Source organism: Maribacter sp. HTCC2170, from assembly GCF_000153165.2.
Taxonomy (GTDB): Bacteria; Bacteroidota; Bacteroidia; order Flavobacteriales; family Flavobacteriaceae; genus Maribacter_A.
In genome coordinates this window covers 230,686-288,356 of the sequence record NC_014472.1, presented here as the reverse complement: position 1 = coordinate 288,356, position 57,671 = coordinate 230,686, and the positions used below count along the sequence as shown (strand labels likewise).

Below are 57,671 nucleotides of genomic sequence, written 5' to 3'. Positions count from 1 at the left end.
GGAAAGGTTGCTTATAACGGAAAATTGGATAACATCCTGAACTTTTCTGTACATCTTGATAATCCTGAGAAAAAGTTTAAAAGTTTACATGTTGCAGGCACCAATGGTAAAGGCTCCAGTAGCCACATGTTGGCATCTATTCTTGATGAAGCGGGCTACAAAGTAGGACTTTATACTTCTCCACATTTAAAAGATTTTAGAGAACGGATTAGAATCAATGGTAAGACCATTGGTAAAAAACAAGTTGTTAGATTTATTGAGGAGAATGAGGTTTTTCTAAAGAAAAACAAATTATCTTTTTTTGAAATGACCGTGGGTATGGCCTTTCATTATTTTGCTGAAAAAAAGGTTGATATTGCCATTGTTGAAGTGGGATTGGGAGGAAAATTGGACTCAACCAATATAATAAACCCAGAAGTTTCGCTTATTACGAATATTGGTATGGATCATATTGATTTGCTTGGTGATAGTCTTGAGAAAATCGCTATTGAAAAAGCAGGAATAATTAAGGATAATGTCCCAGTTGTCATAAGCGAGTATCAAGAAGGAATAGGGGATACGTTTAAATCAATCGCAAAATCAAAAAATGCCAGTATAGTTTTTGCAGATCAAGAAATCCGCAAAGTTCATAAGAGTGAATTACTTGGAAACTATCAATCAAAAAATATTAAAGGGGTAGTTGCTGTATTGAAAGAACTCAAAGGTTTTAAGGTCAAACAAGAACACATTAAGCGTGGCTTAAAAAAGGTCATTAAGAATACTGGGTTGTTGGGCAGATGGCAAATATTGGGTAGGAAACCTATGATTGTTTGTGACACTGCACATAATAAAGAGGGGTTGACTTTGGTGCTGGAACAGTTAAGAAAACAAGAATTTAAAGAGTTACACTTGGTTTTGGGTTTTGTAAAGGATAAAAACTTGGATGCCGTTTTACCTTTATTTCCGAAAAACGCACAATATTACTTTTGCTGCCCTAATATTATGAGAGGCTTGAATGCCGAGTTGTTAGAAAATAAGGCCAAGGGGTATGGATTGTTTGGGAGTGCCTACAAATCAGTCAATACCGCATTTAAGACGGCGAGAAAAGAAGCTTCGAAAAAAGATATAATCTTTATCGGAGGCAGTAATTTTACAGTGGCTGAGGTCTTATGATTTTTTTTAATCTTTTCTTTTGGGTAATAGAAAACTATTCTATATTTGCACCCCGTTAGGGCGCGTAGCTCAGTTGGTTCAGAGCACCTGGTTTACACCCAGGGGGTCAGGGGTTCGAATCCCTTCGCGCCCACAACCTCAAAAAACCCCTTATTTCAAGGGGTTTTGTTGTTTTTAGCATTTATTTTAGTAAGTCAAATTCATGAAAAGGGGGCGCAATTATTATCGTCATTTTTATTTTAGGTTGATTTTCAGCATAGTGTATTTTGGTGAAAATTTATTTTGGGTTTTTGCCTTCTAGAATTGTAAGGTTCGTTTCATTATTTTTAACAATTATTTAAAATTAGATATTGATAAAATTTAACACCAATTTAAATACATTAAAAACTTTAACGTATTTTTGACTGTTCATAGTCCGAAAAGGGTTTTTGCCCGTATTTATTTGGACAATCGTTTTTTCTTCCCCAAAGAAATGGTATTGTGTTTATTCTAGAACTATTAATATTGTTTATATTTTTATTTAATACTAACCCCACTAACACTTATTCAATATGAGATTGAAAATTACTTTTTTATTTTTTGTTCAAATTTTACTTTTACATCAGATCGGTGCGCAATGCACCGGGGTTGATTTTGAAGAACGAAATGGTATAGCCATTTTAGAAGCTGAGGCCAAGACAGCTGGAAGTTGGAATAATGAATCCAAATCAGGAGCTTCTGCGGGTAGAACTTTGGCTTTCAGAGGATCAAATTCTTTTAGCGCACCTGGAAGTTCGGTAATTACTTATAGCTTACGAATAAATTCTCCTGGCACGTATCGATTTATTTGGAGAAACAAGATAGGAGTAATAGCTAGCCATAACCCTTCAACTGAGCACAATGATTCGTGGTTGAAAATCAATGCCTCAAATTTTTATGGACAAAGGGGGTCACACAGAATATATCCTGGAGGATCGGGGAAATCTCCTGTACCTAATGGTGCTTCTTCAGGTGGTTATTTCAAGATTTATACTAATAAAATTGATTGGAGTTGGGATACATGGACCAGTGATCATGATGCCCATAGTGTATATGCCACGTTTAATTCAGCAGGAACTTATACAATTAAACTATCAGGTAGGTCTAATGGCCATTATGTAGATAGAATGGTGCTTTATAAAGAAAGTAGTTATTCATTGGCCCAAGCACAAAGCTTATCATTATCTCAGACTAATTGTAGTGGCGGATCTAATCCCCCACCTCCACCCCCACCTCCACCGGCAAATAATATTGCCCCCACAGTAAATTTTAGCAATTTAACTGAGGGACAATCATTTAATGCGGGGAGCACAATTTCAGTAGGAGTTAATTCGAATGATTCTGATGGCAGTATTTCAAAACATCAGATTTTTGTTAATGGTTCTTTGGTTGATACCGATGGGACTAATTATAGTACTTATAGTATTGTAAATGCATCTACTGGCAATTATGCGATTAAGGCTGTGGTCACTGATAATTCTGGAGCTACTGCAGAAAAAACTGTGAATATTGTTGTAGGTAGTGGATCCACCACACCTCCACCTCCACCTCCACCGCCAAGTGGTAGTGGTCCATCAGTGGATTTTAGTAATTTAACTGAAGGACAAAGCTTTGCTTCTGGAAGTACTATCTCAATTGGAGTTGATGCAAGTGGTAGTATAGTTAAGTATCAAATATTTGTCAATAGTCAATTAGTTGATACAGATGGGTCTAGTTACACACCTCATAGAATAGTTAGTGCCTCAAGCGGAAATTATGCTGTTAAGGTTATTGTCACTGATAATTCTGGAGCAACGGCAACAAAGACGGTAAATGTTGTAGTAGGTGGCTCAACTACCCCTCCACCTCCACCTCCACCTTCTGGAAATTCTGCACCGATTGTTAGTTTCAGTAATCTAACGGATGGTCAAAATGTAGCTGTAGGAAGTACGGTGTCGGTGGGAATATCCGCATCTGATTCTGATGGTAATATCGTTAAATATCAAGTTTTTGTCAACGGATCCCTAAAAGACACAGATGGTTCTAACTATACGGCTCACCCAATAAGGAATATTGTTGAAGGTAGCCATATTATAAGGGTTGATGTGACTGATAATGACGGGGCTGTAGGTACTGCCAGTATTACAATTGTAGCTGGTTCATCTACAACACCACCGCCTACTAATTCTCCGATTAGTTTTAATCTTGTTAATTCTGTTTCAAATGGTGATATAATGAGTATTGTAAATGGCAGTGTAATAAATCGAATTACAGAGCTAAACATTAGGGCATCAACTTCGTTGAACGCTAAAAGTGTAAAATTGACACTTTCAGGAGCTTCAAATGCCTCAAGAACTGAAAATGTTTCGCCTTATGCTCTTTTTGGGGATGTAAATGGAAATTATTTAAATGGTTCATTAAACAGTGGTTCTTATACTTTGAAGGCAGAAGCATATGCAGAAGCTAATGGTACTGGCAGTAAACTAGGATCGGTAACTATTAGCTTTACGGTTAACGATGCTTCTTCAGGGAAGAGTGGAGTTATAGCATTCCCGAATCCTATACTTTCTGATGGTAAAGTTTCCCTTCGATTGCCTGAATATGTAAAGGGAAAAGTGACGTACTCCGTTATTAGTACTTCCGGTGTATTAATTGAAAAAGGAGGCTTTAATGTTGAATCTGAAAACAAGTCAGTTGGATTAAATCTTTCTAAAGTTGGAAATCAGGAATCTGGAGTATATTATTTGACAATTCAGTCAAGTCAAGGCTATCAAACAATTCCATTGATTAGGTCTGAGTAAAATCTATTTGTAATTTAAAAAAAAGGCAACATCCATTACGATGTTGCTTTTTTTGTTAACTCTAATGCCAAAACTATAATTGCAATTACTTTCAGCTAATAAGGTGTTTGGGAAAATCTTTGATTTCTTCACACCCTATTTGCTCCATAACTTGTTGCAATTGGGTTTTTAATAAAGAGATGGTGTGTTCGCCACCCTTTTTTCCTAAAGCAGCAACACCATACATAAAAGAGCGGCCCAAAAAAGAAAACTCAGCACCACTTGCTAAAGTTCTGGCAATATCGGGTCCCGAACGCAAACCGCTATCCATCAATACCTTAATTTGAGAGCCGTATTTTTTAGAAATTCTTGTCATAGGCTTAATGGTTGATTCTCCTGCATCCAATTGTCTTCCTCCATGATTGGATACAATAATGCCGTCTAATCCTAATTGTATGGCCTTTTCTGTATCTGCTTCCGTTGATACTCCTTTTAATACTATTTTTCCTTTCCAAAGGTCACGAATGGGAGCTATTTTTTCCATACTCATTCGCTTCGAAAAAGTTTGGTCCATAAAATTCCCCAATTGCCCTAAATCCAGACCTTTCGGCATATATGGCTTTAGAACTTCAAAATTTGGTTGTCCATATTTTAAAGTGTTAAAGGCCCAATTGGGTTTGCCAAAAACTTGAAGTATATTATTTATACTCATTTTGGGGGGCATTGAGAGGCCGTTCTTTATTTCTTTTGGCCTAAACCCGAATGCGGGTGTATCGCAAAGTAAAACAAGCACAGGGCATTCTGCAGCTTCAGCTCTTTTGAGCATATCGTTCCTGATGCTATCCTCAGTAGGGTGGTATAATTGGAACCATGCTTTTCCTTCCGTTAACTCACTTATTCTTTCAATACTACTTGTGCTAACAGTACTGAGAACAAACGGAATGTTATTTTCAAATGCAGCTTTTGCCAGAATTTCCGAGGCATTGGGCCACATTAAACCTTGTAAACCTACCGGGGCAATCCCGAATGGGGCATCATAGACATGACCAAAAAGCTCTGTTTTTAAACTAGCTTGGCCAAAGTTGTCCAAATAATTTGGGACAAGTTGAACCTCTCTAATTTCTCTGGTGTTACGCCTAAGATTTACTTCTTCATTGCATCCGCTATCCAGGTATTCAAAGGCAAATTTTGGAATTCGTTTTTGGGCTTTGTTTCTAAGATCTTCTACTGACGGGTATCTTGAATCAAAATGTTTGGCTATGGTATTTCTTGACATTGATATTGGATTGAAAAAGTCATAAATCGGCTTAAAGTCGTTGACTTTAGATTGCCATAATAAAAGTACATTATTTTAATGAGTTCTATGTGCAGAATTAGGGAGATACGTGAACTTTGAATGGCTTCATTCTCTGGAAAAAGGTTTTCAGAACTGAAAATTAGTCATACCTTAGCACTCCCTATTTTGGGATATTAGCTCAGTTGGTTTAGAGCGCTGCCTTGACAGGGCAGAGGTCACTGGTTCGAATCCAGTATATCCCACTTTTTAAATTTAATATGGTCTATAGCAATTCGAGTAAGCGTTCTAGTGCCATTCCGCGAGAACCTTTGATAAGAATTGTGCTATTTGATGGGAGTTCAACATCGGCTAAGTACAAAGCAAGTGCTTCATAATTCTTGAATTTTTTTAAAGGAGTTTTAGTGCGGTAAAAATTGTCCCCAACTAAAAAAACCTCCGAGATATCTAGGCTACTTGTTAAATCTGCGATGTTTTGATGTTCTTCATTTGATGTTGCGCCCAATTCAAACATATCACCTAAAAAAGCAATTTTTGGTTCACCACTTAAACTGTTGAAATTTTCCAAGGCTACTTTCATACTGGTTGGGTTGGCGTTATAGGCATCTAGGATAATTCGCGTACCATTACTTTCAATAATCTGCGATCTATTGTTTTGAGGAATATAAGATTCAATGGCAGTCTTAATGTCATTCAACTCAACATTAAAATATTTACCCATGAGAACGGCTGCACAACAATTTGTGAAATTATAATTTCCGATCAGTTTAGAGTTAATCTCAATATCTTCCACGGATAAGGAAACATATGGATCTGAAATTAAAAATTTAATCTTGAAGTATTCTTTTTTGGCTGTTGTAAACCCATATTTTTTAATGTAATGCCCTAGTTTTTTATGTTGTATCGGGTCATCAGCATTTAAGAAAATTGATTTCTGGTTGGCAAGTAAATAATCATAAAGCTCACTTTTTCCTTCAATTACACCTTCAACACTTCCGAATCCCTCTAAATGTGCTTTGCCAAAATTTGTGATATAACCATAGTCAGGTTGGGCCAGAGAGCAAAGAAATTCTATTTCCTTTTGGTGATTGGCCCCCATTTCCACAATAGCAATTTCAGTATCCTCTTTAATTGTCAATAAAGTAAGAGGTACGCCTATGTGATTGTTTAGATTTCCTATAGTTGCTATTGTTTTGTACTTACTTGATAGAACAGCGTTTACAAGCTCTTTAGTGGTTGTTTTTCCATTGCTACCTGTTAAGCCAATTACCTTGGCGGAATAAAAATTTCTATGAAACGTGGCGAGTTTTTGAAGGGTTTGCAAAACATCTTTGACTAATATGGTTTTGTCTGATGTTGCATATTTTTCTTCATCAACAATTGAATAAGAAGCACCTTTTTTGAGTGCTTCATCGGCATATTCATTCCCATTAAAATTATCCCCTTTTAGTGCGAAAAAAAGACAGTTGATTTTTATTTTTCTTGTATCTGTACAAACGAGTGGAAACTGTAAAAAGATTTGATGAAGTTGTTCTATATTCATGTTGTAAAGATAAAAAAAGCCCCGACGAAAATGTCAGGGCTTTTTTATGAATAAGTTTTAAAACTATTTAGCTTTCTTACCTCTAACAGTTTTGTTTTTAGTTTTTGATTTTGAACCTACTCTAGACATCGCACATCTGAATCCAATGTAATCTGTGGCCATGTATTGTGGTAAATACCTACGTTGTGCGGGATCTAACCAATATGCCCTATCTCTCCAAGATCCACCTTTGTATACTCGTACCTCATCATTGATTAACGATGTTCTGTTGTTGGATTGGTCATATTGACGAATCAAGTTTCCAGTAGAATCCCTTTCAACCTTATGTCTTGGAGAATCATACATTTTACGTGTATCGTCCTCTTCATCCTCATCACTGAATCTATCAAAGAATCGAGAAGAACTCGGGTCTCCATCTCTATAACCTCTATTATCACTAGAAGAAAAGTTGGTTCTTAGGTAAGTTTCTTGTTCATCGACAGGAACCATTTTAATTTCTCCTGGAAGATTAACAGCAATGATTTTACCTGTTGGCAATGTATCGTATACCACAGAGTCTCTTAGAATATTAACTTTTCCATCTTCGCCAATAGCGGTTTTCATGTAAATATTACCTCTATAGTAGTTGAAATCACTTATTTCGTCATCAACAATTGGGCGGTAAACATCAGCTACCCATTCGGCAACATTACCTGCCATGTCATAAAGACCAAGGTCATTTGGTTTATACGACATAACTTCAGCAGTAATATCGGCACCATCATCAGACCAACCTGCTATTCCGCCATAATCACCTTTTCCTTGTTTGAAATTGGCTAATTGATCACCACGACCAACGCGCTGACCATTTCTTGTGTAGTCACCTTCCCAAGGATATTTTTTTCTACCTCTATAGTTGTTATATTCTCTAGAACCAACCTGAGCTTGAGCAGCATACTCCCACTCTGTTTCAGTTGGTAGTCTATATTCAGGCATAATTACACCACTGCTTCTTTTTGCATAGGTGTTTACACTATCTTTTTTCATTTTACCTTGAAGTGAATCTATTTGGCCATTATAAACCGATTCGGGCCTATTAAGGTAAGCTTCAGTACTGAAAGTACCGGCAACTTCCCCTGTGGCAGCTTGATATTTGGCATCTTGCGCCAAATAACCTTCTCTTTCCAACATTACTTCATTAACGCGATCTGTTCGCCATTCCGCAAATTGTGTTGCTTGAACCCAGTTTACACCAACTACAGGATATTCTGCATATGCAGGATGTCTTAAATAATTATTGGTCATGGTCTCATTAAATCCTAAACGGTTTCTCCAGACCAAAGTATCAGGTAAAGCTCCTTTATAAATATTTGCATACTTAGGATTCTCTGGTGGGTAAACACTCTTCAAATAATCCAAGTATTCCAAGTACATGACATTTGTGACTTCGGTTTCATCCATATAAAAGGATTGAACATGTTGAGAAGTAGGCGTGTTGTTCCAATCGTGCATAACATCATCTTGCACTTTACCCTTGGTAAACGTTCCTCCTTCAACAAAAACAAGACCTGGAGCGGTTTCTTGCTCCTTAAAATCTGTATTGTATTGGAAACCACCTTCCTTGGCATTTATTTTCCAACCTGTAGCTCTTGATACATTTTTTGAAGATGAAGATTTTTTGCTACAACTAGTAACTGTAAAACCTCCCGCTATTACTGCACAAGAAAGTACAATTTTGATAAACTGTTTTTTCATAATTAGGACTTGAGTTCAATTATTTAAACCACTTTCAAGTAGTTTGGGATTCTTGTTTTGATTTAATTTGGTGTTTCTTTCGGCATATAAAACGATGATTTTGTCATAATATTTTGTCATAGAAAAAATATTTGCGAATTGACCATTCCAATTGTATCAAAAGCTTTGTACACAAAACATAACGGCATATATGGTAATATAGTATAGTTGGTTTTTTCTTTTATAGCTTGTTTGGTTTATCGAATGTTGTTATTCCCAAATTTGGATTTTGAACATTAGTTGAAATAAAGATTCTAGAATAACAATCAATTGGTTGAAAAGGTCAAAAAATTATTGGTCAGAATATAAGATATCTTTAAAATGCTCGTTTACCTGTAATACAACTAGTATTTTAGGAGAATAACAGGGTTCTATTGGTAACATTGTAATCAAATGTTAACTTTGAACCTATTAATTTTAAGTTTGAAAAATGAAAAAATTAACCTTACTTGTTTTATTGGCTTTTGCGATACAATTATCGGCTCAAGATGATAGAGTTATTACCACTGCGGTACCTTTTTTGACCATTGCTGCAGATGCTAGATCTGCTGGTATGGGTGATATGGGAGTCGCGACTTCCACAGATGCTTTTTCGCAACAATGGAATCCGTCTAAATTTGCTTTTGCCGAAAGAAAAATGGGAATTGGCGTTAGTTATACTCCGTATCTCGAAAGTATAATAACCGATATCTCTCTTCTAAACGCGAGTTTTTATAATAAAATTGATGACCAAAGCGCATTTGCATTGAGTCTGAGATATTTTACGCTTGGTGAGATTGAGTTACGACAATTCGCAAATGATCCTGGTACATTGGCCAAGCCCAATGAATTGGCTTTAGATGGCTCGTATTCTTTGAAATTAAGCCCGACATTTTCTATGGCTGTTGGTGGTAGGTTTATAAGGTCAAACCTTAAACTGCCTCAAAATGGATCAGAGGATTCTCAAGCCGCAAGTACTTTCGCCGTAGATGTTTCTGGTTATTATAGGTCAAGGGAAATAGCATATGATAAGTTTGATGGTCGTTGGAGAGCAGGTTTCAATCTCTCTAATCTTGGGGGCAAAATCACTTATGATGAGGGCGGACAAGAAAACTTTTTGCCTACTAATTTAAAATTCGGTGCCGGTTTTGATTTTATTCTAGATCAGGATAATGTACTGGGAATCACTACAGAATTCAATAAATTACTGGTCCCAACCCCTCAAGATTTTGATGAAGATGGTGATATTGATTCTGCGGATAATGATGAATACCAACAAATTGGGTTTTTTAGTGGGATCACAAAATCATTCAATGATGCGCCAGATGGTTTTAGCGAAGAGCTTAAAGAATTTACTTGGGCTCTTGGTGCTGAATATACATACCAAGATGCTTTTATGATTCGTACCGGGTATTTTAATGAAAGTGAAGAGAAGGGGTCAAGAAAATTCTTTACAATGGGTGCTGGATTTAAATTTAAGGCAGCCCAGATAGATTTGTCCTATTTGTTTTCAACATCCCAAGTTAAAAACCCTTTGGAAAATACACTACGCTTTTCACTTACCTTTAATTTAGGTGAGGAGTATTTAAATGATTAAAACAAATGAAACTTTCATAACAAAACCTGCCATTGAGCAGGTTTTACTATTTTTAGCATAATATCTTTTCATCAAAGTAATATGAAAAAAAAGACTATTTCGTTTGAACTTTCGGTTTATGAGACGCTTGGGGCATTAAACGAGCAAGATCGTGATTTAATGCATATGGCAATAGAAGCAAGAAAGGATGCTTATGCGCCGTATTCGAATTTTATGGTTGGCGCTGCAGTACTTTTGGCTAATGGTAAAACAGTTATAGGCAGCAATCAGGAAAATGCATCGTACCCTTCTGGTTTATGTGCAGAGCGTGTAGCTGTTTTTCAAGCTGGGGCTAAATATCCTGGGGTTACCATAAAATCAATTGCAATTACCGCCATGTCAAAAACCCATTTGGTAGAGAAACCGGCGGCTCCTTGCGGTAATTGTCGACAGGCGATTTCCGAGTATGAATTCAAGCAAAAAAGTCCTATAGAATTACTTCTTATGGCAGAGAAAGGAGAAATCATTAAATGTCAGTCCTTGGCCGATATTCTTCCTCTAGGTTTCAATAGTTCTTATTTATAAAAGACTGCTTTTGCTTTTTTACCAGTTAAGAATGTAGTCAGAGTCATTGGTTTTGTTAGTAAATAATAATGAATTAAGCTTTTTAGTTTATTTTTTTTCCGATTGATTAATATATGTATTTTTGTTCTTCTGTTTTTTAGGCATTTTGCACTATGTTTGATGCTTTGAAACTTTAATCTTTAATTAAAAAGCTATTAATGGAAAAAATCACCAAAGAAACTTATCTGAAGTGGTACGAGGACATGCTGTTTTGGAGAAAGTTCGAGGATAAACTTGCGGCAGTTTATATTCAGCAAAAAGTTAGGGGATTCCTTCATTTATATAATGGACAAGAGGCTGTCTTGGCTGGTGCATTGCATGCAATGGATCTAACCAAGGACCGTATGATAACAGCATATAGAAATCATGTTCAACCTATTGGTATGGGGGTGGATCCTAAAAATGTAATGGCTGAACTTTATGGTAAGGTTACCGGAACTTCGAAAGGTATGGGAGGTTCTATGCACATATTCTCAAAAGAGCATCGTTTTTATGGAGGCCATGGTATAGTTGGTGGCCAAATTCCGTTGGGAGCTGGCTTGGCTTTTGCGGATAAATACTTTAAAAGAGATTCAGTTACCCTGTGTTATATGGGTGATGGTGCAGTTCGTCAAGGGTCTTTGCATGAAACATTCAATTTGGCAATGCTTTGGAATTTACCTGTGGTTTTTGTTTGTGAAAACAATGGGTATGCAATGGGTACCTCAGTATCCCGTACAGCTTCACATGAAGAAATTTGGAAATTAGGGCTTGGATATGAGATGCCATGCGGTCCTGTTGATGGTATGGATCCTGTAACTGTTGCCAAGGAAATGAGTAAAGCAATAGAACGCGCAAGAAACGGAGACGGACCAACTTTCTTGGAAATGAAAACCTATCGTTATAGAGGACATTCAATGTCAGATGCACAGCATTATAGAACTAAGGACGAAGTAGAAGAATACAAGAAAATTGACCCAATTTCGCAAGTTAAAGAGGTGATTTTTGAAAAAGAATACGCGTCCGAGGATGAAATTAAAGAGATAGATCAAAGGGTAAAAGAATTGGTCCTTGAATGTGAAAAATTTGCCGAGGACTCTGATTATCCTCCAGTTAATCAATTATATGACGTAGTCTATGATCAAGAAGACTTTCCGTTTGTACAACATAAATAATACGTAAATGGCAGAAGTGATAAATATGCCTCGTTTGAGCGATACCATGGAAGAAGGTACCGTGGCCAAATGGTTAAAGCAAGTAGGGGATAAGGTTGAAGAAGGAGATATTCTTGCGGAAATTGAAACTGATAAGGCCACTATGGAATTTGAATCCTTTCATGAGGGTACATTGCTGCATATTGGTATTGCAGAAGGCGATGGTGCTCCGGTTGATTCACTTTTGGCAATTATCGGTGATGAAGGTGAAGATATTTCAAGTTTGCTAAGCGGCTCTTCCTCGGAAGCCGAAGAAGAGACAAAAGAAGAGACAAAAGAAGAAACGTCAGGTGAAGCCGAAGTTGTTTCTTCTAAGCCAGGTACTGAAATTCCTGAAGGGGTGGAGGTAGTTAAAATGCCTCGTCTAAGTGATACTATGGAAGAGGGTACCGTAGCAACTTGGCTAAAGAAGGTCGGTGATACTGTTGAAGAAGGGGATATTCTGGCTGAAATTGAAACTGATAAGGCAACAATGGAATTCGAATCTTTTTATTCGGGTACTTTGCTGTATATAGGTATTCAAGAAGGGGAATCTTCTCCAGTTGATGCGGTACTCGCCGTTATTGGGCCAGCCGGAACCGATGTTGATGCTGTTTTGAGTGCGGCCCCCGGAACAGGTGGTGAAAGTGAGGAAACAACCAAGGTTGAGAAAACAGAGGAAAAGAAAGCTGAAACTCCTCAGGAAACAATGGCTCCTAGTTCTAATGACGGGCAGCGAATTTTTGCCTCACCTTTAGCCAAAAGAATAGCAACGGAAAAAGGCATCAATTTAAGTGATGTAAAAGGAACTGGTGACCACGGAAGAATCGTCAAAAAAGATGTTGAAGGTTTTGTTCCATCTCAAAAACCAGTTCAACCTATAGCTGTTCAAGACAATGCAGGTGCAAGTACTTCGACGGTTGTTGCACCGTTGGTATTGCCTGTAGGAGAAGAGAGTTCTGAAGAAGTGAAGAATTCACAAATGCGTAAAACTATTGCGAAAAGATTATCAGAATCCAAGTTTACAGCACCACATTATTATTTGACCATTGAGGTTGATATGGATAACGCAAAGGCATCGAGAACTCAGATAAATGATTTGCCAGACACCAAAGTTTCATTCAACGATATGGTGGTCAAGGCTTGTGCAATGGCATTGAAAAAGCATCCTCAAGTAAATACAACGTGGAATGGGAATACTACAAGGTATAATCATCATGTGAATATTGGCGTTGCCGTTGCTGTTGAAGACGGACTTGTTGTACCTGTTGTTAAATCAACTGATTTGTTGAGCTTAACACAAATTGGTTCTGCGGTTAAAGATTTGGCAGGTAGGGCAAGGGTTAAAAAGTTGACTCCTGCAGAAATGGATGGTAGTACGTTTACAGTTTCAAATCTGGGAATGTTCGGCATATTGGAGTTTACCTCAATCATAAATCAGCCTAATTCAGCAATTTTATCTGTAGGTGCAATCATTGAAAAGCCAGTTGTGAAAAATGGACAAATTGTTGTTGGCAATACCATGAAATTGTCCTTGGCATGTGATCACCGTACTGTTGATGGTGCTACAGGAGCTCAATTCTTACAGACTTTAAGGGCATTTTTAGAGAACCCTGTGACTATGTTGGCGTAAACTTAGTTTGGTAAATATATATTATTCTACATCCGCCTTTGGCGGATGTTTTTTTATCTTTAAATCCTAATCTTTCCGATATGAAGCGAATAATCTACTTTTTTGTTCTGTTACTAGTAATCAGCTGTGGTTCTACTAAAACCAAACAAGCCAATTCCGATACTGTTTATGGTGGCCCCGATGGAGTTAAAGGCAGGATGGTTGAGGCCAAAGAAGAATCCAAAACTTCAGGAATATCCTCAGAAGAGGATAAAACAGTTAAATTGATCTCCAAGGGCTCGTTTTCAAGTGCGGAACGGGTTGGAGAAATCATGAACTTCTTGGCTTCCGATGAGCTAAATGGGCGTGATTCTGGTACCGATGGTATTGAAAAGGCAGCTGCTTACATTACAAAAGCTTTTAAAGAGAATGGTATAAAGCCTTATTTCATTTCGTACCGTGATACGTTGTCCAATATAGATGTGCATGCCTATAACGTAGTTGGCTTAATAGAAGGTTCAGATGCTGAGTTAAAAAATGAGTATATTTTGATTGGTGCACACTATGACCATATTGGAATAAGAAGTGCTGTAAATGGTGATGAAATTGCAAATGGGGCAAATGATAATGCTTCGGGAACAACGACAGTAATGGAATTGGCTCGTTATTTCGGGCATTCTAAATCAAATAAACGAAGTTTGATCTTCGCATTGTTCAGTGCAGAAGAAAGAGGGCTTTTGGGCTCAAAACATTTGGCTGAAAAACTAAAAACAAAAGATTTGAATCTATATGCCATGCTGAATTTTGAAATGGTAGGGGTGCCATTGGTTGACAAAGATTATGAGGTTTATGCGACAGGATATGAACTTTCGAATTTGGCCGATGTTTTTAATGAATATGCCAATGCAAAACTGGTAGGCTTCTTACCACAGGCTAAGGAGTTCAATCTGTTCATGCGTTCTGATAATTATCCGTTTCACAATGAACTTCAAGTGCCTTCACAAACATTCTCAACTTTTGATTTCACCAATTTTGACCACTATCACAAAGTTGGAGATGAAGCATCACTGATGGATTTTGAGCATATGGCTTCCCTAGTCAATAAGTTTATTCCTGTTATTGAAAATATTACTAATTCACCCGTCCAAGAAATTAAATACAACTAATGGCTAATGTAATTATTACCGGAACCAGTCGGGGAATTGGATTTGAATTGGCCCAACTTTTTGCTAATGAAGGGCATCAGGTTTTAGCGCTCTCACGTAGTGAAAATTCCATTTCTGAACTTAATCACAAGAATATCACTTCTTTTTCTTTTGATATTACAGAAGGGAAAGATTTGGTAAAAGTTGAAAGTTTTATAGAAACTAACTGGAATAATGTAGATGTATTGATTAATAATGCTGGCAAATTATTGAATAAACCATTTTTAGATACAGAATCAAATGAATTTGAGGAGGTTTACAAGGTCAATGTTTTTGGTGTAGCTAATCTGACTAGATTGGTTTTACCTAGTATGCCGAAAAACGGACATGTGGTGACCATAAGTTCTATGGGAGGAGTTCAAGGTAGTATGAAGTTCCCAGGTTTATCAGCATATAGCTCTAGCAAAGGTGCTGTAATAACCTTAACGGAGTTATGGGCAGAAGAGTTTAAAGAAACAGGTCCTTCCTTTAATGTTTTGGCCCTTGGGGCCGTACAAACTGAAATGTTGGAAGAAGCCTTTCCTGGATACAAAGCGCCGACCACTGCTTTGGAAATGGCAACTTATATTAAGGATTTTGCTTTAACTGCACATAAAATGTATAATGGTAAGTTACTTCAGGTTAGTAGCAGCACACCCTAAATTTAATCAACCAAATAGGCTTTATTGATAACATCCAATTCTGGGTATTTTTTTAGAAACGCTTCGCGATTATTAAGCATTTCTTCAAAGTGTTCCATAGTTTTGTCTCCATATCCTGAATATAACTTTTCAACTACCTCCATCCCTTTAGTTACCTTTCCGAACGAAGGAAACCCTTTTACCTCGTTATAGAAAATGGTATCTAATCTAGAGTTATTTCCAAGATTGATAAAGAGGTCTGAGGTTCTTGTTCCCTTTCCACTACGTGCAAAACTTAAGTAACCTTTTGTATTTCCTTGCTTAACATCTTCATCTGGTACTTTGACCGAATTCCATTTTTTATAAACAATACTGTCGTTTCCCCCAAACTGGGCAACAAATCCTGGATTCACACGATAAAAGAGGCTATTGTCAAAAAACTTATGTCTTACCAATTGATAAAAACGGTCAGCTGCTTTTGGTGAAAATCTTCGATCTACCAGAATCTCAAAATTTCCTTTAGAGGTTTCAAACCGTGTAGTGAAGCTTTGAGGAGCAATTTCTTTTGTCCATTTAATATTGAATGTTTTAGGACTGCATCCAATCATTAAAACTATAAGAAATACTATTAACTTATATTTTTTGATCATGATTCTGATTTGATATATGAAGTTAATATAAAATTGATTTAATTGGAACTATAAAAAGGTTGTGATTTACACCACAACCCTTAATTAAATTAGAAAATCTATAATTTCTTATTTTTTGTCTTTCATGGCACAAGTACTCAATCCGAAAGGAGCATAAAGCGGACAAAAGCTTATAAGGCTGGTCAATACAAAAACTCCTGCTAAAACCAGTAGAACAATGCCCAAAGTTCCAGGAATTATATTGGTAAAATAAAGAACTGCAATAATTGCTGCTATTAAAATTCTAACAATCTTATCCGTACTACCCATATTTTTTTTCATCTCAATAAATTTTAAATTAATCAAAGTTGGTTTAGTCATTGGATTTCAAGGTAATAAATAATCCAATGATTTAATATTCAAAATTAAGGTAAAAGGCATTATGGGATGTTAACTATGGTCACCATTAGAAAATTTTTATCAGCCATGACTAAAACTGGTTGTTTTTTATCCAATTCACAAATAAGGAAACCCATTGATCAGTTCCATCAGAACTTCTGCCCATACCAAATCCATGTCCTCCTTTTGGAAAAATATGCGTTTCTGCCAACACATTTTTATCAAATAATTCTTGGGCATAAAGTGTAGTTTCTTCAACCGGACAAATATCATCATCATTCGCATGAACCAAAAAAGCAGGAGGGGTTTTCTTCGTTACTAATTTGAGTAAGGTATTTTGTTTAATTTCCTCATTAGTAAGTTTCCTATAGTAGAGGCTTTTTTCCAACCATTCTAGATTGGCTTTTGAAAGTTTTGTTACACCATAAATTAATCCTGAAAAATCGGGATTTTCACTTTCATCCTTGCTCACCCAAAGACTTAGGACTGTTGCCAGATGACTGCCGGCAGAAAAACCAAGCACTCCTATTTGATTGTTGTCTATTTCAAAACGCGCGGCATTATCATGCATTAATTGTAGCGCTTTGCGACCATCACTTAGAGGTACCATGTGCGGTTTGCTGGATGTTTCGGGATTTGGTAATCTATATTTTAGAACAGCCGCCGTAACACCTTGTTTTGCCAATGATTCGGCTAAATCATATCCTTCATGATACATGGCCACAAGTTCGTACCCACCACCGGGGATGATTATAACGGCCTTCCCGGTGTTCTTGCCTTTGGCTTTGTAAATGGTGAGTGTAGGTTCAATAATATCGAAAACACAGCGGGTGCCCCAAGCTTCTTTTTCATATTCCTGGAGTTTATTTTCCTTATAATATGGTTTTTCTCCACTCCTCCATAATGCTATTTCTTCTTGGGCTTGGATTTGACAAAAAAATAGAAATAAGACAAATATGGTTGATGTTTTCATTTATTTGATTCCCGTGTTTTTCCTTAGGACTATTATTTAAAGTTACGATTAATAAAATTCAATTGTACCAAACTGCATATCCTTTCCTTCTCAATTCCATGGTGAGCAATTCCTCCATCTTTAGCGCTTTCTCCCTTGTTGATAATGGATCAATATGATTGTAGAGACTTGAACGCAAGTACATACCATATTTTTGAACAAGGTTGGATGACAATTTGTATCCCTTCTTATTTCTGTATCCCGATTTATGCTGTTCAAATCGTTCTTTAGGTGTTTTACTTGTCATTCCAACATACAGACATTGTAATACACCATTGAATTGAGGATTTGCGGCTCTGAACTTGGCGTTTTCTGAAAACACCCTTTTAGATAATTCAATCACATATACTCTGTAAGTGTTTTTGGGCATTTTCTAATCTTGAAAGATTCTTATTGCTAATAGAGTGTCAAGTTACCAAATTATCAAGGTAGTTTACATTAATGTATTTGAATATGTGATAAAGGAAACCTAAAAATCCTATTTTTGTGGTAATGGATGACATCCTTCAAAAATACCTCCCAGAGCGTGCTGTGGAACCTTGTCTACAACTCATTAAGGAATCTGGGGTTAATTTGAAAATTGTAAATCAAAGAATTACCAGACATGGTGATTATCGTAGACTTCCTAACGGTCTTCACCAGATTACGGTGAATGCCTCTTTGAACAAATACCGTTTTTTAATTACTCTTATTCATGAAATTGCACATTTGGCTGCTTTTGTAGAATATGGTCGTAATATTAAGCCGCATGGCTTAGAGTGGAAACGAACTTTTCAATATTTGATGCTTCCATTCATTAGACCAGAAATATTTCCATCAAAACTTCTTCCATTGCTTGCCAGACATTTTAGGAACCCCAAGGCAAGTAGTGATACAGATGCGGTTTTATCATTGGCCTTAAAGCAATACGATCAACAACAATCGGATAAATCGTTCGTTTTTGAATTACCAAGTGGAAGCGTATTCAGATTATATAATGGAAAACTCTTTAGAAAAGGAAAAAAACGTGTAAAGCGTTATGAATGTATTGAAATAACTTCTGGTAAAATATATTTGTTTCAACCCAATGCTGAGGTTGAATTAATTAAAGATTAAAAGGATTATTATGAACAAAAATTATTACGCAGTATTAATGGCCGGTGGTGTAGGATCGCGGTTTTGGCCAATCAGCACAACCGAAAACCCAAAGCAGTTCCATGACATGCTTGGGTCAGGACAAACCTTGATTCAAAAAACCTTTCAACGACTGAATAAATTTGTTCCGACTGAGAATATTTTGATATTGACGAATGAACGTTACAATGATTTGGTTTTGGAGCAACTCCCTTTGGTAAAGCAAGAACAAGTGGTTTTAGAGCCGGCGATGCGTAATACGGCTCCCTGTATTCTTTATGCGGCATTAAAGATTCAAAAAATGAATCCGGATGGGGTTATGATAGTAGCTCCAAGTGATCATTGGATTGAGGACGAGGATGCATTTGCTAAGAATGTTACAGAATGTTTTGATAAATGTGAAAGGGAAGAAGTATTGTGTACATTGGGTATAAAACCAACTTTTCCCAATACCGGGTTTGGTTATATTGAATTTGAGAAAGAAAGTGAAACTTCACTGAAAAAAGTAAATCAGTTTAGGGAAAAACCCGATTACGATACGGCTAAAGAGTTTCTCGCTCAAGGTAATTTTCTTTGGAATGCCGGTATCTTTATGTGGGGAGTGAATACTATCGTAAATGCATTTAAAAATTATCAGCCCTCGCAGTTTGAATTGTTTCAATCGGGACTTTCACATTACAACACCACAGATGAGGAGTCATTTATAAAGGAAAACTACCCAAAGGCCGAAAACATTTCGATAGATTATGCTATCTTAGAACAGTCCAAGGCAATATATGTTCTTCCGGCAACATTTGATTGGAACGACTTGGGAACTTGGGGTTCACTATATGATAAGCTAGACAAAGACGGAGATGATAATGCCGTCGTGAATAGTAAAGTGATTAGTGAAGATGCGAAAGGAAACATGATTAGGTCCCCAAAAGATAAAATAGTTGTGGTTGATGGTTTAAATGATTATATCATCGTCGATAAAGAAGAGGTTTTATTGATTTACCCCAAATCAAAGGAACAAGACATAAAACAAGTGTTGAGCAAAGTAAAAGATAAATTTGGCGACAAGTATGCTTAATCATGAGTGAAAATTTAAATGATGAAAATAACGTTCCCCTTAGTGAAAGCGCTAGTGGGGAAGAGGTGAAAAAAGACATCCAAGGACTTTTGGGTAGCACCAAGAAGTTTCTATCTGAACTTCTTGATATTCGAAAAAATACGGATCAAGAAGCTACCAAGGAAGCTATAATCGCTGATATACCTTTTAAGGGCCATACTTCATGGATCCTTGTTTGTTCAATTTTCATTGCTTCGGTGGGGTTGAATGCCAATTCGACTGCCGTAGTAATTGGTGCCATGCTAATTTCACCTTTAATGGGGCCAATTTTAGGCATTGGACTGTCTTTGGCAGTAAATGATGTGGATACCTTGCGAAGGTCTTTAAAAAACTTTACGGTCATGGTTGTTTTGAGCGTACTCACTGCCTATCTTTTTTTCGCTGTATTCCCATTACGAGATGAATCTTCTGAGTTGTTGGCAAGGACCTCGCCAGATATTCGGGATGTACTTATTGCTTTCTTTGGTGGTCTTGCACTTGTAATTGCAAGAGCAAAAAAAGGGACCATAGCTTCGGTTATTTTTGGGGTTGCAATTGCAACGGCCTTAATGCCGCCTCTATGTACTGTAGGCTTTGGACTCGCAATAGGTAATTATGACTATGCTGCGGGTGCAATGTATCTATTTAGTATCAATACCATTTTTATTGCCTTAGCTACATTTTTGGTTCTGAAATTACTGCGTTTCCCGATGGTTCGCTATGTGAATTCCAAAAAACGAAGGCTTATCGGAAGAACAGCCTCTTTATTTGCAATTTTGGTTATGGTGCCTGCGGGTATTACTTTTTGGGGTGCTCTACAAGAATCCCTGTTCAGAAAACAAGCACGGAGTTTCATTGAAGAAAAGGTTGCGCCATATCAATTCGAGGGTTCGGGAAGATTTATGGAGGACTTTACAGATATAGAATTCAATGATGGTGAAAATTCCATTATAGAATTGGTGTTCATGGGCAATGAAACTATACCAGACAATGTAATTGCCACTTGGAACAAACAAAAAAATGAAGATGATAGTTTTAATAGATTGAAGCATACTGAACTTCAGATTATCCAAGGAACCAAGAATGAGCAATTGGACCAGCTAAAATATGTAGATCAATTGTATGAGACGCAAAAGACCGAGTTGTTGGATAAGGATGCAAGAATAAAGGTTTTGGAAGAAGAACTGGGTAAACTGGGGAGAATGTCAATTCCTTTTGGTGATATAAGCTCTGAGGCCAAGACAAATTATGAGAATTTAGAATCTTTAGGTTTTGCTCCCACCATAAAGACAGATTTCAATAAACTTGATACGATTCCAATTTTTGAGGTTAAATGGAAACGAGATGCAAAAAGGTTCCAAACCGTAGCCGATACTAAAAAGTTGCATGCGTGGCTAAAACTCAGGTTAAAGGATAGTACAATTCAACTTAAGGAAGTAATTCAGGATTAATTACGCTCCTCAATATACATCTGTCTAACTTTCTTGAACAATTCAGAGGAATAAACAAAATTGGTTACCGCCTCATTATCGGTTCTGAAGATTTCGTCTTTTGTGCCTTCCCATTCCTTAATTCCATGTTTTAGAAAAATAATTTTTTCCCCAATTTCCATAACGGAGTTCATATCATGAGTGTTCACAACAGTCGTTATATCATATTCTTGTGTGATTTCCTGAATAAGATTGTCAATAATAATGGCTGTTTTGGGGTCAAGACCAGAATTGGGTTCATCACAAAACAAGTATGTTGGTTTCATTACAATCGCGCGTGCAATTGCAACACGTTTTTGCATTCCACCTGATAATTCAGAAGGATATTTTTTATGTGCATCGGGTAGGTTAACCCTTTTAAGTACAAAATCGACACGATCTTGCATTTCAGATTGTGATTGTTTGGTAAACATTTCCAATGGGAACATTACGTTCCCTTCAACAGTCATTGAGTCGAATAAAGCACTTCCCTGAAAAACCATTCCCATGTCCTGACGAAGATTTCGTTGTTCTTTGGTCGACAGTTCAGAGTATATTTTTCCGTCATGGCTAATAGTGCCTTTATCTGGACTAAAAAGCCCCAACAAGCATTTTAAGAACACGGTTTTACCAGACCCACTTTGACCAATGACCAAATTGGTTTTACCCTTGTCAAAAACGGTGCTAATGCCCTTTAAGATATGTGCATCTCCAAATGATTTGTGTATGTCGTTAACTTCAATCATTAGCCAAGTAACAGTTGTGTTAGAATGTAGTTAAGTATAATGATTACAACACTTGTCCACACGAACGAGGTAGTTGCTGCCTTCCCAACCTCTAATGCACCGCCTTTCATATAAAATCCGTGATAAGAGGGTATTGTTGCCAAAATAAAAGCAAAGACCAAGGTTTTGATAAAAGAATAGGTTACATGAAATGGTATAAAATCCAATTGAACGCCTTCAACAAAGTCCGCACTAGTACTGAAACCTCCAAACACACCTGCAAACCAGCCACCAAAAATCCCAACATACATTGAAATAGCAATGATAAAAGGATAAAGTAGCAAGGCTATTATTTTTGGAAAAACCAAATAGTTGAGTGCGTTAACCCCCATAACTTCTAGTGCATCAATCTGTTCGGTCACTCTCATGGTACCGATACTACTGGTTATGTAAGAACCTACTTTTCCAGCCATAATAATAGAACAAAAGGTAGGGGCGAATTCCAAAATTATCGACTGTCTTGTTGCAAACCCTACCAAATTCTTTGGGATAAGTTCGCTAGTAATATTCAAGGCCGTCTGTATTGCTACAACCCCTCCAATAAAAAATGAAATAAAAATGAGGATGCCTAGAGAGCCAAAGATAAGTTCATCAATCTCTTTAAGAATCAATGACCTCATTATGCTCCATTTAGTAGGTTTTCTAAAAACCTCTTTAATCATAATAGCATAGCTGCCAATTGATGCTAAATAATTCATAGAATAAATATAGACTTCCGATGGTAAAAATAGGAATAATGAATGTCTTTTAACCTTCATTTAATCTTTAAAGGGTTTATTTACATATTTTTGTACTATCAATTTACTACCCATGCATAAGAATTATTTACCTCTCCTTTTTGTTGCTTTCCTTTTAGTTTTCGGCAATTTTGAGGCAGTTGCCCAGAAAAAATCGAAAAAAGATAAAAGCATCGAAAATATTGATCATTTGCGAACCGCTCCCAAGTTGGTAGTTGGTATCGTGGTGGATCAGATGCGTTACGATTATTTAACATTGTTTTGGAACCATTATGGAGATGATGGTTTTAAAAGATTGGTCAACAAAGGTTTTAACTGTAAAAACAATCATTTTAATTATGCGCCAACAAGTACGGGGCCTGGTCATACTTCGGTATATACGGGCACAACCCCTTCTTCTCACGGGATAATAGGGAACAATTGGTACGACAAGGAAATGAATGCTGAAGTATATTGCGCATCTGACGATGACTATAAGTCCATTGGAACAACTTCGGATGCCGGAAAAATGTCACCTCACAGGATGACGGTCACCACCGTAACCGATCAATTGAAGTTGCACTATCAGATGCGAAGTAAGACTATTGCTATTGCCTTAAAAGATAGGGGAGCTGTATTACCCGGTGGTCATACCGCAAATGCTGCATATTGGTTTCACGGGGCTAATGAGGGAAACTGGATTACCAGTAGTTTTTATATGAATGAATTGCCGAAATGGGTAAATGATTTTAATAGTTCGAACGCAGCAGAGCAATATAAAAAACCATGGACTACAATTGGTGATATAAACACATATCTTGAAAGTGGATTGGATAACAATAAGTATGAAGGATTATTTGATGGGCAAACGGCTCCAACCTTTCCACATGATTTACCTTCTTTATGGAATACCAATGGTAAATATGATATAATTAAGGCAACTCCCTATGGGAATAGCATCACAGCAGATTTTGCTATTGCTGCTATTGATGGTGAAAACCTTGGGTCAGACTTAATTCCTGATTTTCTTGCGGTTAGTTTTTCTAGCACTGATTATGTGGGGCACAAGTACGGCGTAAATTCAAAAGAAATTCAGGACACCTATATTAGATTAGATAGAGATTTAACACGACTTTTTAAAGCTTTGGATAAAAAAGTGGGGGAAAATGAATATACAGTTTTTCTTACTGCAGATCATGCGGCGATACATGTACCTGCTTATCTTAAAGATCAAAGAATCCCCGCTGGTTATCACGATTGGGATGCTTTAAGGGCAGGTTTGGATGAGTTTTTGAAATATAAATATGGTACAGTTGATTTAATCAAGAATGTTTCAAATTATCAGGTGTTCCTAGATCATGACGTAATTGATAATTTAGATATGCAGATTGCCGAAGTACAAAATGAGATAGCTAGTGAGCTTATTAAAAACAAGGATATGGACCGAGTATATACAGGGCAGCAAATGTGGCAAAATGAATATACTCAAGGCATCCCCTATATTCTACAGAACGGCTATAACCAAAAGCGTTCTGGAGATGTTCTTATGGTACTGAAACCTGGAGTAATTAGTTATTCGATTACGGGTTCTACCCATGGTTCTCCTCAAATTTATGATACCCATTCTCCATTGATTTTTTATGGAAAAGGAATTCGAAGAGGGAGCACAGTGGAGCGTACAGAAATTCCTGATATTGCACCAACCATTTCTAGCTTGCTAGGTATAGCTTTTCCTAGCGGTTCTACGGGAAAACCAATTTCTAAAGTGATAAAATAAGCTTTTTGATATGAGTGTTGATCCCATAGGTATTTTTGATTCTGGTGTGGGTGGTACTTCCATTTGGAAAGAGATAAATGTCCAACTGCCAAATGAGAATACTGTTTATTTTGCGGATAGTGAAAATGCGCCGTATGGTGAAAAGTCTAGTGAAGAAATCATTCAATTAAGTGTCAAGAATACAGAGTTGCTATTGGGTAAAGGCTGCAAATTGATTGTGGTGGCATGTAACACTGCCACTACAAATGCCATTGATCACCTCAGGAAAAACTATGATGTGCCTTTTATTGGCATAGAACCAGCAATAAAACCAGCAGCGCTACAGTCCAAATCAAAAACTGTTGGCGTATTGGCGACAAAAGGTACGTTGACAAGTAGTCTTTTTCATAGTACTTCGGAAAATCACACCAATGGAATTACGGTTATTGAACAGGTAGGAAAAGGTCTAGTCCCATTAATTGAAGAAGGAAAGATAAACTCAAAAGAAACACGAGAACTACTTTTTTCCTACATTGGTCCCATGTTGGAAAAGGGAATTGACTATTTGGTATTGGGATGCACGCATTATCCTTATTTGATTCCGGTACTTAATGATTTAATACCAGATCATGTGAAAATAATAGACTCTGGAGAGGCGGTGGCACGACAAGCTAGGGCAGTTTTGGAACAAAAAAAAATAACGAATTCATCCCATAATACTGCGTATCATAAGTTTTATACAAATGCCGGTGTTTCTGTTTTAAAAAGTTTTTTGGAAGATGTTGAGGGAAGTTTAGAAATAAGTCATTTAGATTTTTAACTGTATTCAATTACATTCTAACATAAGTCAAATACGTAAAATCGTATTTATGCTTTTCATTTTTAGGATGGTATTCTGATTCAACCAATTTCCAGATGTTCTCATTCACTTCCGGAAAATAAGTGTCAGCGTTAAAATTTTCATGCACCCTAGTTATTTCTAATTTATCAGCAAATTTCTCTCCTTGTTTATAGATTTCACCGCCACCGATAATGAAAGGATTTTTATCATTTTTGGTCAGTTTTATTGCATTTTCCAGCGAGTGTACGACCCTGCATTCAGGATGTTCAACTTTATAATTTTCATCTCTTGTAATAATAATATGAGTTCTGTTGGGCAATGGTTTTGGAAAGCTTTCAAAAGTCTTTCTACCCATGATTATATAATGACCTGTGGTCAATTGTTTAAATCGCTTAAAATCATCGGGCAAATGCCAAAGCAAATCGTTGTCTTTGCCCAAAGCATTGTTTTCGCCAACAGCCGCTATCATTGTTATAGTCTGCACTAAAGTTTTTTTTTATTGATTTTCGAAAGTGGAAAATCGGTTTCTATCTCTTTTTGTATTTCTGCGATTCTATCTTTTTGTTTTAAGACTAACTTCTCCCTTTGCTTGCGTTCCCAATCTTTACCCATAAAATTTTGTGTGATAAAAACGTTGAAAACATGCATCACAAACAAAAAGGCCCAAAAAGTAATTGCCCAAATAAACCAATCGTATTCAACCCCGAATTTTAAGATTTTATTGATAAGTATTAAAAAAACACTTCCTATCAAAAAAACCACAAAATGCGAATACAATTTTTTCTTTTGTTTGATCCGTTCCTGGGCAGTTTCCAACAGTTCATGTTGTTCCAAATTCAACTCAGTTTTGTTCTTTTCTTTAGCAAACATGATAGTGTCTCTTTCTTCATTACAAAGATAAAGTATTTACTATTGTTATATAAAAGGGTATTTGATTGTAAGAATCAATAATTAACCGTTATGGATTTTACTTACATGTGAATTCTTTCAGTTAAATATTAAGAAGCTTGCCTAATTGTTATCCCGATATTGCGAAAATGATAAAAGTGATATTATTCATTGGGAATGAGAGGGTTATTGTTTTAATTTTGTCATGAATTTATAATGTTCATGTTATGGGAATTGCAAAAAAGTATTTGAAGACAAAGCCGGTCTGTAAGGTTACCTTTACCGTACCAGCAGAAGAAGCTAAAAAGGTGTCAGTTGTTGGGGATTTCAACAATTGGAACCCAAAAGGGAGCACCTTAAAGAAATTAAAAAACGGAACTTTTAAAGGAACGTTTGACCTTCCAAAAGAAAGTACCTATGAGTACAGGTATTTGGTTGATGGAAATTATGTAAACGAAGCTGAGGCTGATCGTTACCAATGGAATGATTATGCAGGGACTGAAAATGCGGTTCTAGAGCTTTAATCAAGGAAAAGGAAAATCAAAAAGCCCCAACAATTTAATTGTTGGGGCTTTTTCATGTAAATACTTTTAAGATTATACTGCCACAACTCCTTTAATATGAGGGTGTGGGTTGTAATCTACTAAACTAAAATCATCGAATTTAAAATCGAATATATCTTTTACCTCGGGATTTATGACCATCTTAGGTAGTGGTCGAGGTTCTCTACTAAGTTGAAGTTCAACTTGCTCCATGTGATTGTTGTAAATGTGCGCATCGCCGAAAGCGTGGATGAATTCACCGGGTTCATAGCCACAAACTTGGGCCATCATCATTGTGAATAGCGCATAGGAGGCAATATTAAAAGGAACACCTAAGAAGATATCGGCACTACGCTGATATAACTGACAAGATAATTTTCCGTCTGCCACATAAAATTGAAAGAAAGCATGACAAGGTGGGAGCGCGGCTTTTCCGTTGCCCACATTTTCTGAAAATGATTTTGAGGTATCGGGAAGCACGCTTGGATTCCAAGCAGAGACCAACATCCTTCTACTATTTGGATTATTTTTTAGTGAATGGACAACTTCTTTTATTTGGTCAATTTCCTCGCTGTTCCAATTACGCCATTGATGTCCGTAAACAGGTCCCAAATCACCTTTCTCATCGGCCCATTCATTCCAAATGCGAACGCCATTTTCTTGTAAATAGGCGATATTGGTTTCGCCTTTTAAGAACCATAGTAGTTCATGTACAATTGACTTCAAGTGTAATTTTTTGGTAGTTACCATAGGAAACCCTTCGCTAAGATCAAACCGCATTTGATGCCCAAAAACGCTTAAGGTTCCTGTGCCTGTTCGATCACCTTTTTGGCAACCATCCTTTAAAACTTGTTTTAGTAAGTCGTGGTACTGTTTCATTGAATACTCAAATTATAGAATGCTAAAGTAAAAAAAGGCGCTTCGAAAAGTTCAAAGAGATTAATGATTTTATCAAAAGGTTATTAACGAATCAACCTAAGATCATACCTGCTATAGTAGCAGAAAGTAAAGAGGCTAACGATCCACCCAATACGGCCCTCATTCCAAATTCGGAGAGTGTTTTACGTTGTCCAGGTGCCAAAGAACCGATTCCGCCTATTTGTATACCGATTGATGCAAAGTTTGCAAATCCACATAACATATAAGTTGCCATAATCACAGACTTGTTAAAAGTGAAATGTGAAGCATTGGCTATATCTTTTAATTGAGCTAATTGGATATAACCCACAAATTCACTTGCCACTAACTTAATTCCGAGAAGTTGCCCCATGAGCATAACATCCTCTTTGGCTACACCAATTAACCACATTAATGGGGCGAAAACTGTTCCTAGAATGGCTTCTAAGGAGAATGATTCATAAGGAGAATGGAGGGCAATCCAATTGTTTAAACCAGTGAAACTACCTACACCCCCTAAAATGCCATTGATCATGGCTATAAATGCGACAAAGACCAATAGCATAGCACCTACGTTCACGGCCAATTTTAACCCTTCTGTTGTACCATTTGCTATCGCATCTAAAATGTTTGAACCTATTTTTTCTGATGATACAGTTACTTCAGTGTTGATTTCTTCAGTCTGAGGATACAGCATTTTAGATATTACTATGGCGCCAGGAGCTGCCATAACGGAAGCAGCTAAAAGATGTTTGGCAAAATATAACCTCATTTCCGTATCATCACCGCCTAAAAATCCTATATATGCCGCCAATACTGCTCCAGCTACAGTGGCCATACCTCCAATCATCACAAGTAGTATTTCAGACTTGTTCATTTTCTCCAAATAGGCTTTTATTAGAAGTGGAGCTTCTGTTTGGCCTAGAAAAATATTGCCCGCAATACTTAGACTTTCTGCACCCGAAATTCCTAGTGATCTTGTAAGTAACCAGGCTAACCCTTTTACAATGAATTGGATAACACCTAAATAATATAGAACAGAAGTTAAAGCGGAAAAGAAAATAATAGTCGGCAATACCTGAAAAGCAAAAATATATCCGAATTTGTCCATGTCAACAACTAGACCTTCAAATAAAAACTGACTACCTGCTCTAGTGTATTCCAGTAATTCAACAAACCCACTACCAATCCATTCAAAAAGATTTTTGACAAATTCAACTTGAAGTACACCAATGGCAATAACCAATTGAATGCTTAAACCAATACCAACAGTTTTCCAATTGATGCCTCTTCTGTTGGCGCTAAAAAAATATGATATTAAGATAAGGACCAACATACCTAAGGCCCCTCTCCAAAGACTGTTTACGGAGAATCCCTCATTTGGCGCTATACCAGTAACATTTGTTGGGGAAATGTCATTTATTATGACTGTCTCGGCCACGGTGGAAATAGTATCTTGAGGTATTAAATCTTGGGAAATTACAGGCAGAGTACAAGCGAGAGTCAATATGAATACCCAAAATTTATTTTGCATGGAAGGTTCTGTTAATTAATTCCGTTTAGATATTTCATCCCTCAACTTAGCGGCCTTTTCGTAATCTTCATTTGCTACCGCTTTATCAAGCTCTTTTTTTAACTCGTCAATGGTTAACTCGGTATAAGCATCAGTGGCTCCAGTGTCTATTTCTACCGTTTCGCCTTCCTGAAGAATTTCATCGACCATTATGCTGTCATCATTTTCATCCTTATCGGAATCCTTTGAGGAAAATTTCAAGAATATCCCTGCTTTATCCAAAATGGTCTTATAAGTAAAGATGGGTGCGCTAAATCGTAAAGCCAAAGCTATGGCATCACTTGTTCTTGCATCGATTATTTCTTCAATCTTATCCCTTTCACATATAATGCTCGAATAAAAGACACCGTCAACCAATTTATGAATAATGACCTGTTTCACGACGATATCAAATCTATCTGCAAAATTCTTGAAAAGATCGTGGGTTAAAGGTCTTGGAGGTTTAATTTCCTTTTCCAAGGCAATGGCTATTGATTGTGCCTCAAAAGCACCAATAACGATGGGTAATTTTCGGTCACCATCAACTTCATTCAATATAAGGGCGTAAGCTCCGTTTTGTGTCTGGCTATACGATATTCCTTTTATTTTTAGTCTTACTAAACTCATAGGCAATAAAAAACCACAAAGGGCTGTTCAAATTAAAAGGGATGACCAATTAATTTGAACAGCCCTTTAGGAGCACAAATTAACAAAAATTAAGTGTTTTGGGCTTTAAATTCCTTTAATTTTTCAATGAGTTTTGGCACCACTTCAAAAGCGTCACCCACTATGCCGTAGTCTGCCGCCTTGAAAAAGGGAGCTTCTGCATCTGTATTTATCACAACTTTTGTTTTTGAGGCACTTACGCCAGCCAAATGCTGAATCGCACCTGAGATTCCAATAGCTATATAAAGGTTACTTGCTACCGGTTTTCCAGTTTGTCCTACATGTTCGCTATGAGGCCTCCATCCCATGTCAGAAACGGGTTTTGAGCAAGCAGTTGCTGCCCCTAAAACATCGGCCAACTCTTCTATCATTCCCCAGTTTTCAGGACCTTTTAATCCTCTTCCTCCAGAAACTACTATATCCGCATCGGCTATGGTGGCTTGGCCCACAACTTTGTCTATTTCAATCGATTTGGTTGAAAAGTCGGCATCATTTAAAGATGGGTTAAAATCTTCAACACTTGCTGTTGTATTATTTTCAACCGCTCCGAAAGAATTGTTCGAAACCCCAATTACTTTTGTATCGGTATTTATTTGTGTATGTGCAAATCCCTTGTTACTAAAAGCGGATCTTTTTACGGTAAACGGACTTGTGCTTTCTGGCGCAGCAACAACATTTGAAACATAGCCCGCACTTAATTTGGCGGCGATAATTGGAGCTAGATATTTGGTATCTGAGCTCGAGCTGACAACAATGACAGATGCACTTTCTTTGCTTGCTGCTTCTGTAATGGCATTGGCAAATGCTTTGGCATTGAAAGTATTTAATTGCTCGTTTGAAACGTTCAATACTTTTGAAACACCGTATTTACCAAGACTTTCATTTTCTGTTGAATTGAAAGAAATGGCGGTCACCGAGGATCCTAATTGCTTGGCAACTTCACTTGCATAAGAAGCGACCTCAAAAGCGTTCTTCTTGAATTTACCGTTATCTGATTCTGTATATACTAAAACTGACATAATTTTTTAAGATTTCAAATTGGATTGGACTTGCGTTGTTTGATTTATATAACCTTGGCTTCGTTATGTAAGAGGTTTATTAACTCCTCAACATTGGAAGCGTCAACCAACTTAACAGCTCCCTTTGGCGCTGGTTTGTCAAATTTGACATCGCTGGTGGCTTTAATGGCATCAACAGGTTCAACAACGTTCAATACTTTTTTTCTTGCCATCATAATACCTCGCATATTAGGTATGCGAAGGTCACTTTCATCAACCAGTCCTTTTTGTCCGCCTATCACTAAAGGCAAAGTAGTCGATAATTTTTCTTTTCCACCATCAATTTCACGAGTGGCAGTTGCATTATTACCTTCAACTTCCAACTCAATACAGGTGTTTACAAAATTCATACCCAGTAATGTGGCTAAGATGCCTGGGACCATACCACCATTATAATCGATGGATTCCCTTCCGGCAATAACCAAATCGTATCCTCCGTTTTTCACAACTTCAGCAAGTTGTTGCGCTACAAAATAACCATCAGTCGGTTCGGCATTTACTCTTATAGCCTCATCGGCACCAATTGCCAAGGCCTTGCGAATTGTAGATTCTGAGCTTGGTCCTCCAACGGTAGCTACGTGAACAGCTGCTCCTTGTTTTTCTTTAAACCACATGGCCCTAGTAAGGCCAAATTCATCATTTGGGTTAATGACGAACTGCACACCGTTGGTGTCAAATTTCGTGTCACCGTCGGTAAAATTAATCTTTGACGTAGTGTCCGGAACGTTGCTTATGCAAACTAATATCTTCATAAATGTAATATTTTCAGGTCTCTAAAAGAATGCTGCTAAGATAGGTATTCTTTTTATAGAATACTATGCACGCATAGTAAAATTTGTAACTTTTTTTAGTTCCTTCGAATTATTTTTTGATATATATTTTGCTATTTTTGCATGCATTTTTATCCGTTTTGGATATCTTAAATAAGAGCTATTAATGAAGACACTACAGTTTAGGCAAGCTATTGCGGAAGCAATGTCTGAGGAAATGAGAACGGATGAATCCATTTACCTTATGGGTGAAGAGGTGGCCGAGTATAATGGTGCCTACAAGGCTTCAAAAGGGATGTTGGATGAATTTGGGCCGGATAGAGTGATAGACACCCCTATTTCAGAATTAGGTTTTGCGGGTATTGGTGTAGGTTCCACATTGACCGGGAATAGACCCATTATAGAGTTTATGACCTTCAATTTTGCTTTGGTTGGTATTGATCAAATCATAAATAATGCAGCCAAAATCAGGCAAATGTCTGGAGGGCAGTTTAGTTGCCCAATAGTTTTTAGGGGTCCAACAGGTTCTGCCGGTCAATTGGCAGCAACTCATTCACAAGCATTTGAGAGCTGGTTTGCAAATTGTCCTGGTCTTAAGGTGGTTGTCCCTTCAAATCCAGCGGATGCCAAAGGGTTATTAAAATCTGCCATTAGAGATAATGACCCTGTGATTTTTATGGAGTCAGAACAGATGTATGGTGATAAAGGAGAGGTTCCAGAAGGTGAATATACTATTCCTTTGGGGGTTGCAGATATTAGAAGAGAAGGTTCTGATGTGACAATTGTTTCTTTTGGTAAAATCATTAAGCAGGCAGATAAAGCTGCTGATGAACTTTCAAAGGATGGGATTAGCTGTGAAATAATTGATTTACGTACGGTTAAGCCATTGGATTATGAGGCAATTTTAAATTCCGTTAAAAAAACAAATAGGTTGGTTATTTTGGAAGAGGCATGGCCTTATGGCAATGTCGCAAGTGAGATTACATTCCACGTGCAATCGAATGCTTTTGATTATTTGGATGCACCTATACAGAAAATAAATACTGCAGATACACCAGCACCTTATTCTCCTGTTTTATTGGCGGAGTGGTTACCAGACCATGAAGATGTAATAAATGCCGTTAAAAAAGTGTTATATAAATAAGAGATACAAATTTGTAAAGTAATTTAGCTTCGCCGACCTAGTGTTGACGAAGCTTTTATTTTAATGGTACATTCTTTGATAAGATTGTAAGTCGAATATTCAATTATACATGAAGAATTTTCTATTCCTTTTCTTTTTTCTTTTTTCTTTGATTATATGGTCGCAGACCAAGGTTGGTGGTACTGTGATTGATGAGTCCGGGGAGCCTGTTGCGTTTGCCAATGTAATTTTCAAAAATTCCACTGAAGGGACGACTACAGATGATAATGGTAATTTTTATATGGAATCGGATGCTTCGTACGATATTCTCGAAATCTCTTTTATTGGTTACGAAACCCAAGATATCGAGCTTACGTCAAGGGTTACCTATAAAATGAAAATTACCATGCTAGAAGGTAGCCAGCAATTAAAAGAGGTTATAATATATGCGGGAAAACAATCCAAAAAGAATAATCCTGCGGTAGATTTACTACGTAAAATTTGGGCAAAGAAAAGGGTTAATGGATTGCGCATGTTCAAACAATACCAATATGATAAGTATGAAAAAGTAGAGTTTGATTTAAATACCATAGATAGTGCACTAATGAAGAAGAAGATCTTCAAGGGGATGGAATTTGTTTTTCAAGATTTGGATACTTCTCGAATTACCGGTAAAACATATCTCCCTATCTTTTTAAACGAAACCTTTGCAAAAGTTTATGGTGACAATATAACAAAGGTTGAGAAAGAAGATGTCCTTGGTAATAAGAATTCAGGCTTTGATAATAATCAAGCAATAATTGCCTTCGTTGAAGACCTGTACCAGGACTATGATGTTTATGATAATTATTTAAAATTTTTTGACAAAAGCTTTACAAGTCCTTTATCTAGAACCGGTATAGACACTTATAATTACGTGTTGAGAGATAGCGCTTTTATTGATAATAAATGGTGTTATAACATTACCTATTACCCGAGGCGAAAAAATGAACTTACGTTTAAAGGTGATTTTTGGGTAAACGATTCAACCTATGCTATAAAAAACATAAACCTTGAGGTGACCAAAAGTGCCAATATAAACTGGGTCAAAGAGATTTACATTGAACAGGATTTTGATGTGGTAAGCGACTCTGTTTTTCTTTTGAAAAGAGATTATATGCTAACCGATTTCAGTTTTAACAAAAAAGAAAAATCAAAAGGGGTTTATGGTAAGCGTACCACTGTTTATGGTGACTATAAGTTTGATATTGAAAAGCCCAGGGATTTTTATAAAGCCAAAAGCAACGAATTTGACCCTTTGGTATTAAATAGGGATGACACTTTTTGGGACAACAGTAGATTGGAATCCTTGAACAAGGATGAACAAGGAATCTATCAGTTGTTGGATACACTTAAAACAGTGCCAAAGTTTAAAACCTTCTATAATATAGCGAGTATTTTGGGTTCAGGTTATATCGAAATTGATAAATGGAATGTTGATATAGGCGATGTATACAGTGTTTTTGGTTATAATGATGCCGAAGGAATACGATTACGAGGAGGGGCAAGAACTTATTTTGGACAGAACGATCCTTGGCGATTGGAAGGTTATATGGCGTATGGTTTCATGGACAAAAAAGCAAAGCACGGTTTTTCTGCCAAATTTTTATTGGATAAAAAAAGTAGATTGATGATTTCGGGAGGTAATCGTCGAGATGTAGAACAACTAGGCTTGAGCTTAACTTCTACAAATGATGTGATGGGCCGCAGTATTGCGTCTTCCTCAGTATTAACCGTTGGATCAAATGATAGGCTTACCAATATTAATCTAAGTACTGTGAGTTTAGAAATTGAACCTGTCACCAATTTTAGGGTAAGGGTTGGAAGTTCTTTCAGAACGTTGAGTTCGGCCTTGCCAGACGCTTTTAACCTAGATTATGTTGACCCTGATTCGCCATCCGGAATATCTTCTGAGGTAAAGCAATTCGATATTAACACTTTGCTGGTTTATACTCCTGGTAAACGAACTATTGGGTATGGTGTTGAGCGTTATGACATCAATGACACATATAGCACCTTGTTGTTGAATTATACGAGAGGTTTTGAAGGTTTCTTGGAAAGTGATTTTGACTATAGCAAACTACAGTTCTCATACAGCCAACCTTGGCAAGTGGGTGGTTTTGGTAGACTAAATAGTACCATCGAGGTTGGTAAAACTTTTGGCGAAGTTCCATTGAGCCTTTTGAATGTGGTTCCAGGTAACCAAACCCTGTTCACTATATATAAGACATTTCCTAATTTGGATTTTTATGAGTTCGTCACAGATACGTATGCATCAGTCCATCTGGAGCATAATTTTAATGGAAGATTATTTTCAAGAATACCAATAATACGCAAATGGAATTTAAGGGAGTTCGTTGGGTTAAGAGGTGTTTGGGGAGATCTTTCACAGGAGAATATTGCACTAAGTAGCCCTACAAATATTCCTCTGCAAGCACCTACTGATCAGATTTATTGGGAATATTCCGTTGGGGTTGGTAATATTCTAAAATTCTTTAGGATTGACTTTAATTTTAGGGGAAATTATCTTGATAGCCCAAATGCCAGACCGTTTAGCGTTACTGGCGAATTTGGCTTTCACTTTTAATAATGCACATATAATTAATAAACACTCGTATAACCATTTGAATTAACTTTGCAGAATATAAAAAACAACTATGAGTAAAAAAGAAAATATCACTTTCGATGTGTTGGTAGAAATACCTAAAGGAAGTCGTAATAAATATGAATACGATTTTACCTTACATAAAATTAGATTTGACCGTACCTTGTTTTCTTCGATGATGTATCCTGGGGATTACGGTTTCATACCGGAAACCTTGGCTCTTGATAAAGACCCATTGGATGTTTTGGTTTTGTGTACCGAACCAACTTTTCCTATGGTTGTTGTTGAAGTAAAGCCTATCGGCGTTTTTCATATGACCGATGAAAAAGGTCCGGATGAAAAAATTATTTGCGTACCTATCTCTGACCCGATTTGGAGTAAAAGGAACGACATTTCAGATGTGAACCCACATAGATTAAAAGAAATTGAGCATTTCTTTCAGGTTTATAAAGACTTAGAAGAAAAGAAGGTTGACGTTGGCGGTTGGGGAGATGCCAAGGAAGCAATCGAAATTTACCATAAATGTGTAGAACGTTACGACAACAGTGAGCATAAGAAAAAAAGAACTTTCACTATTTAGTGAATAAAAGTTTAACCTAAGAAAAGCGGGCATTTATTATTAATTGCCCGCTTTTTTTATCTATTTGATTTTACTATTTTAGCAGCCGTTAAAAAAAACTTAAAAACAACTAAACGAAATGGAATTAGTAATTCAATTATTACCAGTATTTGGAGTCGTAGCACTGCTGTTTGTGTTTGTGAAAAACATGTGGGTTTCTAAACAAGAAGTAGGTGACGATAAAATGGCTAGAATTGCCAAGAATATTGCAGATGGTGCAATGTCTTTTTTAAAGGCAGAGTATAAGATTCTCTCAATTTTTGTAATAGCGGTGGCTATTCTTTTGTATTTCAAAGGAAATAGTGAAGTAGGATCAAACGGAATGGTTGCGCTCTCATTTGTAGTAGGTGCTATTTGTTCTGCTTTAGCTGGCTTTATAGGAATGAAAGTTGCCACTAAAGCAAATGTTCGAACAACCCAAGCTGCTAAAACTTCTTTAGGAAAAGCATTGGAAGTTGCCTTTGCTGGTGGGGCTGTAATGGGACTAGGTGTTGTTGGTCTTGGAGTTTTAGGACTTAGTGGTTTATTTATGGCGTATCAATCTATATGGCCAGGAGCTGAGAATTTAGGTTTGGTGTTGAATGTTCTTTCCGGATTTTCTTTAGGAGCATCTTCGATAGCATTGTTTGCTAGAGTAGGTGGTGGTATTTATACCAAAGCTGCTGATGTTGGTGCTGACTTGGTAGGTAAAGTTGAAGCAGGTATTCCTGAAGATCACCCTTTAAACCCAGCTACTATTGCTGATAATGTTGGTGATAATGTTGGTGATGTTGCCGGTATGGGAGCTGATTTATTTGAATCTTATGTAGGTTCTATTATTGGCACAATGGTATTAGGGGCATTTATTATTACTCCTGATTTTGCAGGTTTAGGCGCTGTATACCTTCCATTGGTACTAGCTGCTGTGGGTATTTTAATGTCTATTGTCGGTACTTTCTTTGTTAAAGTTAAAGATGGTGGAAATCCACAAACTGCATTAAATATTGGAGAATTTGGCTCTGCTGGGTTAATGGTGGTAGCTTCGTACTTTATTATTAATGCATTGATTCCTGAAAGTGTTGAAGGTTTACCTCATGGAGCAATGGGAATTTTTTGGGCTACTTTGGCTGGTCTTGTAGCTGGTTTGGGAGTAGGGAAGATTACTGAATATTACACAGGTACTGGAACTAAACCAGTAAATTCTATTGTTGCGCAATCTGAAACGGGTGCCGCAACAAACATAATCGCTGGCTTAGGTGTAGGTATGATGTCTACCATGATTCCTATCTTATTAATTGCTGCAGCGATTTTAGTGTCTCATCATTTTGCCGGTTTATATGGTATTGCAATTGCCGCAGTAGGTATGTTGGCAAACACTGGTATTCAATTAGCTGTTGATGCATACGGGCCAATTTCTGATAATGCTGGTGGTATTGCAGAGATGGCAGAATTAGATCCTGAAGTACGAGAACGCACTGATAAATTGGATGCTGTAGGTAATACAACTGCTGCTATTGGAAAAGGTTTTGCAATTGCTTCTGCTGCTTTAACTGCTTTGGCTTTATTCTCTGCCTTTATGAAGGTTGCCAATGTTACATCTATTGATGTATCTAAACCAACCATTATGGCAGGACTTCTTGTCGGTGGAATGCTTCCTTTTGTATTTTCTGCATTATCTATGAATGCAGTAGGAAGGGCAGCTATGGCCATGATTGAAGAGGTTCGTCGTCAGTTTAGAGATATTCCCCAATTGAAAGCAGCTCTAGAAGTAATGAGAGCAGTTGATTCAGATATGTCAAAAGCAACGCCTGAACAACGTGCGATTTTTGATGAAGCAGATGGACTAGCTGAGTATGATAAATGTGTTGACATTTCTACGAAAGCATCTATTAAAGAAATGGTCTTACCTGGTCTACTGGCAATTGCAGTACCGGTAGCTGTTGGTTTTATTGGTGGCGCTGAAATGTTAGGGGGCCTATTGGCTGGTGTTACAACCTGTGGTGTATTAATGGCAATTTTTCAATCGAACGCAGGTGGTGCTTGGGATAATGCTAAGAAGATGATTGAATCTGATGGTAGAAAAGGTACTGATGCGCATAAAGCGGCTGTAGTTGGTGATACTGTTGGTGATCCATTTAAAGATACATCTGGTCCTTCTTTGAATATTCTTTTAAAATTAATGTCTGTTGTTGCTTTGGTAATCGCACCAAGTATCGCTATATCTGCTGATACTTTAACTGCATACAATGGGGAAAAAGCTGCTACTGAAATGGTTGCTCAAGAGGTTCAGAAGGAAGTACGTGTTGAAATGAAGAAAGGTGATGATGGGATTGTTAACGCCACGGTTACAACAACGACTACTGAGAACGGACAACAGTCAGTTAAGGAAGAAGTGTTCACTGGAACTGAAGAAGAAGTGAAAGCGAAAGTTGAAGCTTATAAGGGTACTGAAGGTAATCTTAAGATTAAAATTAAAAAAGAGATTGAAGAGGTTATTGAGGAATAATAATCTTAGATACTAACTCAAATAATGAAAACCCTGACCATTGCGTCAGGGTTTTTTGTTTTTTATGGTTTTATTGTAGTCTAAAATTAATAGGAATTGTAAAAGCTACTTTCACATTTCTATCCCTTTGTTTACCAGGGGTCATAATAGGGAGTCTATTTATTATTCTTGCACTTTCTTTTTCCAACGCCTTGTGAGGACCACGTAAACGAATTTCACCTATTGTGCCGTCTGCTTGAATAGTGAATTGAGTGAACACCTTACCTTCAAGACCCATTTCTTGGGCTTCTTCAGGATATCGGATTGCTTTCTGAATGTGTTTATTCATCATTTTTTGAAAACAGGCTCTTTTGTCCTTTTCATTTTCACAGCCAGGAAAAACAGGTACTTCCTCTATCGATATCCAATCAACATCAATTTCTGGTTGTACTTCCTCATAGATAACATCTGACACTTCTATAATAGGTGTTTCCTCACTACTTTCAGAGGTTTCAATAATTGTTTCAATAATCGGGTCATCATCCTTTGCGAGTTCAATGACCGTGGGTGTTATTGGAGGCGGAGGTGGAGGGGTTTTTGGTAGAATAATTGGAGGCAACTCTTCAGTAATTTCATTATCCAACGTATTCATCCCAATGTCATCATAAAACGGTTTGTCATATGATTTCCATTCAAAGGCGATAAAGGTAAGGCATAGGACCAGCATTAAGCCAATCACAAAATAAAGCCCACTGTTCTTGTTCAAATCTCTTTTCGGATTCTTTTTTGGTTTCATTTTTTCAAAATTTGTGCCCAATGGTTATTAAGGCGAGGTTAAACATTTGTTTACAAGTCTACTATATCTATATCCGGAATTTATATAGTCAGTTTTTAGGCTTGTTAAATGTTACTTTGAAAATAAGACCTATTCTAGGCATGTAAAATGATAAATGAGTGAATGGGGCTTCTTCTTGAGCGAAAACCATCAATCAATGAGGGAATGAATTTGGAGATTTGCTTAAGCTCTTAATAGAAGAGACAGTCAGTAGTTTTTCTACCTTAAAAAACCTAATGAAGATTCGGTCGGCAGTTCGTAAGCCTCCTTGTTTTTTTCAAATATGCGGGCACTATAATCGTTGCCTTTCAATATAATACCTTGGTTTTGAAGACGAATCCAGCTTCCCTCCCTAAGTCCTACCACAGGTAAATCATTAAAAACATGAAATTCCTTTATGCGAGTTTCTCTAGTTTCACCCTTGTGTGTGGATGTTGGTTCTGGGTCTAGATAGTGCGCATTGATGGTGAACGGGATAATCCCTAGTGTGTCATAACTTGGAGGATATACAATGGGCATATCATTCGTGGTCATAATATTTGGCCCTGCAATGTTGCTTCCTGCACTTGTTCCCAAATAAGGCACGCCATTGGTGATAGCTTCTTTTAGGGAGGGGAGAATATTATTCTCATATAATGAATTTACCAAAACAAAAGAATTTCCACCACCTATAAAGATGCCTTTGGCATTTTTAATTGCCTTTACGGGGTCATCAAAAGTATGAATGCCCACAATGGTTTTATTGATATTCTTGAACCCTTTTTGGGCTATTTTTGTGTAATCATCATAGGTAATTCCTGTTGGTCTGGCATAAGGAATAAAAAGAATTTCATCAGCATTTTCGAATAGCTCGTTTAGAGATTCAAAGAGATAATTTAAATAGGTGCCACCGTGTAAAGTTGAGGTACTTGCTAATATGCAATTGGTCATAGGATTCAATTGCTAAAACAAACCGTTTATCTCGGCGTCTATTTTGTTTAAAATTTCTCCAAGGTCTTCAGGATTGTCAACAAAATCAAGATTGTCAACATCTACTATGAGAAGTTTTCCTTTTTCATACCCATGGATCCATGCCTCATAACGTTCATTCAATCTGCTTAAATAGTCAATCGAGATGGTGTTTTCATATTCCCGCCCTCGTTTATGAATTTGACTTACCAGATTGGGAATGGAACTTCGAAGGTATATCAAAAGGTCTGGTGGTTGCACCAAGCTTTCCATCAACTCGAAAAGACTCGAGTAGTTACTAAAATCCCGATTGGTCATAAGACCCATCGCATGAAGGTTAGGAGCAAAAATATAAGCATCTTCATAAATGGTCCTATCCTGAATAATGTCTTTTCCGCTCTCACGAAAACTCAATACTTGACGATATCTATGGTTTAAGAAATAAATCTGGAGGTTAAAACTCCAGCGCTCCATTTGATTGTAGAAATCATCTAGATAAGGGTTATCGACAACATCTTCAAAATGTGCCTCCCATTTATAATGTTTTGCAAGTAATTTAGTAAGTGTGGTCTTTCCGGCGCCAATATTTCCTGCAACTGCAATGTGCATACCTTAATAATGAATTTGTATAGGTTAGATAACAAATTTGTTAGGTACACAATATACGAGATAACAATAGTTCGTGAAAATCCTAAGCATAAAATCCGATGAAAAAATATTTAATTTTGGATTAAACCTATTCACGAAAGAATCGTCTAATAATCAAATCAAAATTACTGACATGAAATTAGTATTGATAAGTCTCTTGTTTTTGCTTACCCTTCAAAGCGTAATTTCCCAAGATTTCCAAGGAAAGGCGGTTTACGAAAGTAAAACACAGGTGAATATGGATTTTGGCGGAAGGCAAATTCCAGAAGACCGTAAAAAGGAAATTATGGAACGTATTAAAAGCGCCAGTGAAAGGTCTTTTACACTCATTTTCAATACGGCCGAATCAATTTATAAAGAAGAGGAAAAGCTGGAGCAACCCAATACTTATAATAGACGTGGAATGATGTTCCGTATGATGAGTGGTGGTAATGGGGATTATTATAAGAACATTCAAGAGCAAAAGTATTTATCGAAAAATGAACTTTTAGGAAAGATATTTTTGATAGAGGACAGCCTTCCAAAACTAGATTGGAAAATGGGTAGTGAAACGAAACAAATTGGAAATTATACCGCTTTCAAAGCTACCGCCACAAAAATGATACAACGAAGAAACCCGAGGGCTTTTAGACCACCTGGTCCGGGGCCAGAAGGAAATAGGAAAATGAATGATGATAAAGAGGAAAAGGAGGAAGAAGTTATTGAGAAAGAAGTTCAGATTGTTGCATGGTATACTCCAGAAGTGCCAATAAATCATGGTCCTGATGAATACTGGGGTCTTCCGGGGCTTATTCTTGAAGTTAGAGATGATATTACAACAATCATCTGTTCCAAGATTATATTGAACCCAAAAGAAAAGGTAGATATAAAAGCTCCCACAAAAGGTAAAAAAGTGAACCAACAAGAGTATAATGACATCTCAAAAAAGAAAATGCAGGAAATGAGGGAGAATTTTAGAAATAGAAGGCCGCCAGGAGATCGTAGATTCTAATAAACCAAAACTCACTTAAGTATTGATATTTATTTCAAAGTATTTCTTCCCATGAAAAGGATATTGTTTTGTATTGCATTTTTTGGTGTTATGGTTTCCTGTCTTGCCCAGGAAGTTTTACTTACTGGGATTGTAAGTGATAGTACAGGTACAAACATTGAAATGGCCAATGTTATTGCCATTAATGATGAGACCAAGGGATTAGAGTCATATGGGATTACAAATCATTCAGGGCGTTACAAGCTTAACCTGAAGATGAATGTGGCATATACAGTAAAAATAAGTTACATAGGTTTTGCTACCGAAGTTTTTGCAATAACTCCCGTCGCTAAAGAGATTACCAAGGATTTTACTTTGAACCAACAAGTGAATATGTTGGATGATGTTGAAGTCACTTATGAAATGCCGGTATCAGTAAAGGGTGATACTATTGTTTATGACACGGATGCTTTTGTTACCGGTACAGAAAAAAAGTTAAAAGATGTATTAGAGAACCTTCCTGGAATAGAGGTCAATGATAATGGACAAATTGAAGTTGAGGGGAAAACGGTGCAAAAAGTGATGGTAGAGGGCAAAGATTTTTTTGATGGCGATTCTAAATTGGCAGTCGAGAATATTCCAGCTGATGCGCTCAGTAAGGTCGAAGTTTTAAAAAACTATAATGAAATTTCGCAAATGCGAGGTTTAACCAATGATGATGATAATGTAGCATTGAACATTAAATTAAAGGAAGGGAAAAAGAATTTTTGGTTTGGTGAAATTACGGCAGGATATGGTCCAGAAGCCCGATATCTGGCACACCCTAAACTATTTTATTACTCGCCTAAGGGCAGTATCAATATCATAACAGATATGAATAATGTGGGCGAAGTGCCTTTTACTCGACGCGATTACAGAAATTTTACTGGCGGCTTTAGAAATTTGAACTCTCGTGGGGGAAGTAGTATTGGTACAGGTTCAGATGCATTGGGGCTTTCAACAATGCAGAATAATAGGGCCAAAGACCTTGAAACTAAATTTGCTGCGGTAAATGTGAGTTATTCTCCAAATAAAGCCTGGGATTTAAGTGGTTTTGGTATTTATTCCTATACTGGGACATTAATGGAAACCCAAAAAAGTACAACCTTCATTTCCAGTAATGAAATAGAAGAGGCTTCTACTAAAACTGATCAAACCGTTCATTTAGGGTTGGCTAAGTTAAGTACAAGATTTAAACCCAATGATGATTTTCAAATGGATTACGATTTGTTTTTGAAACAATCAGATGATTTTGAAACAATAGATGTGCTTTCAGTATCTGATATTGTAGATGAAATAGTTGAAGAGAAAAAGCAAAAACCTACATCAATAAATCAAAATGTGAATCTGTACTATACAATGAACGACAAGAATATTTTTGCTGTCGAAGCCCAGTATTTGTACCAAGCCGAAGACCCATTCTATGAAGCTCTAAGAAGGGAGTTTGCTTTTTCTGATATTTTTCCTGTGGTTACCGACCAAGAAATGTACGATTTAAATCAAGCAAAAAAGACATTCACGAATAAGGTGGATGCAAAAATTGATTATTACCATATTTTAGGAAGTAAAAGCAATTTGAACCTTACTTTGGGTACCACTCAAAGCCATCAGAATTTCAATTCCTCCATTTATCAAATATTGGATAATGCCAGTGCATTGACCTTAACGGGTAATGACTTTGAAAACGATATTACATACTCCGTTTCAGATTTGTACATGGGTTTTCATTATAAATTTATTACAGGGATTTTCACTTTCAATCCTGGGGCCACATTGCATACATACACAGCAAAAAATCTTCAGTCAGATACAGAGGTTACCGATAAGCTGACTTCTTTTTTGCCCGATATGTATATAAATATGCAACTCAAAAAATCTGAGAATTTAAGGTTCAATTACCAGATGACCCGTGCTTTTACCGATGTGAATAAATTTGCCCTGGCATATGTACTTAATTCCTATAATTCGATCTATAGGGGCAATCGTGATTTGGAAAGTGCTTTAAACCATAATCTGTCGCTGAATTTCTTTAGTTTCAATATGTTCAATTTCACGAATATTTTTGGGAATATCGTTTACACTAAAAAGATTGATGCCTTTAAAAACAGTTCAGAAATTGTCGGAATCAATAGAGTCGGGACTACCATAAATTCAAATTTTAAAGATGAATCATTATCGGCAATGGGTAGGTATGAACGTACTTTTGGAAAGATAAAAGGTTCTTTTCGGGGCAATGTTGCATGGTCAACAACAAACAACCTTATAGGAGGGGAGCAGCAAACTTCAGATTCGTTTACCCAAAGTTATACTACCTCATTATCGACTAATTTCAGTAATGCCCCAAATTTGGAATTAGGTTACAGATATATGGTCAATAATTATAAAAATGCTGACTTAGAAACAACCTTTTACACCAAAAGGCCCTTTGTAAAGTTTGACACCCCCCTTTTTAAGAATTTTATTTTCAATCTTGATTACGATTATTATCAGTATACAGATAAAGAAAATACAATTAAAAACACCTACGGCTTTTTAGAGTCCAATTTAAGTTACCAAAAAGCAGATAGTAAATGGGAATTTGGGTTAAAGGGTACGAACTTACTTGATACCGATTCTTTGAATAGTGATAGTACGAATGAATTATTCTACGCAACACAATCCTATTTTGTACAGCCGCGATATGTGCTTTTTACTGTGAAGTATAATCTTTAGAGCACAATAAATTATTGTTAAACCATTTTTAGAACAAAACTAAATTCATACTTTTGCCATCGACATCAAGAGGAAAGATTTGACTGATTGCAACCTCGAAGTTCTCAACTTCATAAAATGCTAAAGCAGTACCTACTGAAAAATATCAGTAACTACGCTTCACCTGCAATCATTTCATTTTTTCCTATAATTATAGTATAGAATAATGGCATATTTATTTACCTCAGAATCTGTTAGTGAAGGGCATCCGGACAAAGTTGCGGATCAAATCAGTGATGCTTTGTTGGATAGTTTTTTGGCTTTTGACCCCGAAAGCAAAGTGGCTTGTGAAACATTGGTGACAACTGGTCAAGTAGTTTTGGCCGGAGAAGTAAAAAGTCATACCTATCTGGATGTTCAGAATATTGCCAGGAATGTTATCAATAAGATAGGCTATACTAAAGGGGAGTACCAGTTTAGTGGAGATTCATGCGGAGTTATTTCTTTGATTCATGAACAATCACAGGACATTAACCAAGGTGTTGATAGAGGTTCAAAAGAAGAACAAGGTGCAGGGGACCAAGGAATGATGTTTGGTTATGCTACAAAAGAAACCGAAAATTATATGCCCTTAGCTCTTGATATTTCTCATAGAATTTTGCAGACCTTGGCAGACTTGAGACGTGAAGGAAATGAAATAGCTTATTTAAGACCGGATGCAAAAGCACAGGTGACCATTGAGTATTCTGATGATAATGTTCCTCAACGAATAGATACTATAGTAGTTTCTACTCAACATGATCAATTTGATGCCAATGATGATAAAATGTTGGCCAAAATCAAAGATGATATCATATCAATCCTGATTCCACTCGTCGTTAATCAATTGCCTTCGAATATGCAGACCCTGTTTGATGATCAAATAAAATATCATATCAATCCTACAGGGAAATTTGTGATTGGTGGACCTCATGGGGATACGGGTCTTACAGGTAGAAAGATAATTGTTGATACTTATGGTGGAAAAGGCGCCCATGGTGGCGGTGCATTTAGTGGCAAAGACCCAAGCAAGGTAGATAGAAGTGCAGCCTATGCAGCACGTCATATCGCAAAAAACCTTGTGGCAGCTGGCATTTCGGATGAAGTTTTAGTGCAGGTGAGTTATGCAATAGGTGTAGTGGAGCCAACCTCTATTTTCGTAAACACGTATGGAACCTCTAAGGTTGATAAAAGTGATGGAGAAATTGCGGAAATAGTCTCCCAATTATTCGATATGCGACCTTTTGCCATTGAGGAACGGTTAAAGCTGCGAAACCCAATTTATTTGGAAACAGCAGCCTACGGTCATATGGGTAAAGAGCCTAAGGTGATTACTAAAGTTTTTGAATCACCATACAATGGCAGAATAGAAACAGAGGTTGAACTGTTCACATGGGAGAAATTGGATATGGTTGATGAGGTGAAAGCAGCATTTAAGATATAATTTTCATAAAAGATTAGGAAAAACCAAAGTTGCGGCCTTATATTTGTCGTTCAAAAGTTCAAACACATATTGAATTGTTATCAAGAAAGGTGGAGGGATTAGACCCTATGAAGCCTTAGCAACCCTTTGTTTCTATAATAAAGAAGGTGCTAAATTCTACCAACTGTTGAAATTAATTCAGCATATCGGCAGATAACGAAACGAATTACAAAATGTAATTGTCTCTTTCTTTTTAACTTTTTGATTTTCCATATTGCTTCATCGCAATTATGGTGCTGGTGTTTTGATTTATTTAATTAACAACTAAAACAAATTAAAATCATGGGTAATCAAAAATTTTCTACAAATGCACTGCATGCTGGGCATGACACAACACAAACAGGTGGTACAAGAGCAGTGCCTATTTACCAAACTTCCTCGTACGTTTTTAACGATACAGATCATGCGGCCAACTTATTTTCCTTAAAGGAGCTAGGGTTTATTTATACGCGTCTTAATAATCCAACGAATCAAATTCTTCAAGATCGTTTGGCTGCCATTGAAGGTGGTGTAGGTGCGGTTGTTTTTGCATCAGGGACGGCTGCAATTTCTACAGGGTTATTAACTTTATTGAAGGCTGGTGATCATATAGTCGCGTCGAGCAGTCTTTATGGTGGGACTTTTAATCTATTGAATGTTACTTTACCAAGACTGGGTATCACAACAACTTTTGTCGATGCCTCGGATCCTGAGAATTTTGGTAGTGCTGTCCAAGAGAATACGCGGGCTATTTTTGTTGAATCATTAGGGAATCCAAAATTGGATGTTCTTGACCTAAAAGGTATTTCTGCTCAAGCAAAAGCGGCTAAAGTGCCATTTATTGTTGATAATACAGTGGCCACACCTGCTTTATTGAATCCAATTGAGCATGGGGCGAATTTGGTTATTCACTCGTTAACAAAATATATTGGGGGTCAAGGAAACTCATTGGGAGGAGCAATAATTGATGCAGGAACCTTTGATTGGTCCAATGGCAAGTTTCCTGAATTCACTGAGCCCTCAGCAGGATATCATGGGTTAGTTTACCATGAGGCTCTGGGTGCAGCTGCTTTTACTTTTAAACTGATTTTGGAAGGCCTTCGCGATTTTGGGGGAGCCCTTAGCCCATATAATGCTTTTCAAATTATTCAAGGGTTGGAAACACTGTCGGTTCGTATTAAACAACACAGTGAAAATGCCTTGGAACTGGCTAAATGGTTGGAAGGTCGACAAGACGTTGCTTGGGTTAATTATCCTGGTTTGGAGAGTAGTGCTTATAATGATCTTGCCAAGGAGTATTTATCAAAAGGACAAAGTGGATTGGTCACTTTTGGAATTAAAGGCGGTTTTGAAGCTGCCAAACAAGTGACAGATGCAACGCAGGTGTTCTCGTTATTGGCCAATATTGGGGATACAAAATCTTTGATTATCCATCCAGCAAGTACAACACATCAACAATTGACTTCAGAACAGCAGGAAGCTGCAGGTGTAGGTCAAGATTTAATAAGGTTATCAGTTGGTTTAGAGGATATTGAGGATTTAAAGGCAGATTTAGAGTCTGCATTCGAAGCCGTTGACAAATCAATTTTGGTATAGATTTCAAATTCTCCTTTGCCCTTTGGGTAGAGGAGAATATCAATAATTATAGAGTACGTTAATAATGCTACATCAATTAGAATTAAAGAATTATAAAACCATCAGCGGGGTTGAACAGGATATCTCACTATCGTATCAACTTTTTGGAAAAAACTTGCATGAGGCACCGATAATATTGGTTAATCATGCTTTGACGGGAAACTCAAATGTAACAGGGCCTGAAGGATGGTGGTCTGCCCTAATTGGAGAGGGCAAGTGTATAGATACCAATAAATATACAATTATGGCCTTTAATATTCCTGGGAATGGCTATGACGGATTTGTAATTGAAAATTACAAGGATTTTGTTGCAGGAGATGTTGCTAGGATTTTTTTATTGGGTCTTAAGGAGTTGAAAATTGATAAACTTTTTGCCATGATAGGAGGCTCACTGGGAGGTGGTATTGCTTGGGAAATGGCAGCCTTGAATCCAAATTTGACGACTCATTTGATTCCTGTTGCATCTGATTGGAAATCTACAGATTGGTTGATTGCCAATTGTCAAATTCAGGAGCAGTTTTTGGTAAATTCTAAACAACCTGTTCACGATGCGCGTATGCATGCCATGTTGTGCTATCGCACTCCAGAGTCTTTTAAAGAGCGATTCAAAAGGAGTACGAATGAAGAACTACAAGTATTCAATGTTGAAAGTTGGTTAATGCACCATGGCGAGAAATTGAAGGATCGTTTTCAAGTTTCGGCTTATAAATTAATGAACCAATTATTGAAAACTATTGACATTACACGAAATGGGGAATCAGCCTTTGTTAATCTTCAAAATAGTAATACCAATATCCATATCGTAGGTGTAGATTCTGATCTCTTTTTTACGGCCAAGGAAAATAAAGAAACCTTTAAGCAGTTGGCACAGGCGAAAAGTAATGTTACCTATGGTGAGGTGCAATCGCTTCATGGGCATGATGCATTTTTAATTGAGTTTGAACAAATGCAAAAGCTGCTCAACGGTATTTTTAATACCAATGGAAAAACTCAAGGAATAAAAGTCTTGAAGTTTGGCGGAAAATCGCTTAGCAATGGAGAGGGGTTAGGTCATGTGTTGAACATTATAACCAACAAGGTTAAGAAAGGTGAGAATATTGCAGTGGTTTTATCGGCGAGGGAAAAAGCTACTGATCAATTAGAGGCGATACTGGAAAAAGCTGCTGAAGGAAAAGATTACTCAAAGGATTTTGAGAAGTTCGAGAGCTATCAAACACATACATTTAAAAATGTGAACCTCTCTTCAGAGTTTGAAGGGTTGTTCAAATTATTCGAAGGTGTTTCCTTGCTTGGGGATTATAGTGCCAAAATAAGAGACCAGGTATTATCTTATGGGGAAGTGATTTCGGCAAAATTAATTACCAAACTCTTAATAGGAAAGGGAATCAACGCCAGATTGATGGATTCGCGAAAGCTTATTAAAACTGATGATACATTTGGTGATGCCCATGTTATCGAGGCGGTTTCAAAAGAAAATGTGCTACGCGAGTTTTCCCAATTAGGCGAAGAAGCTGTTCCGGTGATTACTGGTTTTATAGCTTCGACCTTAGAAAATGAAACCACAACATTGGGGAGGAACGGAAGTAATTATTCTGCTGCCATGATTGCAAACTACCTTGATGCTGAGGAGCTTCAAAATTATACGCACGTAGATGGTATATTTACTGCTAATCCTGATTATGTTGCTGAGGCGAAACGAATATCAGAACTTTCATACAGCGAAGCGAACGAGCTAGCTAATTTTGGTGCAACTATACTTCATGCAAAAACAATTATTCCACTGATTGAAAAAAATATTCCCCTGCGAATATTAAATACATTTAAAAGTGATAATGAGGGAACTCTAATCAGTGCTAAAACGAATAAAGAAGGTATAAAGTCCTTATCTGTTATAGAGGATGTTGCATTGATCAATTTGGAAGGTCGTGGACTCCTAGGAAAGGTGGGAATTGACGCTCGAATATTCAGGTCCTTGGGCGATAACAATATAAGTGTTAGCATTATTTCGCAAGGTTCTTCTGAACGAGGAATAGGGTTGGTGGTTAATGCAGATAGTGCGCAAAAGGCAAAAATCGCACTCCAAAGGGAATTTGCCCATGATTTTCAATCAAAGGATATCAATAGGATAACTGTGGTCGATGATGTATCGGTAATTTCAATTGTGGGTCAGGATTTAAGTACTTTCCATAAACCCTATAATTCATTGATCCAAAATCAGATTGTTCCCTTGCTTTTCAATAATACGGTTACAGGAAAGAACGTGAGTTTGGTGGTCAATAAATCAGATTTGCACAAGGCTTTGAATGTAATGCACGGTCAGATTTTCGGCATAAGTAAAAAAGTCAATGTTGTAATTTTTGGGCACGGCAATGTAGGCGGTACATTGGTTGATCAAATCTTGAAATCGGCTAAGACAATTGAAAAACGTAAAGGAATAGATTTAAACGTTTTTGCAGTGGCAAATTCTAAGAAAGTACTATTCAATGAAAAAGGAATTCCAAAAAACTGGAAAAAAACAATAAAGGAAAAAGGTGTTGCTTATGAATTGACAGATGTTTTTGCATATGCCAAGAAACATCATTTTGAAAATTTGATAGCTGTTGATAATACGGCGAGCGAAGAGTTTGTTGCCAACTATTTTGAGTTTGTTGAAAATGGGTTTGATTTGGTCTCATCCAATAAGATAGCCAACACTTTAGGTTTTGATTATTATCAATTGTTGAGGGATGAATTAGTCAAAAACCAAAAACAATACCTCTATGAAACTAATGTTGGGGCGGGGTTGCCACTTATAGATACAATAAAATTACTTCATTTGTCCGGAGAGAATATTACGAGGATCAAAGGTGTGTTTTCAGGGTCTTTAAGCTATATATTTAATACGTTCTCTGAGGTCAACACTTCTTTTTCAGCGATTCTTAAGGATGCTATGAATAAAGGGTTTACCGAGCCCGATCCTAGGGAGGATTTATCAGGGAATGATGTCGGTCGTAAATTATTGATCTTGGCAAGGGAGTTGGAATTAAGTAATGAGTTTTTCGATATTAAAATTCAGAATTTGATTCCAACGATACTTCAAGATGTCACTGTGGACGAATTTATGGGTAATTTAGAAGTGTTGGACGAAAAGTTCAATCAATTAAAAAAGAACCAAAAACCTGGTCATGTATTGCGATATGTGGGTGATTTGCATGGTGATCTTAGAAAAGAGAAAGGTAAATTGGATGTAAAATTGATTTCGGTGCCAAAAGAAAGTGCTCTGGGTCAAGTAAAAGGTTCAGATTCAATTATAGAAATTTATACTGAGTCATATGGTGAGCACCCATTGGTAATTCAAGGTGCAGGAGCAGGTGCGGCTGTTACGGCAAGAGGTGTTTTTGGGGATATTCTTCGTATTGCTGAAAAAGGATAGTTATGGGAAAGAGTAAAAAATTTGAAACGGAAGCAATTCGCACACAATTAGAGCGGTCACAATATTTGGAGCATTCTAGTCCCATGTACTTGACTTCTAGTTTTGTCTTTGAAGATGCTGAGGATATGCGAGCGTCTTTCGCCGAGGAAAAAGAACGTAATATTTATTCAAGATATTCAAACCCGAATTCTTCAGAATTTATTGATAAGGTATGTAAGATGGAAGGTGCTGAGGACGGTTTTGCATTTGCTTCTGGTATGGCAGCTGTTTTTTCAACATTTGCTGCTTTGTTGAGCAGTGGGGATCATATATTATCTGCAAGAAGCGTTTTTGGTTCAACACATAGTTTGTTTACCAATTTTTTTCCTAAATGGAATATTACCCATAGCTTTTTTAAGATAGATGAACTCGAAACCATTGATAAAATGGTAACACCCCAGACAAAGGTTATATATGCTGAATCCCCAACCAATCCAGGAGTTGATATACTTGATTTGGAGGCTCTAGGAAGAATTGCGAAGAAACATAATCTTATTTTGATTATTGATAATTGCTTTGCATCGCCATATTTGCAGCAACCCATAAAGTTTGGTGCAGATTTAGTAATTCACTCTGGCACTAAACTTATGGACGGACAAGGAAGGGTTTTGGCAGGCATTACAGTTGGGAGCAAAGAATTGGTTGACAAGATTTATCGTTTTTCTCGAATAACTGGTCCAGCATTATCACCTTTTAATGCTTGGGTTTTATCCAAGAGTTTGGAGACTTTGGCAATCCGGGTTGACAGGCATTGCGAAAATGCAATGAAATTAGCAGAATATCTGGAGCAGCATGACAAAATAACCTGGGTGAAATATCCTTTTTTAAAGTCGCATCCTAAGTATGAAATTGCTAAAAGGCAGATGAAAGCTGGTGGCTGTGTTGTTGCTTTCGAAGTTAAAGGCGGACTTGAGGCTGGGAGGAAGTTTTTCGATTCGATAAAACTATTGTCCTTGTCAGCCAATTTAGGTGATTCGAGGAGTATTGTGACTCACCCAGCATCGACAACACATAGCAAGCTTTCAGCTGAAGAAAGGCAATCTGTTGGGATTACTGATGGCTCTGTTAGAATATCAGTTGGCTTGGAACATATTGAGGATATTATTGGCGATATTGAGCAAGCATTAAGTTAAACAGTTTTAATGTTGTTTGGATTCATATGAAAATATTAAATTTTTCTATCTTCGTTAAATGCTATCCAAAAAGACCAAATATGGCCTAAAGGCTTTAACTTTTCTTGCCTCACAGGAAAATAGACAACCTGTGCAAATTGCTGAAATTGCTAGGAACGAAAATATTTCCCAAAAGTTTTTGGAGAGTATCTTGTTAAGTCTTCGAAAAACGGGAATTCTTGGTTCAAAGAAAGGAAAAGGGGGTGGTTATTACCTAATTAAGGAGCCTAAAGATATTCTTATGACCGATGTCATGCGAATTCTTGAGGGTCCTATAGCAATGGTACCTTGTGTTAGTCTTAATTTTTATGAAAGGTGTGAAGATTGTCCAGATGAGAAAACGTGCTCGGTTCATAAATTAATGCTTCAAGTAAGGGATAGCGCCTTGGAAATCTATCGGAACAATACCCTTGCTGATTTGATTAAATAGGGGTATAACCACGAATTTCCCACTGAATTTCTCATACTCTTCCTAATATTCAAAAAACAAAGTAACTAATTGATTATTCTTCAATCATAGGGTCAGTTTGTTATAAATCTACTAAATCAATAGGGTAAATTTAATATTTAATAATATTTAACGTCTAGGTATTAATTATAATTCTATTTTTGCATACTCTATTAAATCCATAGGATAAAAGAAAATATAGTCATGATTGCAGACCAATTGATTTTAAATAAAAAGGAGAAGACCGATTTTCAAAAGGACAGGAAATCTGAAAAACCCATTCGTAGTATTGCCAAAGCATTCAGTTGGAGAGTTGTCGGCACTTTGGATACCCTTCTTATTTCGTACATACTTACGGGAAAGATTGCTTTGGCAGCTTCTATTGCATCAATAGATTTTTTGACTAAAATGGTGCTGTATTTTTTTCACGAACGCTTATGGAACCTGGTTAACTGGGGCAAATAGCAAATAGCAAATAGAAATTTTAAAATCAATTCAAATGGAATTTTCGGAACATCAGATTAAAAAGCTGAATATTCAATTCAAGGGTATACCACCAGAGGAAATCATTTCTTGGGCTGTGAAGTACGCTAAGAATGCTGTTGTAACCACCAATTTTAGGCCATACGAAGTAGCTATATTAAATGCAGTTACCCAGGTGAGGAAAAATATTCCTGTTGTTTGGTGTGATACTGGTTATAACACCCCCCAAACATATAGGCATGCTGAAGAGCTTATCGAGATTTTAGGACTAAATGTAAAGTTGTATGTGCCTAGACAGACATCTTCCCATAGAGATATTGTACTTGGTATGCCAGGAATTGATGACCCAAAACATGGCGAGTTCACTGAGCAAGTGAAGTTGGAACCTTTTAGAAGGGCAATGGAAGAGATTAAACCTGACGTTTGGTTTACGAACTTGAGAAAGGGTCAGACTGCACATCGCGATTCACTTGATATTTTGAGTTTAAGCAAAGATGGAGTTTTAAAGGTGAGTCCTTTTTACCATTGGAGCGATGGGCAACTGGACTCATATCTTAAAAAAAGAAGTTTACCCAATGAGCACAAATATTTTGACCCAACTAAGGTTCTTGAAAATCGCGAATGTGGTTTACATATATAATAACATTGATTAAGTACAGCATAAATGAAAGATACTTCAAATATTAACGCGCTAGAAAACGAGGCGATTTATATAATGAGAGAGGTAGCCGCCCAATTTGAAAAGCCGGTTTTATTGTTTTCAGGAGGAAAAGACTCAATAACTTTGGTAAGATTGGCTCAAAAAGCTTTTTATCCAGCAAAGATTCCCTTTCCATTAATGCACATTGATACTGGACATAACTTTCCAGAGACAATCGAATTTAGGGATAGATTGGTTGAAGAATTAGGGTTGGAATTAATTGTGAGGAATGTTCAGGATTCTATAGACCAAGGAAAGGTTAAAGAAGAATCTGGGCGATATTCGAGCAGAAATTCTTTACAAACAACCACCCTTTTAGATGCTATTGAAGAGTTCAAGTTTGATGCTTGCATTGGTGGAGCACGGCGTGATGAAGAAAAGGCCAGAGCCAAGGAACGCGTGTTTTCAGTGCGGGATGATTTTGGACAATGGGATGAGAAGAATCAAAGGCCGGAGCTTTTCGATATGTTGAACGGACAAATAGAATTGGGTCAAAATGTAAGGGTTTTTCCAATTTCCAATTGGACAGAATTAGACGTTTGGTCTTACATAGAAAAAGAAGAAATTGAAATACCCTCTATATACTTTGCCCATAAAAGAAAGATATTCCTGCGTGACGGATTGATTTGGTCGCATTCTGATTATGTATTCCAAGAGGATCATGAAGAAGTATTGGAAAAAATGGTTCGTTTTAGAACTGTAGGAGATATGAGCTGTACCGCGGCAGTATTTTCTGAGGCTGCCGATATTGCCAGTGTGGTCCAAGAAATAAGGGAATCTACCATTTCAGAAAGAGGTGCAAGGATAGATGATAAGCGCTCTGAGGCAGCCATGGAAAAAAGAAAGCAACAAGGATATTTTTAAATTTTTCACAATAAAAATTTGCTTTTGGCAATGGCCATTAGCTTAACAAATTAATAAAATTCAGCCAACGGCTAATAGCTAAAGGCAAATAGCAAAATAGGATGGAAGTACTAAAAATAGCAACGGCGGGTAGTGTAGATGACGGAAAAAGCACTTTGATTGGTAGAATTCTATATGATACAAAATCACTTACTACCGATAAGTTAGAAGCCATTGAAAAAACCAGTAAGCAGAAAGGTTATGATTATTTAGATTTTTCTTTAGCGACAGATGGGTTAGTGGCAGAGCGAGAACAGGGTATTACCATAGATGTAGCCCATATTTACTTCTCCACACCCAATAAAAGTTATATCATTGCTGATACTCCAGGTCATGTAGAATACACAAGAAACATGGTGACTGGAGCTTCGACTTCACAGGCGGCAATTATTTTGATCGATGCAAGAAAAGGAGTAATTGAGCAAACCAATCGTCATTTCTTTATTAATAATCTATTGCGGATTAAAGATGTAATAGTTGCGATAAACAAAATGGATCTTGTTGATTATTCGGAGTCAACCTATAATGCTATAAAAACAGATTTTGAAGCCTTGATGAGTAAACGGGATTATCAAGATCAAAATATTTCCTTTATTCCTGTTAGTGCCCTAAAAGGAGACAACGTGGTCAACACTTCAGAAAACATGCCTTGGTATCAGGGTGATTCCTTATTGGACCATCTAGAGAAATTAGATAAAAAGGATATTTTCAATATTGGTACGCCAAGATTTCCTGTTCAATATGTTATTAGACCTAAAACTGAAGATTTTCATGATTTCAGAGGCTTTGCAGGCAAGGTTTATGGCGGGCAATTAAGTGTGGGGGACGAAGTGGTAGCTTTGCCATCCCAGACCAAATCAATAATAAAAGACATTTATTTTTATGATGAGAAATGTCAAACAGCATCAAGACGATCATCGGTTACTATTACTTTGGAAGATGAGATTAATGTCAGTCGTGGCGATATGCTCGTAAAGGCTAATGACCTACCAACAATAGACAAACAATTCACTGCTACAATTTCGTGGATGGATGCCAAAACTCTCAATACAGGAGGGAAGTATGTGTTACAACATGGTGTAAATAAGGTGTTGGCAAAGGTAGATGCCATCCATCATAAAATCAATCCTGATTATTCTGGTATTGAAGAAAATGTAGATTCATTGAAGATCAATGATATAGCTAGAGTGTCTTTTAAATTGAATAAACCTATTTTCTTTGATGCTTTCAAGAATCATAGGACAAATGGGTCATTTATTTTAATTGATACACAATCTAACAATACAGTAGGGGCAGGGTTTATTAGTTAAACTCTTTTTATCAAATTATAGCATATAACAATTGTTTTAAATAATCTATTAAATAGATAGATATAATAGGATAATGTTGATTTAAAAAATTATCATGAAAAGTTTTAGAACAGAAATAGAGAATCCGATTGTTGAAAAGGATATCATTGAATTAGAAGCTAAAATCCGCCAATTTAAAGAAGGCAATTTAGATGAAGAGAAATTCAGAAGTCTTCGATTGGCTCGTGGTGTTTATGGGCAACGTCAATTTGGTGTTCAGATGATTCGTATTAAGTTGCCCTATGGTAAAGTAACTTCCAAACAGCTTAAGCGAATATGTGATGTGTCAGATGAGTATTCCACAGGGCGATTACACATTACCACCAGACAGGATATTCAAATACACTATGTTGATTTGGATAGAACGCCTGAGCTTTGGGCGCAATTAGAGAAAGATGAGGTTACATTGCGAGAAGCATGTGGTAATACGGTAAGGAACGTTACTGCAAGTGAAACAGCCGGTGTAGATATGGATGAACCTTTTGATGTTTCGCCTTATGCCCAAGCAGTATTTGAGTACTTTCTGCGAAATCCGGTGGGTCAAGAAATGGGTCGAAAGTTCAAAGTGTCTTTTTCAGCAAGTGATGCCGATACTGGTTTGTCTTATATGCATGATATTGGTTTTATTGCCAAAATCCAAAATGGGGTAAGAGGTTTCAAAGTAATGCTAGCAGGTGGTTTAGGTTCGCAACCGCGGCATGCAGATGTACTTTATGATTTTTTGGAAGCTGATAAAATAATACCAAAAATGGAGGCTGTTGTTCGCGTTTTTGACCGATACGGGGAGCGCAAGAGTAGAGCAAAAGCACGATTGAAATTTTTACTCAAGGATCTTGGATTGGATGGTTTCAAAAAACTAATTGATGAAGAACAGGTTGCTGTTCCTTTTAAGCAATACATAATAGATTTTGAATCATACCCTAAAGTTAATATTGTGAATGTCGCTATTCCAAAGGTTGATATTATTGATCAAAAGACCTTTGAGCAATGGAAGTCAACGAATGTGATTCCTCAAAAACAAGATGGGTATGTAGCTATCGGAATCAAAGTTTTGTTGGGCGATTTTTATACGGACAAAGCTCGATTACTTGCCGATTTGGTTAAGAATTATGCCGCGGGTGAAATACGATTGTCGCTTCGCCAGAATATCCTTGTTCCCTATGTAAAAGAAGAATTGATTCCTTTCTTTTATGCGGAATTGGAGAAGTTGGGTTTTGCCAATCCTGGATATAATAAGGCATTGGATATAACCGCATGCCCGGGTACAGATACGTGTAATCTTGGTATTGCCAGTAGTACAGGTATTGCACAAGAATTGGAAAGAGTAATTAAAGCAGAGTTTCCACATTATATAAATAACCCTGATGTGGTTATTAAAATAAGCGGATGTATGAATGCATGTGGTCAGCACAGTATGGCCAATATTGGTTTTCAGGGCATGTCAATTAGAACAAAAGACAAATTGGTTGCCCCTGCCTTACAAGTACTTTTAGGTGGTGGTAACTTAGGAAATGGACGTGGACTGTTTGCTGACAAAG

Annotated in this window: 49 protein-coding genes, 2 tRNA genes and 1 riboswitch (2 of these 52 only partly in view); of the genes, 32 read left to right on the top strand and 19 right to left on the bottom strand. The window is 37.0% G+C overall.

The genetic code is table 11. The features are described 5' to 3' along the window. The 3 genes from FB2170_RS01305 to FB2170_RS01295 all read left to right on the top strand — a co-directional run. On the top strand, positions 1 to 1,152 hold the 3' portion of the coding sequence (locus tag FB2170_RS01305) for a bifunctional folylpolyglutamate synthase/dihydrofolate synthase (RefSeq protein WP_013304688.1). The gene continues 60 nt to the left of window position 1, outside the view; 1,152 of the gene's 1,212 nt are visible here — the last part of the coding sequence; its start codon lies beyond the left edge, outside the window; it ends in the stop codon at positions 1,150 to 1,152. A gap of 58 nt (positions 1,153 to 1,210) precedes the next feature. Beyond that, positions 1,211 to 1,285 (top strand) — tRNA-Val (locus FB2170_RS01300). Between the two features lie 418 nt (positions 1,286 to 1,703). Then, a complete protein-coding gene (locus tag FB2170_RS01295; RefSeq protein ID WP_013304687.1) occupies positions 1,704 to 3,950 on the top strand; it encodes an Ig-like domain-containing protein in 2,247 nt (748 codons plus the stop codon). A gap of 91 nt (positions 3,951 to 4,041) precedes the next feature. Here FB2170_RS01295 and FB2170_RS01290 read toward each other — a convergent pair whose 3' ends face one another. Beyond that, positions 4,042 to 5,205 (bottom strand): alpha-hydroxy acid oxidase, encoded by a 1,164-nt coding sequence (locus FB2170_RS01290; RefSeq protein WP_013304686.1) that lies wholly within the window; start codon positions 5,203 to 5,205, stop codon positions 4,042 to 4,044. 188 nt (positions 5,206 to 5,393) lie between these two features. On the opposite strand from FB2170_RS01290, the gene FB2170_RS01285 reads away from it, so the two are divergent. Next, positions 5,394 to 5,468, top strand: a tRNA-Val gene (locus FB2170_RS01285). A gap of 20 nt (positions 5,469 to 5,488) precedes the next feature. On the opposite strand, the gene FB2170_RS01280 is transcribed toward FB2170_RS01285, so the two are convergent. Together FB2170_RS01280 and gldJ are read right to left on the bottom strand one after the other, a co-directional pair. Continuing rightward, positions 5,489 to 6,766, bottom strand: coding sequence for a UDP-N-acetylmuramoyl-tripeptide--D-alanyl-D-alanine ligase (locus FB2170_RS01280; protein ID WP_013304685.1), 1,278 nt, complete (start codon positions 6,764 to 6,766; stop codon positions 5,489 to 5,491). A gap of 63 nt (positions 6,767 to 6,829) precedes the next feature. Continuing rightward, positions 6,830 to 8,500, bottom strand: a complete 1,671-nt coding sequence (gldJ, locus tag FB2170_RS01275) for a gliding motility lipoprotein GldJ (RefSeq protein WP_013304684.1) — start codon at positions 8,498 to 8,500, stop codon at positions 6,830 to 6,832. Positions 8,501 to 8,969: 469 nt separating this feature from the next. Between gldJ and porV the strand changes: the two genes are divergently transcribed. The 6 genes from porV (at position 8,970) to FB2170_RS01245 (ending at position 15,348) form a co-directional block, all read left to right on the top strand. Continuing rightward, positions 8,970 to 10,115, top strand: a complete 1,146-nt coding sequence (gene porV, locus FB2170_RS01270; protein WP_013304682.1) for a type IX secretion system outer membrane channel protein PorV — start codon at positions 8,970 to 8,972, stop codon at positions 10,113 to 10,115. A gap of 81 nt (positions 10,116 to 10,196) precedes the next feature. After that, positions 10,197 to 10,679 carry a cytidine deaminase gene (cdd, locus tag FB2170_RS01265; protein ID WP_013304680.1) on the top strand — a complete coding sequence of 161 codons (483 nt, stop codon included), beginning with the start codon at positions 10,197 to 10,199 and terminating at the stop codon, positions 10,677 to 10,679. Between the two features lie 197 nt (positions 10,680 to 10,876). Continuing rightward, on the top strand, positions 10,877 to 11,872 hold the full coding sequence (pdhA, locus tag FB2170_RS01260) for a pyruvate dehydrogenase (acetyl-transferring) E1 component subunit alpha (protein ID WP_013304679.1): 996 nt from the start codon (positions 10,877 to 10,879) through the stop codon (positions 11,870 to 11,872). A 7-nt stretch (positions 11,873 to 11,879) separates the two neighbouring features. Continuing rightward, positions 11,880 to 13,523: a pyruvate dehydrogenase complex dihydrolipoamide acetyltransferase gene (locus tag FB2170_RS01255; RefSeq protein WP_013304678.1), complete on the top strand. Its 1,644-nt coding sequence runs from the start codon at positions 11,880 to 11,882 to the stop codon at positions 13,521 to 13,523. Positions 13,524 to 13,603: 80 nt separating this feature from the next. Next, a complete protein-coding gene (locus FB2170_RS01250; protein ID WP_013304677.1) occupies positions 13,604 to 14,668 on the top strand; it encodes a M28 family metallopeptidase in 1,065 nt (354 codons plus the stop codon). After that, on the top strand, positions 14,668 to 15,348 hold the full coding sequence (locus FB2170_RS01245; RefSeq protein WP_013304676.1) for an SDR family NAD(P)-dependent oxidoreductase: 681 nt from the start codon (positions 14,668 to 14,670) through the stop codon (positions 15,346 to 15,348). The genes FB2170_RS01250 and FB2170_RS01245 overlap by 1 nt, the downstream gene beginning before the upstream one ends. A gap of 2 nt (positions 15,349 to 15,350) precedes the next feature. Here the strand turns inward: FB2170_RS01245 and FB2170_RS01240 are convergent, their stop codons facing one another. The 4 genes from FB2170_RS01240 to FB2170_RS01225 all read right to left on the bottom strand — a co-directional run bounded on the left by FB2170_RS01240 (position 15,351) and on the right by FB2170_RS01225 (position 17,737). Further along, entirely contained in the window at positions 15,351 to 15,977 is a 627-nt protein-coding gene (locus FB2170_RS01240; RefSeq protein WP_013304675.1) for a peptidylprolyl isomerase, read from the bottom strand. A 108-nt stretch (positions 15,978 to 16,085) separates the two neighbouring features. Then, entirely contained in the window at positions 16,086 to 16,298 is a 213-nt protein-coding gene (locus tag FB2170_RS01235) for a DUF2892 domain-containing protein (protein WP_041632969.1), read from the bottom strand. Positions 16,299 to 16,446: 148 nt separating this feature from the next. Beyond that, entirely contained in the window at positions 16,447 to 17,328 is an 882-nt protein-coding gene (locus FB2170_RS01230) for an alpha/beta hydrolase (RefSeq protein ID WP_013304673.1), read from the bottom strand. A gap of 58 nt (positions 17,329 to 17,386) precedes the next feature. Further along, entirely contained in the window at positions 17,387 to 17,737 is a 351-nt protein-coding gene (locus FB2170_RS01225) for a ribose-5-phosphate isomerase (protein ID WP_013304672.1), read from the bottom strand. A 122-nt stretch (positions 17,738 to 17,859) separates the two neighbouring features. Between FB2170_RS01225 and FB2170_RS01220 the strand changes: the two genes are divergently transcribed. The 3 genes from FB2170_RS01220 to FB2170_RS01210 are packed head-to-tail and all read left to right on the top strand — an operon-like array spanning position 17,860 to position 21,021. Continuing rightward, positions 17,860 to 18,462, top strand: a complete 603-nt coding sequence (locus tag FB2170_RS01220) for a SprT-like domain-containing protein (RefSeq protein ID WP_013304671.1) — start codon at positions 17,860 to 17,862, stop codon at positions 18,460 to 18,462. A 10-nt stretch (positions 18,463 to 18,472) separates the two neighbouring features. Beyond that, a complete protein-coding gene (locus tag FB2170_RS01215) occupies positions 18,473 to 19,552 on the top strand; it encodes a mannose-1-phosphate guanylyltransferase (protein ID WP_013304670.1) in 1,080 nt (359 codons plus the stop codon). A gap of 2 nt (positions 19,553 to 19,554) precedes the next feature. Further along, positions 19,555 to 21,021, top strand: coding sequence for a DUF389 domain-containing protein (locus FB2170_RS01210; RefSeq protein ID WP_013304669.1), 1,467 nt, complete (start codon positions 19,555 to 19,557; stop codon positions 21,019 to 21,021). Here the strand turns inward: FB2170_RS01210 and FB2170_RS01205 are convergent. Both FB2170_RS01205 and FB2170_RS01200 read right to left on the bottom strand, forming a co-directional pair. After that, positions 21,018 to 21,785: an ABC transporter ATP-binding protein gene (locus tag FB2170_RS01205; RefSeq protein ID WP_013304668.1), complete on the bottom strand. Its 768-nt coding sequence runs from the start codon at positions 21,783 to 21,785 to the stop codon at positions 21,018 to 21,020. The two genes, FB2170_RS01210 and FB2170_RS01205, sit on opposite strands and share 4 nt — an antisense overlap. Continuing rightward, entirely contained in the window at positions 21,785 to 22,522 is a 738-nt protein-coding gene (locus tag FB2170_RS01200) for an MlaE family ABC transporter permease (RefSeq protein WP_041632627.1), read from the bottom strand. The genes FB2170_RS01205 and FB2170_RS01200 overlap by 1 nt, the downstream gene beginning before the upstream one ends. Positions 22,523 to 22,634: 112 nt before the next feature. Here FB2170_RS01200 and pafA point away from each other — a divergent pair, with 112 nt between their 5' ends. Further along, positions 22,635 to 24,317 carry an alkaline phosphatase PafA gene (pafA, locus tag FB2170_RS01195; protein WP_013304666.1) on the top strand — a complete coding sequence of 561 codons (1,683 nt, stop codon included), beginning with the start codon at positions 22,635 to 22,637 and terminating at the stop codon, positions 24,315 to 24,317. A 10-nt stretch (positions 24,318 to 24,327) separates the two neighbouring features. After that, positions 24,328 to 25,116, top strand: coding sequence for a glutamate racemase (gene murI, locus FB2170_RS01190; RefSeq protein WP_013304665.1), 789 nt, complete (start codon positions 24,328 to 24,330; stop codon positions 25,114 to 25,116). Positions 25,117 to 25,126: 10 nt separating this feature from the next. Here the strand turns inward: murI and FB2170_RS01185 are convergent, their stop codons facing one another. Together FB2170_RS01185 and FB2170_RS01180 are read right to left on the bottom strand one after the other, a co-directional pair. Continuing rightward, positions 25,127 to 25,621 (bottom strand): dihydrofolate reductase, encoded by a 495-nt coding sequence (locus tag FB2170_RS01185; protein WP_148232036.1) that lies wholly within the window; start codon positions 25,619 to 25,621, stop codon positions 25,127 to 25,129. Then, positions 25,621 to 26,007, bottom strand: coding sequence for a 2TM domain-containing protein (locus tag FB2170_RS01180; protein ID WP_013304663.1), 387 nt, complete (start codon positions 26,005 to 26,007; stop codon positions 25,621 to 25,623). The genes FB2170_RS01185 and FB2170_RS01180 overlap by 1 nt, the downstream gene beginning before the upstream one ends. Positions 26,008 to 26,252: 245 nt before the next feature. Between FB2170_RS01180 and FB2170_RS01175 the strand changes: the two genes are divergently transcribed. After that, positions 26,253 to 26,549, top strand: coding sequence for an isoamylase early set domain-containing protein (locus tag FB2170_RS01175; RefSeq protein WP_013304662.1), 297 nt, complete (start codon positions 26,253 to 26,255; stop codon positions 26,547 to 26,549). 72 nt (positions 26,550 to 26,621) lie between these two features. On the opposite strand, the gene FB2170_RS01170 is transcribed toward FB2170_RS01175, so the two are convergent. The 5 genes from FB2170_RS01170 to FB2170_RS01150 all read right to left on the bottom strand — a co-directional run bounded on the left by FB2170_RS01170 (position 26,622) and on the right by FB2170_RS01150 (position 31,492). Next, positions 26,622 to 27,446, bottom strand: coding sequence for a thymidylate synthase (locus FB2170_RS01170; RefSeq protein ID WP_013304661.1), 825 nt, complete (start codon positions 27,444 to 27,446; stop codon positions 26,622 to 26,624). 91 nt (positions 27,447 to 27,537) lie between these two features. Next, complete coding sequence (locus FB2170_RS01165; RefSeq protein WP_013304660.1) at positions 27,538 to 28,998, bottom strand: NupC/NupG family nucleoside CNT transporter; 1,461 nt, start codon at positions 28,996 to 28,998, stop codon at positions 27,538 to 27,540. Positions 28,999 to 29,013: 15 nt separating this feature from the next. Further along, entirely contained in the window at positions 29,014 to 29,643 is a 630-nt protein-coding gene (locus tag FB2170_RS01160; RefSeq protein ID WP_013304659.1) for a bifunctional nuclease family protein, read from the bottom strand. 89 nt (positions 29,644 to 29,732) lie between these two features. Beyond that, a complete protein-coding gene (locus FB2170_RS01155) occupies positions 29,733 to 30,701 on the bottom strand; it encodes an electron transfer flavoprotein subunit alpha/FixB family protein (RefSeq protein WP_013304658.1) in 969 nt (322 codons plus the stop codon). A 44-nt stretch (positions 30,702 to 30,745) separates the two neighbouring features. Beyond that, positions 30,746 to 31,492 carry an electron transfer flavoprotein subunit beta/FixA family protein gene (locus FB2170_RS01150; protein WP_013304657.1) on the bottom strand — a complete coding sequence of 249 codons (747 nt, stop codon included), beginning with the start codon at positions 31,490 to 31,492 and terminating at the stop codon, positions 30,746 to 30,748. Between the two features lie 184 nt (positions 31,493 to 31,676). Here FB2170_RS01150 and FB2170_RS01145 point away from each other — a divergent pair, with 184 nt between their 5' ends. From FB2170_RS01145 to FB2170_RS01130, 4 genes are all read left to right on the top strand, one after another. After that, positions 31,677 to 32,654: a pyruvate dehydrogenase complex E1 component subunit beta gene (locus FB2170_RS01145; RefSeq protein WP_013304656.1), complete on the top strand. Its 978-nt coding sequence runs from the start codon at positions 31,677 to 31,679 to the stop codon at positions 32,652 to 32,654. Between the two features lie 109 nt (positions 32,655 to 32,763). Next, positions 32,764 to 35,259, top strand: coding sequence for a DUF5686 family protein (locus FB2170_RS01140; RefSeq protein ID WP_013304655.1), 2,496 nt, complete (start codon positions 32,764 to 32,766; stop codon positions 35,257 to 35,259). A gap of 70 nt (positions 35,260 to 35,329) precedes the next feature. Continuing rightward, on the top strand, positions 35,330 to 35,857 hold the full coding sequence (locus FB2170_RS01135; RefSeq protein WP_013304654.1) for an inorganic diphosphatase: 528 nt from the start codon (positions 35,330 to 35,332) through the stop codon (positions 35,855 to 35,857). 118 nt (positions 35,858 to 35,975) lie between these two features. After that, positions 35,976 to 38,381, top strand: coding sequence for a sodium-translocating pyrophosphatase (locus FB2170_RS01130; RefSeq protein WP_013304653.1), 2,406 nt, complete (start codon positions 35,976 to 35,978; stop codon positions 38,379 to 38,381). Positions 38,382 to 38,451: 70 nt separating this feature from the next. Here the strand turns inward: FB2170_RS01130 and FB2170_RS01125 are convergent, their stop codons facing one another. The 3 genes from FB2170_RS01125 to FB2170_RS01115 all read right to left on the bottom strand — a co-directional run bounded on the left by FB2170_RS01125 (position 38,452) and on the right by FB2170_RS01115 (position 40,752). Beyond that, a complete protein-coding gene (locus FB2170_RS01125) occupies positions 38,452 to 39,156 on the bottom strand; it encodes an energy transducer TonB (protein WP_013304652.1) in 705 nt (234 codons plus the stop codon). A 258-nt stretch (positions 39,157 to 39,414) separates the two neighbouring features. After that, the gene (gene pepE, locus FB2170_RS01120; RefSeq protein ID WP_013304651.1) at positions 39,415 to 40,125 is read right to left on the bottom strand and encodes a dipeptidase PepE; all 711 of its coding nucleotides are present in this window, start codon (positions 40,123 to 40,125) and stop codon (positions 39,415 to 39,417) included. Positions 40,126 to 40,137: 12 nt separating this feature from the next. Next, positions 40,138 to 40,752, bottom strand: coding sequence for a deoxynucleoside kinase (locus FB2170_RS01115; protein ID WP_013304650.1), 615 nt, complete (start codon positions 40,750 to 40,752; stop codon positions 40,138 to 40,140). A 172-nt stretch (positions 40,753 to 40,924) separates the two neighbouring features. Here FB2170_RS01115 and FB2170_RS01110 point away from each other — a divergent pair, with 172 nt between their 5' ends. From FB2170_RS01110 to FB2170_RS01055, 12 genes are all read left to right on the top strand, one after another. Beyond that, entirely contained in the window at positions 40,925 to 41,782 is an 858-nt protein-coding gene (locus FB2170_RS01110) for a GLPGLI family protein (protein ID WP_041632967.1), read from the top strand. 51 nt (positions 41,783 to 41,833) lie between these two features. Beyond that, positions 41,834 to 44,512 carry a TonB-dependent receptor gene (locus FB2170_RS01105; RefSeq protein WP_013304648.1) on the top strand — a complete coding sequence of 893 codons (2,679 nt, stop codon included), beginning with the start codon at positions 41,834 to 41,836 and terminating at the stop codon, positions 44,510 to 44,512. Between the two features lie 205 nt (positions 44,513 to 44,717). Then, positions 44,718 to 45,974 carry a methionine adenosyltransferase gene (gene metK / locus FB2170_RS01100; protein ID WP_013304647.1) on the top strand — a complete coding sequence of 419 codons (1,257 nt, stop codon included), beginning with the start codon at positions 44,718 to 44,720 and terminating at the stop codon, positions 45,972 to 45,974. Between the two features lie 74 nt (positions 45,975 to 46,048). Next, positions 46,049 to 46,173: riboswitch (SAM riboswitch) on the top strand. 122 nt (positions 46,174 to 46,295) lie between these two features. After that, positions 46,296 to 47,588, top strand: a complete 1,293-nt coding sequence (locus tag FB2170_RS01095) for an O-acetylhomoserine aminocarboxypropyltransferase/cysteine synthase family protein (protein WP_013304646.1) — start codon at positions 46,296 to 46,298, stop codon at positions 47,586 to 47,588. Positions 47,589 to 47,652: 64 nt separating this feature from the next. Continuing rightward, entirely contained in the window at positions 47,653 to 51,039 is a 3,387-nt protein-coding gene (thrA, locus tag FB2170_RS01090) for a bifunctional aspartate kinase/homoserine dehydrogenase I (RefSeq protein ID WP_013304645.1), read from the top strand. A 2-nt stretch (positions 51,040 to 51,041) separates the two neighbouring features. After that, positions 51,042 to 52,211 (top strand): trans-sulfuration enzyme family protein, encoded by a 1,170-nt coding sequence (locus FB2170_RS01085; RefSeq protein ID WP_013304644.1) that lies wholly within the window; start codon positions 51,042 to 51,044, stop codon positions 52,209 to 52,211. 58 nt (positions 52,212 to 52,269) lie between these two features. Then, the gene (locus tag FB2170_RS01080; RefSeq protein WP_013304643.1) at positions 52,270 to 52,680 is read left to right on the top strand and encodes an RrF2 family transcriptional regulator; all 411 of its coding nucleotides are present in this window, start codon (positions 52,270 to 52,272) and stop codon (positions 52,678 to 52,680) included. 222 nt (positions 52,681 to 52,902) lie between these two features. Beyond that, entirely contained in the window at positions 52,903 to 53,163 is a 261-nt protein-coding gene (locus FB2170_RS01075) for a DUF2061 domain-containing protein (protein WP_013304642.1), read from the top strand. 34 nt (positions 53,164 to 53,197) lie between these two features. Beyond that, complete coding sequence (locus tag FB2170_RS01070) at positions 53,198 to 53,821, top strand: phosphoadenosine phosphosulfate reductase family protein (RefSeq protein WP_013304641.1); 624 nt, start codon at positions 53,198 to 53,200, stop codon at positions 53,819 to 53,821. 24 nt (positions 53,822 to 53,845) lie between these two features. Continuing rightward, on the top strand, positions 53,846 to 54,745 hold the full coding sequence (gene cysD, locus FB2170_RS01065) for a sulfate adenylyltransferase subunit CysD (protein WP_013304640.1): 900 nt from the start codon (positions 53,846 to 53,848) through the stop codon (positions 54,743 to 54,745). Positions 54,746 to 54,846: 101 nt separating this feature from the next. Then, on the top strand, positions 54,847 to 56,094 hold the full coding sequence (locus tag FB2170_RS01060) for a sulfate adenylyltransferase subunit 1 (RefSeq protein WP_013304639.1): 1,248 nt from the start codon (positions 54,847 to 54,849) through the stop codon (positions 56,092 to 56,094). A gap of 94 nt (positions 56,095 to 56,188) precedes the next feature. Further along, positions 56,189 to 57,671: the 5' portion of a HEPN domain-containing protein gene (locus FB2170_RS01055; protein ID WP_013304638.1), read on the top strand. 608 nt of this gene lie beyond the right edge of the window; only the first 1,483 of its 2,091 coding nucleotides appear in the window; it begins with the start codon at positions 56,189 to 56,191; its stop codon lies off the right edge, out of view.

What these genes read in the sequence shown, in the direction of transcription:
- pafA (WP_013304666.1), top strand. Translation starts at nt 22,635, where the DNA reads ATGCATAAGAATTATTTACCTCTCCTTTTTGTTGCTTTCCTTTTAGTT.
- murI (WP_013304665.1), top strand. Translation starts at nt 24,328, where the DNA reads ATGAGTGTTGATCCCATAGGTATTTTTGATTCTGGTGTGGGTGGTACT.
- FB2170_RS01205 (WP_013304668.1), bottom strand. Translation starts at nt 21,785, where the DNA reads ATGATTGAAGTTAACGACATACACAAATCATTTGGAGATGCACATATC.
- FB2170_RS01155 (WP_013304658.1), bottom strand. Translation starts at nt 30,701, where the DNA reads ATGTCAGTTTTAGTATATACAGAATCAGATAACGGTAAATTCAAGAAG.
- FB2170_RS01075 (WP_013304642.1), top strand. Translation starts at nt 52,903, where the DNA reads ATGATTGCAGACCAATTGATTTTAAATAAAAAGGAGAAGACCGATTTT.
- pdhA (WP_013304679.1), top strand. Translation starts at nt 10,877, where the DNA reads ATGGAAAAAATCACCAAAGAAACTTATCTGAAGTGGTACGAGGACATG.
- FB2170_RS01250 (WP_013304677.1), top strand. Translation starts at nt 13,604, where the DNA reads ATGAAGCGAATAATCTACTTTTTTGTTCTGTTACTAGTAATCAGCTGT.
- pepE (WP_013304651.1), bottom strand. Translation starts at nt 40,125, where the DNA reads ATGACCAATTGCATATTAGCAAGTACCTCAACTTTACACGGTGGCACC.
- FB2170_RS01210 (WP_013304669.1), top strand. Translation starts at nt 19,555, where the DNA reads ATGAGTGAAAATTTAAATGATGAAAATAACGTTCCCCTTAGTGAAAGC.
- FB2170_RS01070 (WP_013304641.1), top strand. Translation starts at nt 53,198, where the DNA reads ATGGAATTTTCGGAACATCAGATTAAAAAGCTGAATATTCAATTCAAG.
- FB2170_RS01115 (WP_013304650.1), bottom strand. Translation starts at nt 40,752, where the DNA reads ATGCACATTGCAGTTGCAGGAAATATTGGCGCCGGAAAGACCACACTT.
- FB2170_RS01280 (WP_013304685.1), bottom strand. Translation starts at nt 6,766, where the DNA reads ATGAATATAGAACAACTTCATCAAATCTTTTTACAGTTTCCACTCGTT.
- FB2170_RS01200 (WP_041632627.1), bottom strand. Translation starts at nt 22,522, where the DNA reads ATGAATTATTTAGCATCAATTGGCAGCTATGCTATTATGATTAAAGAG.
- FB2170_RS01060 (WP_013304639.1), top strand. Translation starts at nt 54,847, where the DNA reads ATGGAAGTACTAAAAATAGCAACGGCGGGTAGTGTAGATGACGGAAAA.
- FB2170_RS01130 (WP_013304653.1), top strand. Translation starts at nt 35,976, where the DNA reads ATGGAATTAGTAATTCAATTATTACCAGTATTTGGAGTCGTAGCACTG.
- FB2170_RS01215 (WP_013304670.1), top strand. Translation starts at nt 18,473, where the DNA reads ATGAACAAAAATTATTACGCAGTATTAATGGCCGGTGGTGTAGGATCG.
- FB2170_RS01240 (WP_013304675.1), bottom strand. Translation starts at nt 15,977, where the DNA reads ATGATCAAAAAATATAAGTTAATAGTATTTCTTATAGTTTTAATGATT.
- FB2170_RS01225 (WP_013304672.1), bottom strand. Translation starts at nt 17,737, where the DNA reads ATGCCCAAAAACACTTACAGAGTATATGTGATTGAATTATCTAAAAGG.
- FB2170_RS01105 (WP_013304648.1), top strand. Translation starts at nt 41,834, where the DNA reads ATGAAAAGGATATTGTTTTGTATTGCATTTTTTGGTGTTATGGTTTCC.
- FB2170_RS01095 (WP_013304646.1), top strand. Translation starts at nt 46,296, where the DNA reads ATGGGTAATCAAAAATTTTCTACAAATGCACTGCATGCTGGGCATGAC.
- FB2170_RS01230 (WP_013304673.1), bottom strand. Translation starts at nt 17,328, where the DNA reads ATGAAAACATCAACCATATTTGTCTTATTTCTATTTTTTTGTCAAATC.
- gldJ (WP_013304684.1), bottom strand. Translation starts at nt 8,500, where the DNA reads ATGAAAAAACAGTTTATCAAAATTGTACTTTCTTGTGCAGTAATAGCG.
- FB2170_RS01085 (WP_013304644.1), top strand. Translation starts at nt 51,042, where the DNA reads ATGGGAAAGAGTAAAAAATTTGAAACGGAAGCAATTCGCACACAATTA.
- porV (WP_013304682.1), top strand. Translation starts at nt 8,970, where the DNA reads ATGAAAAAATTAACCTTACTTGTTTTATTGGCTTTTGCGATACAATTA.
- FB2170_RS01150 (WP_013304657.1), bottom strand. Translation starts at nt 31,492, where the DNA reads ATGAAGATATTAGTTTGCATAAGCAACGTTCCGGACACTACGTCAAAG.
- FB2170_RS01235 (WP_041632969.1), bottom strand. Translation starts at nt 16,298, where the DNA reads ATGAAAAAAAATATGGGTAGTACGGATAAGATTGTTAGAATTTTAATA.
- FB2170_RS01140 (WP_013304655.1), top strand. Translation starts at nt 32,764, where the DNA reads ATGAAGAATTTTCTATTCCTTTTCTTTTTTCTTTTTTCTTTGATTATA.
- FB2170_RS01245 (WP_013304676.1), top strand. Translation starts at nt 14,668, where the DNA reads ATGGCTAATGTAATTATTACCGGAACCAGTCGGGGAATTGGATTTGAA.
- FB2170_RS01080 (WP_013304643.1), top strand. Translation starts at nt 52,270, where the DNA reads ATGCTATCCAAAAAGACCAAATATGGCCTAAAGGCTTTAACTTTTCTT.
- FB2170_RS01145 (WP_013304656.1), top strand. Translation starts at nt 31,677, where the DNA reads ATGAAGACACTACAGTTTAGGCAAGCTATTGCGGAAGCAATGTCTGAG.
- thrA (WP_013304645.1), top strand. Translation starts at nt 47,653, where the DNA reads ATGCTACATCAATTAGAATTAAAGAATTATAAAACCATCAGCGGGGTT.
- cdd (WP_013304680.1), top strand. Translation starts at nt 10,197, where the DNA reads ATGAAAAAAAAGACTATTTCGTTTGAACTTTCGGTTTATGAGACGCTT.
- FB2170_RS01165 (WP_013304660.1), bottom strand. Translation starts at nt 28,998, where the DNA reads ATGCAAAATAAATTTTGGGTATTCATATTGACTCTCGCTTGTACTCTG.
- FB2170_RS01110 (WP_041632967.1), top strand. Translation starts at nt 40,925, where the DNA reads ATGAAATTAGTATTGATAAGTCTCTTGTTTTTGCTTACCCTTCAAAGC.
- FB2170_RS01290 (WP_013304686.1), bottom strand. Translation starts at nt 5,205, where the DNA reads ATGTCAAGAAATACCATAGCCAAACATTTTGATTCAAGATACCCGTCA.
- FB2170_RS01255 (WP_013304678.1), top strand. Translation starts at nt 11,880, where the DNA reads ATGGCAGAAGTGATAAATATGCCTCGTTTGAGCGATACCATGGAAGAA.
- FB2170_RS01160 (WP_013304659.1), bottom strand. Translation starts at nt 29,643, where the DNA reads ATGAGTTTAGTAAGACTAAAAATAAAAGGAATATCGTATAGCCAGACA.
- FB2170_RS01295 (WP_013304687.1), top strand. Translation starts at nt 1,704, where the DNA reads ATGAGATTGAAAATTACTTTTTTATTTTTTGTTCAAATTTTACTTTTA.
- metK (WP_013304647.1), top strand. Translation starts at nt 44,718, where the DNA reads ATGGCATATTTATTTACCTCAGAATCTGTTAGTGAAGGGCATCCGGAC.
- FB2170_RS01125 (WP_013304652.1), bottom strand. Translation starts at nt 39,156, where the DNA reads ATGAAACCAAAAAAGAATCCGAAAAGAGATTTGAACAAGAACAGTGGG.
- FB2170_RS01175 (WP_013304662.1), top strand. Translation starts at nt 26,253, where the DNA reads ATGGGAATTGCAAAAAAGTATTTGAAGACAAAGCCGGTCTGTAAGGTT.
- FB2170_RS01180 (WP_013304663.1), bottom strand. Translation starts at nt 26,007, where the DNA reads ATGTTTGCTAAAGAAAAGAACAAAACTGAGTTGAATTTGGAACAACAT.
- FB2170_RS01135 (WP_013304654.1), top strand. Translation starts at nt 35,330, where the DNA reads ATGAGTAAAAAAGAAAATATCACTTTCGATGTGTTGGTAGAAATACCT.
- FB2170_RS01220 (WP_013304671.1), top strand. Translation starts at nt 17,860, where the DNA reads ATGGATGACATCCTTCAAAAATACCTCCCAGAGCGTGCTGTGGAACCT.
- cysD (WP_013304640.1), top strand. Translation starts at nt 53,846, where the DNA reads ATGAAAGATACTTCAAATATTAACGCGCTAGAAAACGAGGCGATTTAT.
- FB2170_RS01170 (WP_013304661.1), bottom strand. Translation starts at nt 27,446, where the DNA reads ATGAAACAGTACCACGACTTACTAAAACAAGTTTTAAAGGATGGTTGC.